This window comes from Pleurocapsa minor HA4230-MV1 (genome assembly GCA_019359095.1).
Classification (GTDB): domain Bacteria; phylum Cyanobacteriota; class Cyanobacteriia; order Cyanobacteriales; family Xenococcaceae; genus Waterburya; species Waterburya minor.
The window spans coordinates 230,685-288,355 of record JAHHHZ010000020.1 but is presented as its reverse complement, the minus strand read 5'-3'; the positions used below and the strand labels follow the sequence as shown (position 1 = coordinate 288,355).

At 41.0% G+C, this 57,671-nt stretch carries 46 protein-coding genes (1 of these 46 only partly in view); 22 read left to right on the top strand and 24 right to left on the bottom strand.

What is annotated here, in order from left to right; translation table 11 throughout:
* From KME09_11910 to lipB, 9 genes are all read right to left on the bottom strand, one after another.
* Positions 1-122: the 5' end (the start) of a bifunctional orotidine-5'-phosphate decarboxylase/orotate phosphoribosyltransferase gene (locus KME09_11910; protein ID MBW4534630.1), read on the bottom strand. It extends 1,318 nt beyond the left edge of the window; only the first 122 of its 1,440 coding nucleotides appear in the window; it begins with the start codon at positions 120-122; the stop codon falls past the left edge of the window.
* Between the two features lie 6 nt (positions 123-128).
* A complete protein-coding gene (locus KME09_11905) occupies positions 129-440 on the bottom strand; it encodes a cupin domain-containing protein (protein ID MBW4534629.1) in 312 nt (103 codons plus the stop codon).
* 65 nt (positions 441-505) lie between these two features.
* Positions 506-1,474, bottom strand: a complete 969-nt coding sequence (locus KME09_11900) for an NAD-dependent epimerase/dehydratase family protein (protein ID MBW4534628.1) — start codon at positions 1,472-1,474, stop codon at positions 506-508.
* A gap of 137 nt (positions 1,475-1,611) precedes the next feature.
* Positions 1,612-3,525: a tRNA uridine-5-carboxymethylaminomethyl(34) synthesis enzyme MnmG gene (mnmG, locus tag KME09_11895; GenBank protein MBW4534627.1), complete on the bottom strand. Its 1,914-nt coding sequence runs from the start codon at positions 3,523-3,525 to the stop codon at positions 1,612-1,614.
* 114 nt (positions 3,526-3,639) lie between these two features.
* Positions 3,640-4,194, bottom strand: coding sequence for a Uma2 family endonuclease (locus KME09_11890; GenBank protein ID MBW4534626.1), 555 nt, complete (start codon positions 4,192-4,194; stop codon positions 3,640-3,642).
* A 7-nt stretch (positions 4,195-4,201) separates the two neighbouring features.
* The gene (locus KME09_11885) at positions 4,202-4,363 is read right to left on the bottom strand and encodes a hypothetical protein (protein MBW4534625.1); all 162 of its coding nucleotides are present in this window, start codon (positions 4,361-4,363) and stop codon (positions 4,202-4,204) included.
* 2 nt (positions 4,364-4,365) lie between these two features.
* A complete protein-coding gene (locus KME09_11880; protein ID MBW4534624.1) occupies positions 4,366-4,641 on the bottom strand; it encodes a hypothetical protein in 276 nt (91 codons plus the stop codon).
* A gap of 146 nt (positions 4,642-4,787) precedes the next feature.
* Complete coding sequence (locus KME09_11875; protein MBW4534623.1) at positions 4,788-5,564, bottom strand: HAD-IIB family hydrolase; 777 nt, start codon at positions 5,562-5,564, stop codon at positions 4,788-4,790.
* Between the two features lie 42 nt (positions 5,565-5,606).
* Positions 5,607-6,281 (bottom strand): lipoyl(octanoyl) transferase LipB, encoded by a 675-nt coding sequence (gene lipB, locus KME09_11870; GenBank protein MBW4534622.1) that lies wholly within the window; start codon positions 6,279-6,281, stop codon positions 5,607-5,609.
* A gap of 520 nt (positions 6,282-6,801) precedes the next feature.
* On the opposite strand from lipB, the gene raiA reads away from it, so the two are divergent.
* Positions 6,802-7,407, top strand: a complete 606-nt coding sequence (gene raiA, locus KME09_11865; GenBank protein ID MBW4534621.1) for a ribosome-associated translation inhibitor RaiA — start codon at positions 6,802-6,804, stop codon at positions 7,405-7,407.
* 79 nt (positions 7,408-7,486) lie between these two features.
* Here the strand turns inward: raiA and KME09_11860 are convergent, their stop codons facing one another.
* The 4 genes from KME09_11860 to KME09_11845 all read right to left on the bottom strand — a co-directional run bounded on the left by KME09_11860 (position 7,487) and on the right by KME09_11845 (position 12,572).
* Complete coding sequence (locus tag KME09_11860; GenBank protein ID MBW4534620.1) at positions 7,487-8,062, bottom strand: hypothetical protein; 576 nt, start codon at positions 8,060-8,062, stop codon at positions 7,487-7,489.
* A gap of 75 nt (positions 8,063-8,137) precedes the next feature.
* Positions 8,138-9,352, bottom strand: coding sequence for a type II secretion system F family protein (locus KME09_11855; GenBank protein ID MBW4534619.1), 1,215 nt, complete (start codon positions 9,350-9,352; stop codon positions 8,138-8,140).
* 55 nt (positions 9,353-9,407) lie between these two features.
* Positions 9,408-10,532: a type IV pilus twitching motility protein PilT gene (locus KME09_11850; GenBank protein ID MBW4534618.1), complete on the bottom strand. Its 1,125-nt coding sequence runs from the start codon at positions 10,530-10,532 to the stop codon at positions 9,408-9,410.
* 39 nt (positions 10,533-10,571) lie between these two features.
* Positions 10,572-12,572 (bottom strand): GspE/PulE family protein, encoded by a 2,001-nt coding sequence (locus KME09_11845; GenBank protein MBW4534617.1) that lies wholly within the window; start codon positions 12,570-12,572, stop codon positions 10,572-10,574.
* Positions 12,573-12,899: 327 nt separating this feature from the next.
* On the opposite strand from KME09_11845, the gene grpE reads away from it, so the two are divergent.
* From grpE to rsgA, 5 genes are all read left to right on the top strand, one after another.
* Complete coding sequence (gene grpE, locus KME09_11840) at positions 12,900-13,610, top strand: nucleotide exchange factor GrpE (protein MBW4534616.1); 711 nt, start codon at positions 12,900-12,902, stop codon at positions 13,608-13,610.
* Positions 13,611-13,760: 150 nt separating this feature from the next.
* Positions 13,761-15,755 carry a molecular chaperone DnaK gene (dnaK, locus tag KME09_11835; GenBank protein MBW4534615.1) on the top strand — a complete coding sequence of 665 codons (1,995 nt, stop codon included), beginning with the start codon at positions 13,761-13,763 and terminating at the stop codon, positions 15,753-15,755.
* A 144-nt stretch (positions 15,756-15,899) separates the two neighbouring features.
* Positions 15,900-17,036 (top strand): molecular chaperone DnaJ, encoded by a 1,137-nt coding sequence (dnaJ, locus tag KME09_11830; protein MBW4534614.1) that lies wholly within the window; start codon positions 15,900-15,902, stop codon positions 17,034-17,036.
* Complete coding sequence (locus KME09_11825) at positions 17,033-17,305, top strand: sulfurtransferase TusA family protein (protein ID MBW4534613.1); 273 nt, start codon at positions 17,033-17,035, stop codon at positions 17,303-17,305. Before dnaJ ends, KME09_11825 begins: the two co-directional genes overlap by 4 nt.
* 23 nt (positions 17,306-17,328) lie before the next feature.
* On the top strand, positions 17,329-18,411 hold the full coding sequence (gene rsgA / locus KME09_11820; protein ID MBW4534612.1) for a small ribosomal subunit biogenesis GTPase RsgA: 1,083 nt from the start codon (positions 17,329-17,331) through the stop codon (positions 18,409-18,411).
* 95 nt (positions 18,412-18,506) lie between these two features.
* On the opposite strand, the gene KME09_11815 is transcribed toward rsgA, so the two are convergent.
* Positions 18,507-19,493 (bottom strand): glutathione S-transferase family protein, encoded by a 987-nt coding sequence (locus KME09_11815; protein MBW4534611.1) that lies wholly within the window; start codon positions 19,491-19,493, stop codon positions 18,507-18,509.
* Between the two features lie 57 nt (positions 19,494-19,550).
* Positions 19,551-20,087: a 16S rRNA (guanine(966)-N(2))-methyltransferase RsmD gene (gene rsmD, locus KME09_11810; GenBank protein ID MBW4534610.1), complete on the bottom strand. Its 537-nt coding sequence runs from the start codon at positions 20,085-20,087 to the stop codon at positions 19,551-19,553.
* 688 nt (positions 20,088-20,775) lie between these two features.
* Between rsmD and KME09_11805 the strand changes: the two genes are divergently transcribed.
* From KME09_11805 to KME09_11780, 6 genes are all read left to right on the top strand, one after another.
* The gene (locus KME09_11805; protein MBW4534609.1) at positions 20,776-23,565 is read left to right on the top strand and encodes a hypothetical protein; all 2,790 of its coding nucleotides are present in this window, start codon (positions 20,776-20,778) and stop codon (positions 23,563-23,565) included.
* Positions 23,566-23,695: 130 nt separating this feature from the next.
* Complete coding sequence (locus KME09_11800; GenBank protein MBW4534608.1) at positions 23,696-24,259, top strand: hypothetical protein; 564 nt, start codon at positions 23,696-23,698, stop codon at positions 24,257-24,259.
* A 430-nt stretch (positions 24,260-24,689) separates the two neighbouring features.
* A complete protein-coding gene (locus tag KME09_11795) occupies positions 24,690-27,284 on the top strand; it encodes a DUF11 domain-containing protein (protein MBW4534607.1) in 2,595 nt (864 codons plus the stop codon).
* 39 nt (positions 27,285-27,323) lie between these two features.
* Positions 27,324-31,916: an Ig-like domain-containing protein gene (locus KME09_11790; protein ID MBW4534606.1), complete on the top strand. Its 4,593-nt coding sequence runs from the start codon at positions 27,324-27,326 to the stop codon at positions 31,914-31,916.
* A gap of 109 nt (positions 31,917-32,025) precedes the next feature.
* Complete coding sequence (locus tag KME09_11785; protein MBW4534605.1) at positions 32,026-34,200, top strand: OmpA family protein; 2,175 nt, start codon at positions 32,026-32,028, stop codon at positions 34,198-34,200.
* A gap of 240 nt (positions 34,201-34,440) precedes the next feature.
* Complete coding sequence (locus KME09_11780; protein ID MBW4534604.1) at positions 34,441-39,987, top strand: VWA domain-containing protein; 5,547 nt, start codon at positions 34,441-34,443, stop codon at positions 39,985-39,987.
* A 288-nt stretch (positions 39,988-40,275) separates the two neighbouring features.
* Here the strand turns inward: KME09_11780 and KME09_11775 are convergent, their stop codons facing one another.
* The 4 genes from KME09_11775 to KME09_11760 form a co-directional block, all read right to left on the bottom strand.
* Positions 40,276-40,878, bottom strand: coding sequence for a hypothetical protein (locus KME09_11775; GenBank protein ID MBW4534603.1), 603 nt, complete (start codon positions 40,876-40,878; stop codon positions 40,276-40,278).
* A 99-nt stretch (positions 40,879-40,977) separates the two neighbouring features.
* On the bottom strand, positions 40,978-41,316 hold the full coding sequence (locus KME09_11770; protein ID MBW4534602.1) for a YbaB/EbfC family nucleoid-associated protein: 339 nt from the start codon (positions 41,314-41,316) through the stop codon (positions 40,978-40,980).
* Positions 41,317-41,402: 86 nt separating this feature from the next.
* Positions 41,403-42,287, bottom strand: coding sequence for a UDP-N-acetylmuramate dehydrogenase (murB, locus tag KME09_11765; protein ID MBW4534601.1), 885 nt, complete (start codon positions 42,285-42,287; stop codon positions 41,403-41,405).
* 64 nt (positions 42,288-42,351) lie between these two features.
* Positions 42,352-43,845 carry a UDP-N-acetylmuramate--L-alanine ligase gene (locus tag KME09_11760; protein MBW4534600.1) on the bottom strand — a complete coding sequence of 498 codons (1,494 nt, stop codon included), beginning with the start codon at positions 43,843-43,845 and terminating at the stop codon, positions 42,352-42,354.
* A 399-nt stretch (positions 43,846-44,244) separates the two neighbouring features.
* Between KME09_11760 and KME09_11755 the strand changes: the two genes are divergently transcribed.
* From KME09_11755 to KME09_11735, 5 genes are all read left to right on the top strand, one after another.
* Positions 44,245-45,261, top strand: coding sequence for a type I glyceraldehyde-3-phosphate dehydrogenase (locus KME09_11755; GenBank protein MBW4534599.1), 1,017 nt, complete (start codon positions 44,245-44,247; stop codon positions 45,259-45,261).
* A 185-nt stretch (positions 45,262-45,446) separates the two neighbouring features.
* Entirely contained in the window at positions 45,447-45,743 is a 297-nt protein-coding gene (locus KME09_11750) for a type II toxin-antitoxin system prevent-host-death family antitoxin (protein MBW4534598.1), read from the top strand.
* Positions 45,733-45,996, top strand: coding sequence for a Txe/YoeB family addiction module toxin (locus KME09_11745; protein MBW4534597.1), 264 nt, complete (start codon positions 45,733-45,735; stop codon positions 45,994-45,996). Before KME09_11750 ends, KME09_11745 begins: the two co-directional genes overlap by 11 nt.
* A gap of 295 nt (positions 45,997-46,291) precedes the next feature.
* Positions 46,292-46,747 (top strand): nuclear transport factor 2 family protein, encoded by a 456-nt coding sequence (locus KME09_11740; protein MBW4534596.1) that lies wholly within the window; start codon positions 46,292-46,294, stop codon positions 46,745-46,747.
* 23 nt (positions 46,748-46,770) lie between these two features.
* Entirely contained in the window at positions 46,771-47,337 is a 567-nt protein-coding gene (locus tag KME09_11735; protein ID MBW4534595.1) for a TetR/AcrR family transcriptional regulator, read from the top strand.
* A gap of 275 nt (positions 47,338-47,612) precedes the next feature.
* On the opposite strand, the gene KME09_11730 is transcribed toward KME09_11735, so the two are convergent.
* Positions 47,613-48,911 carry a cytosine deaminase gene (locus tag KME09_11730; GenBank protein ID MBW4534594.1) on the bottom strand — a complete coding sequence of 433 codons (1,299 nt, stop codon included), beginning with the start codon at positions 48,909-48,911 and terminating at the stop codon, positions 47,613-47,615.
* Between the two features lie 327 nt (positions 48,912-49,238).
* On the opposite strand from KME09_11730, the gene KME09_11725 reads away from it, so the two are divergent.
* Positions 49,239-50,234, top strand: coding sequence for a Gfo/Idh/MocA family oxidoreductase (locus KME09_11725; protein MBW4534593.1), 996 nt, complete (start codon positions 49,239-49,241; stop codon positions 50,232-50,234).
* Positions 50,235-50,363: 129 nt separating this feature from the next.
* Positions 50,364-52,175 (top strand): aspartate kinase, encoded by a 1,812-nt coding sequence (locus KME09_11720; GenBank protein ID MBW4534592.1) that lies wholly within the window; start codon positions 50,364-50,366, stop codon positions 52,173-52,175.
* On the opposite strand, the gene KME09_11715 is transcribed toward KME09_11720, so the two are convergent.
* The 4 genes from KME09_11715 to KME09_11700 form a co-directional block, all read right to left on the bottom strand.
* A complete protein-coding gene (locus KME09_11715) occupies positions 52,176-53,819 on the bottom strand; it encodes a protein kinase (GenBank protein MBW4534591.1) in 1,644 nt (547 codons plus the stop codon).
* Positions 53,820-54,119: 300 nt separating this feature from the next.
* On the bottom strand, positions 54,120-54,416 hold the full coding sequence (locus KME09_11710; protein ID MBW4534590.1) for an antibiotic biosynthesis monooxygenase: 297 nt from the start codon (positions 54,414-54,416) through the stop codon (positions 54,120-54,122).
* 170 nt (positions 54,417-54,586) lie between these two features.
* Positions 54,587-55,621, bottom strand: coding sequence for a right-handed parallel beta-helix repeat-containing protein (locus KME09_11705; GenBank protein ID MBW4534589.1), 1,035 nt, complete (start codon positions 55,619-55,621; stop codon positions 54,587-54,589).
* A 293-nt stretch (positions 55,622-55,914) separates the two neighbouring features.
* Positions 55,915-56,376 carry a J domain-containing protein gene (locus KME09_11700; GenBank protein MBW4534588.1) on the bottom strand — a complete coding sequence of 154 codons (462 nt, stop codon included), beginning with the start codon at positions 56,374-56,376 and terminating at the stop codon, positions 55,915-55,917.
* 248 nt (positions 56,377-56,624) lie between these two features.
* Here KME09_11700 and psaC point away from each other — a divergent pair, with 248 nt between their 5' ends.
* The 3 genes from psaC (at position 56,625) to KME09_11685 (ending at position 57,543) form a co-directional block, all read left to right on the top strand.
* Positions 56,625-56,870, top strand: a complete 246-nt coding sequence (gene psaC, locus KME09_11695) for a photosystem I iron-sulfur center protein PsaC (protein ID MBW4534587.1) — start codon at positions 56,625-56,627, stop codon at positions 56,868-56,870.
* A 285-nt stretch (positions 56,871-57,155) separates the two neighbouring features.
* The gene (locus KME09_11690) at positions 57,156-57,335 is read left to right on the top strand and encodes a type II toxin-antitoxin system HicA family toxin (GenBank protein MBW4534586.1); all 180 of its coding nucleotides are present in this window, start codon (positions 57,156-57,158) and stop codon (positions 57,333-57,335) included.
* Positions 57,325-57,543, top strand: coding sequence for a type II toxin-antitoxin system HicB family antitoxin (locus tag KME09_11685; GenBank protein ID MBW4534585.1), 219 nt, complete (start codon positions 57,325-57,327; stop codon positions 57,541-57,543). The genes KME09_11690 and KME09_11685 overlap by 11 nt, the downstream gene beginning before the upstream one ends.
* The last annotated feature ends 128 nt before the right edge of the window (positions 57,544-57,671 follow it).

Below are 57,671 nucleotides of genomic sequence, written 5' to 3'. Positions count from 1 at the left end.
TTCAGCAGATCCTGACTCTGAAAATACTCTGATGGCATCATTTCAGGATTAGGATCGAGTCCGACGATCAACAGGCTGTTGTTAGTGGCGATCGCCTGATGGAGTTTTGCTGTAAAATTCATAGTGAATTAAAAAAAGACAGTAAGCCAAATACAAGGAGGTTCAGTACTGGTATACTCAACTCGATGTTTTTGGTGAGCAGGTATTAAAAGATAATCCCCTGTCTTCAGGTTAATACGAGAATTATCCTCATAGCTTAACTCTCCTGACCCCTGAAGCACAATTAACCATTCATTTTGCTTTTGATCGTACCATTCCCCTGCTGGTGTTACTTGCCCTGTAGAAATGATCCTTTTGATAGCAATCTGGTCATGATCCAACAGAGTCTCGAACAATTCCTCTGATGGCAGTTGGTTGGGAAACTCAAATATATTTTCGATATTTTCTGGTTTATCTTTCATGATCGCCAAATTTAATGCTTGTCCAACAGCAAAGCGCTGTTGATTTACCGCCGTTGAAACCATTGCACTGCTGCTTCTAATGCTAAATCGATATTGGATTGGGGCAATCCTAATTCGCGAACAGCTTTACTCGGATCGTAAAACATCTTTTGCTGAGACATGCGCACCCCGTCTAAAGCAACTGTGGGCTGTCTACCAAATTTAGCTAGAACATTTTCTTCTAACCAGGCAACGCCATAGGGAAGCCAATAGGGAATAGTATATTTTGGCGCTGGTAAGCCTGTAATTTGCTCTAATTTACCGAGTAATTGTTTAAAAGTAAGATTTTGATTGCCTAAAATATAGCGATCGCCAGTATTGCCCTTTGCTAAGGCTAAAATATGCCCCTGGGCTACATCTTGAACATCAACTAAGTTTAGTCCTGTATCAAGGTAAAAAGGCATCTTACGTTGCAGAAAACGGACAATAATTTCTCCTGTGGGGGTGGGCTTTAAATCAAACGCACCAATGGGAGTGCTGGGATTGACAATCACAATATCTTGTCCTTGCTGTACGGCTTGAACCGCCTCTTGTTCAGCGTAGTATTTAGATTTTTTATAATCTCCTACTAATTTCTCTACAGGGCTTTGATAAGTTTCATCGGCTATACCATCTTGTTTAACACCAATGGCAGCTACGGAACTAGTATAAACAGTGCGTTCAATCCCTGCTTGACGGGCGCATTTTAAGATATTGCGCGTACCTAAAACATTACTGTGGTAGAGTAAATCGCGATCGCTTTGCCAGAGGGAATATTGCGCTGCGACGTGAAACAATACCTGACAGCCAGATATTAGCTGAGATAGATTGCTGCTGTTTAAATCTCCTGTAACAATTTCGAGATCCAAAGACTGGAGATTATCCAGACAACTACCGTTACGAACTAAAGCCCGAACCTCGTATCCCTGTTGCAGTAAAAGCCTAATTAAATTTGCCCCAACAAAACCCGTCCCACCAGTAACAAAAGCTTTCATTGTTAATTAATCATATTTGAGGATAGAAAATTAGGGGCTTGGGGGCTTAGGGGTTTGGGGAATCACTGAGACATTAACTTCATACTACTGATTTTCTATTTCCCTAACTTTCTCCCATCGCAATTAATAACGACTAGCTAGTTCACCCCAGCTTTTTGTTTTTGAGATTTAATTTCCAGATAAACCAACAAGGCATTAACATCCGCAGGGTTAACCCCACCGATACGGCTAGCTTGACCAACAGTTAGAGGTTTAACCTGATTCAGTTTTTCCCTGGCTTCCATGCGCAGAGTTTCCACAGTGAGGTAATCCAAATCTTGAGGTAGTCGAAGCTTAGTATGTTTTGCCATTTGATCGATCTGTAGCTGCTGACGTTTAATATAGCCAGAGTATTTAATATCGATTTCCGCCCCTTCTGTCTCGGCCATATTTAGTTCGGCATTATCCAAACCATATTTTTTCAAATCGGCATAATGAAACTTGGGACGACATAATAATTCTGCCAGGGTAATCGAGCCTTTAATCTTTTGCTGAGTTTTTTGGGCGATCGCCATACCCACCACTTCTTGTTCTTTAATCCGAGTCTCTTGCAGTCTTACTTTTTCAGCAGCAATCTTCTCTTGTTTATCGGTATAAAGCTGCCAGCGGCGATCGTCGATTAGACCGATTTCTCGACCTAAAGGAGTCAAACGGCGATCGGCATTATCTGAACGCAGTATCAGGCGATATTCTGAGCGACTAGTCAACATTCGATAGGGTTCGCGCAAGTCTTTAGTACAAAGATCGTCAATTAATGTCCCCAGGTAACTTTGTTCCCGAGAAAAAATAACTTCAGGTTCCCCTTTCACAAACTTGACCGCATTAATTCCCGCGACCAAACCCTGTCCCGCAGCTTCTTCATAGCCAGTTGTGCCGTTGATTTGTCCCGCACTATATAATCCTTCAACTTTTTTGGTCATCAGGGTTGGATAACATTGAGTTGCTGGGATAAAGTCATATTCCACAGCATAAGCAGGACGTAGCATAACGCATCTTTCTAGTCCAGGCAGCGTTCTCAGCATCGCTAGCTGTAAATTTTCAGGTAATCCTGTCGAAAATCCTTGAATATAAAGCTCAGGTATCTCTCTCCCTTCTGGTTCAATAAAAATCTGGTGACTTTCTTTATCGGCAAAACGGACAATTTTATCTTCAATACTCGGACAGTACCTTGGCCCTTTAGCATCGACCCAACCACCATAGACAGGGGATAGGTGCAGATTATCGCGAATAATCTTATGGGTTTCTGCCGTAGTGCGGGTGAGATAGCAGTTCATTTGCTCTCTTTCTACCCAGGCTGCGGGGTCAAAGCTAAACCAACGCATTTCTTCGTCAGGTGGTTGGGGTGTCATTTTACTGTAGTCTACCGATCGCTTATCCACCCTCGCAGGAGTCCCTGTTTTCAGCCTGCCTGTCTCAAAACCCAGGCGATTAAGAGTTTCCGTCAACCCTGTCACAGCGAATTCTCCTGAACGCCCCGCATCCATCGATTTATTCCCAACCCAAATCTTGCCCCCCAGAAAAGTACCTGTAGTCAAGATCACCGCCTTGGCAGCAAAACAACTGCCAAAATAGGTTTCAATACCCATTACCTCATCGTTTTTACCCAGGATGAGATCGGTGACCATCCCCTCGCGGATACTCAAATTCTCCTGATTTTCCACAATCTGCTTCATCACCGCTGCATATTCCCGCTTATCGGTTTGCGCCCGTAATGCCCACACCGCAGGGCCACGAGAAGCATTTAGCACTCGTTTTTGCAGATAGGTGCGATCGCTTACCTTGCCGATCTCTCCCCCCAAGGCATCAATTTCATGGGTTAATTGGGACTTAGCAGGGCCACCTACCGCAGGGTTACAGGGTTGCCAAGCAATTCGATCCAAGTTGAGGGTCAACATTAAAGTGCGACAGCCTAATCTTGCTGCTGCTAAAGCTGCCTCACAGCCAGAATGTCCACCACCGACCACGATAATATCAAAAGCGTCTTGAAAATCTACAGGATGAGATACGGTCATATTAATTTAACGATGCTAATTCACATCTAGCTTAATAATTGTAACCCATCTGTCAGTCGCAAGTTCCCAAGAGATTTACCCCCTCATGTCACTTGGCGAGATTAAAAATATGAATTAAGCGAAATATTTTTCTACCTCTAAAACACTTTTACCAAAACAACTGTTGACAATCTCTGTAACGCGATCGCTGTTCAAACTAGGCAAAGAATTGCTTGTAATTAATTCTAAATACCCTCCTGGACTATAAACAAAGAATCTAATTCTATTCTGCTCCCACAACCAAACCTCGCCAATGTTTAAATACTGATACTTGGTTAAATCATCAATACTACCCGATGTTAGATTTACTTCTACTGCCAGATCTGGTTTATCTTTATCTGTACCAAAGCAGTAAGCAACGTCTGGTTCTTTGCCCTCCTTACCCTCTTCCTTCAGCGTCGTTGAATTGAAAGAAAACAACGGTATTTTTTGGCTGCGACAGTACGCCAAAATAATCAACCTAATATAATCACCAATCAATTCATGGTTACGCCCTGGGGACACAATAGTAATTACTCCGTTGCGGAATGAGACTCGTTTGCTTGGCAAATCTAAGCTGATATATTCTGACCAAGTGGTATTGGTAATTGTCGTAATGCGATCGCTTTTCTGTGTTCCAATAGTTAACATTTTCGCACTAGGGGATTTTGTCAGTAATTGTGGTTAAGAAATCCATCAATTCTTGAGGATTTTTTTTGTCGTCAAGCTTGCGTGCCATTATTTTGATCCAAGCTTCCATCTCTTCTGGCAACCTAACTATTTTAGTCTTGCCGAGCTTCTTATAGTGCTTACCTGGCATAGCTATCTACTGATTACCGCGCTTACTACAATAGCGATCGCAGCTGTGACCAAAACTCCCAAGCTTACATTTAACTGTTGCTTATTGGCATCTTGATAGGCTTTGATTTCAGCCCTGATTGAATCTTGATAAGCTTTAGTTTCACCTTTAGCTGCATCAAGCTTTTCGTCATTTACTTTTTTATACAGTTCTAATCTTTCGTTAATTAAATCCATTTTGCCACTCAATATTTCAAATTGACCTGACAACTTTTCATAACCTTCGCTTGCTTCACTCATTTAAAGATAGTTACGTACATTATATACATCATCGACTATTTTAGCATAGTAAGTTACTAACAAGTGATCGCGATCGCCCTTCCAAGCTCCTAAATTATCCACAATAGAGCTATAAATCTAAAGAATCACAAGATTCGGCAAAAAAGCTATTCCTCTGGACATATTAGGGTTAATGCTGCTAATTCACAAAATCCTTCGACTTCAGACTTGTTAGTCACATAAGCAGGTAAATACTTAAGGCAATCGCAATATTTAACTACATTAGCCACACCCACCGACAAGGGAAATTTTGCCTGATTAAACATCGATTCGTCATTAGGACTATCACCAATAGTGACGATTTCTGATGGTTTTAAATGGGGAAAGTGTTGGGAGATAATTTTGTTTAAGCCGTAAGCTTTATCCTGGTAAATTGGTTTGATATGACACTGAATCGTGCTGTAGGTAAAACCATAACCTTGGGACTGACATACTAGCTCAATTTGTTCTAGTTCAATTGGACTTAAGTTGGCGACATCAAATGTCCAGTCGGTCATACGGAAGGGATTATCAACGGATTCTCTAATGTGAGGAAATTTGTCTTGGAGTAGCAGAAAGACTTTTTGTAACTCCCGACGATGTTGAATAATATCGATCTCGCCAATCAAGTATGGTTGCGGATCGTGATTCCAGTAAACTAAACCGCCATTTTCAGCGATCGCTCCCACTACAGGCAAATAAGTGGCGATCGCCTGTACCCATCCCGCAGATCTACCAGTGGTAATTAAGACATCAATCCCCGCAACCGATAATTGAGTTAGAACTTGCAGTAATTTAGCATCAAACTTTTCTCCCTGAGTCAGGGTACCATCCATATCTGTAGCGATTAAACGGATGTTCTGCCAATGATAACTACCAATAGATTCAAGGGATTTAAAATTTATCTGATTCATAAGTAAGCAGTTAGCAACATACAACAGTCTTACCTATTTAACTTGATTGAGAACATCTTGCTCAACTAACTCTATTTGAAATACAGCGGCAAAAGCTTGCGCCACATCAATCCGAACTCGATCTACTGTCAGATCGGGAACAAATTCTTGTAAACTACCGACTGGCTTGTCGGCAATCCCACAGGGAACAATTCGTTTAAACCCACTCATGTCAGGACAAACATTAATGGCAAAACCGTGCATGGTAATCCAACGACGCACTTTAATGCCGATCGCAGCGATTTTCTTCCCTTCTAGCCAGACTCCCGTATAGTCTGGAACACGATAGGCAGACAAACCATAATTAGCCACAGTATTAATAATCACCGCTTCTAATTGTCTTAGATACCAATGTAAATCTTGTTGATAATAGCGTAGATTCATAATCGGATAACCTACCAACTGACCAGGACAATGATAGGTTACTTCTCCTCCTCGTTCAATCCGATGAATTTCAAATTGTCCTGCTTGAGGATCGAAGTTGAGAAAGTCTAAACTCGAACCTGTTCCCAAAGTATAAACAGGAGGATGTTCTAACAAAATCAAAACATCATTTAAACTAGCGTCATTAACTCTTTCTTCTACTAGCGATCGCTGATAGTCCCAAGCTTGGCTGTAATTAACTATTGCTTGATTATCTAACACACAATATCGATTATTTTGTGACATGAATACAGTCTGCTTAAAAAAATGTCAACCAATGTAACGTAACATGAAAAAAATGAATAGTTTGCTGTTTTTTTAGAGCTAAAGTGTTAATGTTGTAGCTATAAAGCTAGAGAAAGATACAATTGCTTAAGAAAATTGCCAAGATAAACTAAAACTGCAAACTATCTTAAAGTGGAAATCAAAGTGTAGCAGTTTTTTGATTTAAACAAACTGAATCCCTATAGATAAATTAGATTGATAGCTCACTCTGTAGTAAATAGGAGTATCATGATAAAACTTTTAAACACTACTAATCAAAAAATAACGCATCAAAAACCTGTAGTTAAGGTGTGTTGTAATTTTGGGTAATGCTATTAGTCGAATAATTTATTTAGAACTTAGAAATCTAGGTTGACTATTTACAACTAATCAGTAAAAGTCGAATTTTAGCTTTAAGAGATTCGTATATCTAATTACAATTTTCTAGCCAGGTTGCATTTTACTATATAGCTTTCAAACTGTAGATTATGGAGTAACGAGTATGAAACTTTTGATCCAAGGAAATAACATTGCAGTCACAGAATCAATTCATGATTACGTCGAACAGAAGTTAGAAAAGGCAGTTAAACATTTTCAGAATATAACTAGCAAAGTGGATGTCCATTTATCTGTGGCGCGCAATTCGCGGATCGAAAGAAAACATAAGGCGGAAGTAACCGTATTTGCCAATGGAACAGTGATTCGCGCTCAGGAGGGTAGCGAAAGTCTTTATGCAAGTATCGACATGGTAGCAGATAAAATTGCTCGTCAGTTACGCAAATATAAAGAGAAACATCTAGCCAAAAATGCTCATATACGACCAGAAGAACTAGTTGAGAGTGAAGAGCTAGTAGAAGTTAATGAGTTAAATAGCGATCGCCTGCCTGAATTACCCGCCACAGTCGTCAGAAGTAAATATTTTGCTATGCCTCCCATGACCACGGAAGAAGCATTGGCGCAACTTCAGCTGATAGATCATGACTTTTATATGTTTCACAATAGCGAATCAAATGAAATCAACGTCATCTATAGTCGCAATCATGGAGGTTATGGAGTAATTCAACCCCGTTCAGATAGTAATGCTCGCCAAGGTGATTATTCTCATTAAGCATCGTTAGGGCGAATAGAAAATGAGGCGAGGAGATTAGTAATGAATTTCTCTTGCCTCATTTTTTTTGGTTCAGTTTTTAATCGGGGGTTGAAAATACTTCTGTCTCTGGCTCGATTGAAAAATCTAAAGCCTGAACAATATAGGGAAAACCAGCACCAGCCAAACCTTGCTTAATGCGATCGCTTGTCCCTGCAAAAACTACAAACAGAGGATTAATTGCCTCGGCTGCTTCACTAATCATATGTTGCTCGGTAGGGGGCATCAACCATTCATAATCTCGATCGAGATAAACCTGAGTTTTTCGCCAGCGAGCGATCAGATCGGAAAAATCTTCTTCAGGACGATGAATAAAAACAATGATCTCTGCACCCATCTTAATCTTCCATTCTGGGTCACACATCAAAATGCCTAAATCACAAGGAAGAGAGGTGGCAACACGAGGAGTTTTAGCCTGCAAGGGATCATTTGTAGCTAGTTCTGGTCGGCGGATGCGAACTACAGGTAGGGGAATTGTAATTAAACTTTGTTCTGGACGACGAATACTGGGTAGTGTTTCGAGGTAAGGGCGATATTGCTTCAGTAAAGCGATCGCCCCGCTACGAGTACTGTACTCTGCCAGCAATGTCTCATAATCAGCTTTTTTGACGGATATCATGGGATTTTCAATTTAGGCAGAATACTGGTTACTAAAATAGTTGCGAAAGTAGCGATCGTGGTCTTTTAAAAATTAACCCAACTGATCGAAGATCGAGAACATCGGTAGATACATCGACAACAAAATCGTACCGACCATTACAGCGATACCAACCATCATAATTGGCTCAATCATACTAGTAAGGGCTTTAACGGACTGTTCTACTTCGTCTTCGTAGAAATCAGCTACTTTCTCCATCATGCCGTCTAGTTCTCCCGTTTCTTCCCCAATACTAATCATTTGAATTGCTAGGGGAGGAAAAACATTTTCTTTTTGAATTGCTAAGGAAATCATACCCCCCTGTTGAATATCGTTTTTTGCAGCCTGTACGGCATTGACTAGTACTTGGTTACCAATCGTGTCGCAGACGATATCAAAACATTGCAAGACGGGAACACCAGAACGAGTTAAAGTACCGAAAATTCGGCAAAAGCGAGCTACGGCAATTTTTTCGTTTAAGTCACCAAACAAGGGCATCTTAAGCATAAAGCCATCAATTTGTAGACGACCAGGAGGAGTTTTGTAGTAGGTACGAACTAAGAAGCTAATTCCCACAAATGCCACAATCGGAATTAGAACTTTCCAACTACGAAGGATATCACTAATACCCAGCATGACGCGCGTTAATAAAGGTAATTCGGCGCCCAGACCCTCAAAAATTCCGCCGAATACAGGAATTAAAAAAATTGTCATTCCTAAAAAGGCAATTACGGCAAAAATCCCTACTGTTACGGGATAAGCCATGGCTGATTTGATTTGGTTTTGTAACTTTGCCATGTCTTCCAACAGTTTAGACAGTCGCATCAATACTTCATCTAGCACACCACCAGCTTCCCCAGCTTCAACCATCGAAACATAGAGGTTATTAAAACATTCTGGGTAGTCTTTCATTGATTCCGACAAACTAGTACCCTGCTGTACTTCGGCACTAATACCTAATAATGCTCTTTTGAGTTTAGGATTAGGTGCTTGATCGGCTAAAATACCCAACGCCCGAATGATTGCCACTCCTGCATTGACCATTACGGAAAACTGACGGGAAAATACTGCCTTATCTTTGACCGTTACTTTAGCTAAGGCTAACTGTAATGGCTCTAGATTAATTTCTAAACCAGCTTTATTGATTTTACCGACTGCCACATATCTATTTTTGAGTACTAAACGAGCTTGTTCGACAGAAGCAGCGTCAATTTTTTGATTAAAGACTTTTCCTGAATGGTCTTTGACTTTTGCTATATAGGTAGACATAAATAAATTAAATAGTTGAAGTTAGTGATTGCAAAATAGTTAGTTTAAATATCAATTAACTGCGTTTAGCGCCTGGTTTGGCATTGGCCATCATCCCCATATCCCCCACAGCACTACCCGCCAAGCGCTGTAATTCATCTGGTCGAGAACTTTTAGCTAATCCTTCTTCCATGCTGACAATGCCTTTTTTGATTAAATCTGCCAAAGCCTGTTCCATCGTCTGCATCTCCATTTTTGCTCCAGTTTGGATGGCGGAGTATACTTGAGCAGCTTTACCCTCACGAATCAAATTAGAAATTGCTGGTGTAACAATCATGATTTCTTGCGCCATGACTCGACCAAATTCTCCTGGTTTGGGACTTTTCTTTTTGACCAAGGTTTGACTAAAAACAGCAATTAAAGAGTTAGACAGCATGGCTCTAATTTGCGCCTGTTGAGCAGCAGGAAAAACGTCAATTATCCGATCCACTGTTCCCGAAGCAGAGTTGGTGTGTAGAGTACCAAATACTAGGTGTCCTGTCTCGGCAGCGGAGATTGCCAAGGAAATTGTTTCCAAATCTCGCATCTCTCCCACCAGAATAATATCTGGATCTTCCCTTAGTGCAGCTTTTAGGGCATTACCAAAGCTTTTGGTATCTTCTCCTTTTTGGCGCTGGTGAAACAGACTTTTATGATTCTCAAACACATATTCAATCGGGTCTTCTACAGTTAAAATGTGTTCTCCCCGACTGCGGTTAATTAAGTCCAGCATCGCTGCTAAAGTCGTAGTTTTACCCGAACCTGTTGGGCCTGTTACTAAAACTAGTCCCCGTGGTCTTTCAGTGGTTCTTCTAATTACGTCGGGTAGACCCAACTGATCGAAATTGGGAATTTTGGAAGATAATGCTCGCAAACAAGCAGCAAAACAACCACGCTCTTTATAGACGTTAACCCGAAACCGAGCTAGTCCTTTCACCCCATAAGAACAATCGAGTTCCCAATGCTGTTCTAGCTCCTTTCTTTGAGTGTTGTTGAGCATACTAAAGATCAAACGTTGGCACTCTTGGGGACTCAGATCCTCGCCAATAGGGGTTAATTTACCGCTAATGCGGAAGTAAATTGGCGCGCCAGCTTGGATGTGCATATCAGAGCCACCCATTTCCACTAGCTGTTCCATCATGTCTTCAATCATTAAATCCATAATCTGTTCCTAAGCTAAATTGTTAAACTATTGGTTGATTTAAAAGCGAGGGGTCATACAGTAAGGACAATCTAGCCACTCAGGTAGTAATTCTGCCCGACAAGTACGACAGGTTAAGCCACTCTTGCGTTTGGCTTTTAATTCTGCTTCTAAACCTGAGTCGGTAAATGTTACCCGCTCTACTTCTTCTAAAGTAGTTTGACCTTCTCTAACCAGATTGAGGCTATATGCCAAAATCGTAATCATCCCTTCTTCCACCGCCACTTCTTTAATGCGATCGGTATTTGCCCCTTCATTAATCAAAGTCTGTATTCTTTCTGAATTACGCATTACTTCGTAAACCCCGACTCGTCCCTTGTAACCTCCTCCTTGACACTTAGCACATAGTGTTCCGTTGGCTTTTGCCTGGGAAAGCTGTTCTGGCTCTAACTTATTGGCCTTATAAAAAATGACTTCTTCCCCTGCCGCAGCGGACAAACCAAATCTGGATAGCTCTTCGTGAGTGGGATTATAAGCGATACGACATTCACTACAAACTTTGCGCATTAACCTTTGAGCCAAAACTCCCACTAATGCTCCCGAGATCATGAACGGTTCCACGCCCATTTCATCTAAACGAGAGATCGCTCCAGCCGCATCATTGGTGTGTAGAGTTGTTAATACTAAGTGGCCTGTTAAAGCTGCTTCAATCGACGTTTTGGCTGTCTCAGAGTCTCTAGTCTCACCTACCAGAATTACGTCAGGATCTTGTCTTAAGAAAGCTCGCAAAATTGAGGAGAAGTCCATACCCTTTTCACGAATTACCTGTACCTGAGTAATACCGTCTAGAGAATATTCAATCGGGTCTTCCGCCGTACAAATGTTGATGTCAGGACTATTTCTTTCAGCTAACACAGAATAGAGACTAGTGGATTTACCAGAACCCGTAGGCCCCGTAACTAAGATCATCCCAAACGGTCGTCTTGCCATATCTCGGACTATTTCTAGCGTCTCCTCGTGGGAAATAAGCTTATCTAGACCTAGTTGAGTTGCTGAATTATCGAGAATCCGCAGGACGACCTTTTCTCCGTAGCGGCTAGGTAGAGTATTGACCCGAAAATCGACTTTTCTCCCCTGAAACATTCGACGGATTTTGCCATCCTGGGGTAACCGCTTTTCGGCGATATCTAGCTCTGCCATAATCTTAAACCGAGCAATTACGGCTGGAATAATCTTTTTTGGCATCCGATCGAAAGGCTGCTGCAACACACTATCCTTGCGATAACGTATTTTTAAGCCTTCTTCCTGGGGTTCGACGTGAATGTCAGAAACACCATCCTGTAAAGCTTTAGCCAGAATTTTATTCACTAAAGTGATGATCGGTGCTGCTTGAGCTTCGTTGGCTGCACCTAAATCATCGGCAAGCTCATCCTCACCTTCTTCTAGATTAAAATCAAAGTTATCTAACTCCAGAGAAACATCGACATTAACCTCTTTTTTCTTCGCGGTTTCTTGTTTGACCTGCTCATCTAAAAATCGATCGATTAGCTGTTGAAAATCGCTTTGAGTAATAACCTGTCGTTCAATCCCAATTCCTTTAGGTCTAAGAATCCGATTAAGATCGTCTTGAGCCTCCAGGTTCTCTGGATCGACCATCGCCACGACCAAAATAGGATTCTCCCCCTCTTTCTGGTAGAGGGGAATTAGACGATAGCGACGACAAATATCAAGAGGAATTAGAGAATTAATCAATTCCCCCATCTGATTGTTACTAAATTTTTCGGTTTCAATTTCAGGATCGGCCGATTCCACTCCAAAAACAACTTTTAGCTCAAATAAATGATGCTTTTTATACTGACGCAGTAAATCTGGCGGTAGCTGTTTACCCGTCGCTGATTCCAAGATGTCGATCAGCGAATTACCCGTTTTGCGACTCTCTGCTAGAGCCTTCTGCATTTTCTCGCCATCAATAAAACCTTTTTGAACCAATTGATTACCAAAAGGTGACAAATTATTACGTACAGCGATCGCCCGATTTTTTTTAGAGGAAGAGTAAGCCATAAAATAGAAAAAATATCTCCTGACGATAGCTAGTGTTCCCTAAACTTGAAAGAAAATTCTTACTGTCTAAAACTAACTATTCAAATTACTGCTAAATGGTTTAATTCTTTTCGACTAGAGCAGAGTTTCGCTAAATCTGCTGATGACAAGGCAAGGAACTAATAATCGAGCAAAAAATATCTTATGATGACTGTACCATTAGGTTTATGAGGCGATCGCTGATTCATTAACCAAATAGTTTTAATCAGCTAGGAAAAAATTTAAACTGTTAATTCCTTAGCCGAATGCAATATCCTATATCTTGTAAGTAGAGAGACAAACATTCCTATGACTGAAGAGCAAAAACAACCTGAAAATCCGGCCGAAAATCCTGAAGTTGCGGTTGACATTTCCTTAGAAGACCATGATTCTGCATCGGAGTCTGCTGAAGAGCTAGATCGAGCTACGGAAGTAAGCGAAGATGATCGTCAAACTGCCGAAAATGAAGAGATTTTTGCCGCCTTCCAGCAAGAAAACGCTAATCTTAAGCAACTTTTAGACGAAAAAAGCCAACAGGCAGATCTAGCCAAAGCACAGTATGCTCGCTTGGCAGCAGATTTTGAGAATTTTCGCCGCCGAACTATTAAAGAGAAAGAAAATCTGGAAGTGCAGGCTAAGAAAAATGTCATCACCGAATTACTACCTGTAATCGATAACTTTGAGCGTGCTAGAACTCAGTTGAAACCAGACAGCGAGGGCGAAAAAGCAATTCATTCAAGCTATCAGGGAGTATACAAAACTTTGGTAGAGTGCCTCAAAAAAATGGGTGTTTCAGCCATGCGACCTGAAGGACAAGAATTCGATCCCAATTATCACGAAGCTATGTTGCGTGAACCCACCAACGAATATCCTGAAGGAACTGTAATTGAGCAACTAATGCGTGGCTATACAATTGGCGATACAATTTTGCGTCATGCCATGGTTAAAGTTGCTGTTCCTCAAGAACCTGTGATAACTTCGGAACAGAAAACGACAGAAAACGAAGAAAATGATCATTAAGTCAATACTTAGTTTCAAATGACTATTAAGTTTGAAACTCTATTAGGGATTTATTAACTCGGCATTGCAGTATGCCGATGAATACCATAAGCTTCTCTGTCGAAATCTTTGTAATTTATATACACAAATGAAAGTTACTGCCTAAGCACTATGGCAAAAGTTATCGGTATTGATCTGGGAACTACCAACAGTTGCGTTGCTGTACTGGAAGGGGGCAAACCCATAATTATTGCTAATTCCGAGGGAGCCAGAACAACTCCTAGTATGGTAGCGTTCGCCAAGGGAGATACTCGTTTAGTAGGTCAGTTGGCAAAAAGACAATCAGTCACCAACGCTCAAAATACAATTCATAGTATTAAACGCTTTATTGGTCGTCGTTGGGAAGATACAGAAGAAGAGCGATCGCGCACGCCCTACAAGTGTATTCCAGGTCGAGATGATACTGTCGATGTTCAGATCAAAAATAGGAATTATACTCCCCAGGAGATTTCTGCCATGATTTTACAAAAGTTAAAGGCAGATGCCGAAAGCTTTTTGGGAGAACCTGTTAAAGAAGTCGTAATTACTGTACCTGCCTATTTTACTGATGCCCAGAGACAGGCGACTAAAGATGCAGGTACGATTGCGGGACTTGAGGTATTGCGTATTGTCAATGAACCTACTGCTGCTGCCTTAGCCTATGGCTTGGACAAACAAAACCGCGAAGAACACATTCTCGTGTTTGACTTGGGTGGCGGAACTTTTGATGTTTCAATCTTGCAACTGGGCAATGGCGTATTTGAAGTCAAGTCTACAGCAGGCAACAATCATCTTGGTGGCGATGATTTTGATAACGTTATCGTCCGCTGGATGATCAAGACTTTTTACGCTCAAGAAGAAATCGATCTCAGAACCGATAAAATGGCGTTGCAAAGGATGAGAGAAGCTGCGGAAAAAGCCAAAATTGAGCTTTCGGCTACTCCGACCACATCGATTAACCTGCCTTTTATTACTGCCGATGAAACAGGGCCTAAACATATCGAATTGGAACTAAGCCGAGCTAAATTTGAAGAACTAGCCAAGGATTTAATCCAAAAAACTTTAGAACCTGTTAAGTTAGCTTTAAAAGATTCTGATTTAGAGCCTAATGAAATCGATCGCATCATTTTAGTTGGCGGTTCTACCCGTATTCCCGCAGTTCACGCAGCGATTAAAACGATCTTTGATGGGATGCAAATAGATCGCTCAGTTAATCCAGATGAAGCAGTGGCAGCAGGAGCAGCAATTCAGGCAGGAGTTTTGGACGGAGAAGTTAAAGATGTTTTGCTACTTGATATTACCCCTTTATCACTGGGGATCGAAACTTTGGGCGAGGTTTTTACGAAGATAATCGAAAAGAATACTACCGTTCCCACTAGCAAATCGCAGATTTTCTCCACCGCTGCTGATGGTCAAACCAGCGTGGAAATTCATGCTCTGCAAGGGGAGAGAGCCATGGCGAAAGACAATAAAAGCCTGGGTAAATTTCTCCTAACAGGAATTCCTGTTGCTCCTAGAGGAATGCCACAGATTGAAGTTGCCTTTGAAATTGACGTGAATGGTATTTTACAGGTTTCGGCTCAAGATAAAGGTACTGGGAAACAGCAAGGCATCACTATTAGTAATACTGGAGGACTAAGCTCTAGCGAAGTTGAGCGAATGCGTCAAGAGGCTGACAGTTTTGCCGACCAAGATCGGCGTAATGTTGAATTAGTCAAGTTAAAAAACCAAGCCGAGAATTTAATTTACAATTACGATTCAACTGTTAGTGAACAAGGAGACTTGATTCGCGATGAGTATAAAGCAAAAATTGCTCGAATTAAAGAAGAGTTTAATATAGCTTGTAATAACCCTCATACGAGCATCAAAGATATTAGTGATATTTTAGACAGCCTGCGTCAAACTCTCCTGGAAATTGGTACGGATGTTTATCAACAAAAGAATTCTAATTCTAATGATGCTTTCGTCTTTGATGACTTTGAGGATGACGAGTTGGCTAGAGCTAAAACTGAGGTTGATTTAGCTGGCGACAACAGTGTCAAAGCAGTTGTAAGTATATCTAACAATGTTAAGGTTGAAGGAGGTGCTGATTTTGGTTTAGACGATGATTATGAATCAGTTGATTAAGTGAATCTAAACTTTAGTTTATGTGGTTGACTATAAGTAAGGCAAATTTAAAATAATTAGTTCTTAGTAGTAACCGTACTATATTTACAGGTTCTGATTTTGTTACAGTACAATCTATAAACCATAGGAAAAAATTAAGATTTTATGGCAGAGGACTACTATCAAATCCTGGGCGTATCCCGCGATGTAGATAAAGATGAACTAAAGCGCGCTTATCGTCGACTAGCACGCCAATATCATCCCGATGTCAACAAAGAACCAGGAGCAGAAGAAAAGTTCAAAGAGATCAGTCGTGCTTACGAAGTTCTTTCTGAACCAGAAACTCGCAGTAGATACGATCGCTTTGGCGAAGCTGGAGTAGGTGGGGCTGCTGGTGCGTCGGGATTTGACTACAATGATATGGGTGGTTTTGCCGATATCTTTGAAACTATTTTTAGCGGTTTTGGTGGTGGTGCTAGTACTAGCCAAAGTCAGTCTCGCCGTCGTAATGGGCCTGTAAGGGGAGACGATCTGCGCTTAGATCTAAAACTGGACTTTAGAGAAGCTGTTTTTGGTGGCGAAAAGCAAATTAAAATTCCCCACCTAGAATCTTGTCAAACCTGTAATGGTACTGGAGCCAAACCAGGTACAGGAGTCAAAACCTGTAGTGTCTGTAGTGGTAGTGGTCAAGTGCGTCGTGCTACTCGAACTCCTTTTGGTAGTTTTGCTCAGGTTTCAGCTTGTACCAACTGTAACGGCACAGGACAGGTAATTGAGGAGAAATGTGGCACTTGTCATGGTGCGGGTCGTCAACAAGAAACTAAGAATCTTAAAATTACTATTCCTCCAGGTGTTGATAATGGTACTCGTCTAAGAGTTTCTGGAGAGGGTGATGCTGGTGTTCGCAACGGTACACCAGGGGATCTATACGTTTATCTATTTGTGGAATCTGACAAAGAATTCACGCGCGAAGGTATTAACGTTAGATCGGAAATTTCTATTAGCTATCTACAGGCTATTTTAGGCTGCAACTTAGAAGTTAATACAGTTGATGGTAAGGAAGGATTGACTATTCCTTCAGGAACTCAACCAAACACGGTGCTGACTTTAGAAAATAAAGGTGTGCCTAAACTTGGTAATCCTGTGAGTCGGGGAAACCATCTAATTACCGTTAAGATCAATATTCCGACTAAGGTTAATTCTGAAGAGAGAGAACTTTTAGAAAAACTGGCAGGCGTTAGAGGTGAAACTGTAGGCAAAGCTACCAAAGAAGGCTTTTTGGGAGGTCTATTCCAAAAATGATCGATCCTCAAAGCACGGATAACACTATCCCAGACCACGCAGATGTTCATTTAGATTTGCGGGGTACTCCTTGTCCAATTAATTTTGTCAGAACCAAATTACGTTTGGAGCAAATGCCACCAGGTTCACTGTTAGAAGTTTGGCTCGATCCTGGTGAGCCGATTGAACAAGTGCCTGATAGTCTTAAAATGGAAGGTTATCAGGTTGAGGCGTTGGCCCAACAGCAAGATTTCTTTTCTTTGTTAGTTCGTCGTCCTGCAACTTCGTGAGTGAAGAAGATCGTGTGGATAAATTGCTGAATCCTGCGACTCGAAACTTAAATGAGTTGTGGGGAACAGTGGTGGCAGTTCAAGCTAATTTTTATCAGGTAAAGTTAGCCAATAATCCAGTAGCTAAGTCTTTACTTTGTACTAGACGTACTCGCCTAAAAAAAATTGGGCAGAGTGTCATGGTCGGCGATCGCGTTTTAATTGAAGAACCTGATTGGCAAGATGCTAGAGGGGCTATCGGTAGAGTTGAGCCTCGTTCTACAGAGCTACAGCGCCCTCCTGTGGCTAATGCGGAGCTGATTTTACTGGTGTTTGCTGTGGCAGAACCAACCCTCGATCCTTGGCAGCTTAGTCGCTTTTTAGTTAAGGCTGAGTCAACGTCTTTGAAGCTTTGTTTGTGTTTCAATAAGTGTGATTTGATTACCCCAGAACAGCAGCAACAGTGGCAACAGCGTTTGTCACAATGGGGCTATGATGCTAGCTATATTAGCGTGGTGCAAGGAATTGGCATCGATCAATTGTTATCGCGTCTTGAAGGTAAAATTACCGTGGTGGCAGGACCTAGCGGTGTGGGCAAATCTAGCTTGATTGATACTTTGATTCCCTCGATTAATTTAAGAGTGGGCGAAGTTTCAGGTAAACTACAGCGAGGTCGCCATACGACCCGTCATGTAGAGTTATTTGAGCTTCCTGGGGGTGGTTTACTAGCTGATAGTCCAGGGTTTAATCAACCTGAGATGGACTGTATCCCCAGTAATTTAGCACAGTATTTTCCTGAAGCTAGAGCTAGATTACAACAGGCAAACTGTCAGTTTAGTAACTGTCTTCATCGTGATGAGCCAAATTGCGTTGTGCGCGGAGACTGGGAGAGATACGAGTATTATCTAGATTTTTTAGATAAAGCGATCGCTCGTCAAACAGCATTACAACAACAGCCTGACGAAGAATCCAAGCTTAAATTAAAAGTAAAGCGATCGGGAAAAAGCGAATACGAACCCAAGCTGCAAACTAAAAAGTATCGTCGCACTTCCCGCAATGTTAAACATCAGAACCTGCAAGATATCTACACCAGGCAACTAGAAGAAGAAATTGAAGATCAACTGTAATATTAAGGGACTTGGGAACTTGGGGACTTGGGGCAATAATCAGAATTACCTCCCTACTTCCTATTTCCTATTTCCTATTTCTTACTTCCTATTTCCTACTCCCGCTGATGTGGCTGCAATAAATTGCCAATATCTGGCCCCAGTGGAATAATCCCCCCTGGGTTTAAGGGAAATAAATTACCGTAGTAGTCTCGTTTAATGCTTTTGAGATCGCAAGTTGCTGCTACTCCTGGTAACTGGTATAAATCTCGTAGATATCCGCTCAGATTATGATAATCAGCTATACGGCGTAAGTTGCATTTGAATAGTCCGTAGTAAACGATATCAAAACGGAACAGGGTTGTAAATAATCTAATATCGGCTAAAGTAGGGCGATCGCCACAAAGATAGCGTGTTTTTTCTAAGGCTTGCTCTATTTCGTCTAAAGTAGCAAATAATTCCTGACTGGCAAGATCGTAAGCTGCTTGAGATTGAGCAAAACCACAGCGATAAACACCGTTATTAACTGCATGGTAGATTTTCTCGTTCCAGGAGTCGATCGCCTCTTTTTGTTCTGCTGGATAGAGATCGAAGTCAGGGTGTTGGGCAAATTGATTAAACTCAGAATTGAGGATTTCAATAATCTCCGCACTTTCGTTATTCACAATCGTTTTTGTCTCGTCATCCCATAAAATTGGCACTGTAGAGCGTCCTTTATAGCCAGGACAGGCAAGCTGATATAGTTCGGGGACAGTATGGCAATTTAATTCAGGCTGGTCTAAAACCCAGATTCCCGCATCGGGGGAAGGATAAACTATCGAAACAGCGATCGCACTTTCTAACCCTTTTAAAGCTCTAGTAACCACAGTACGATGCGCCCAAGGACAACCCATGCCGACATATAAGCGGTAGCGATTAGCAACAGGTTGATAAGGATTCTCTGGCTGGGTACTGAGATAATTTCTAAACTGGCTTTGGGGACGCACATACTCCCCTGTCTGATTGCGCGGTGCTAGCTGGGACATCATCACCTGCCACATGGTTGTCCAGACAAACTTGCCCGTTTTAACAATTAACTTACCTGGAAGAGACTTATTTGCCATCAGCTTTTATTTAACTCTTTAACTGTTCCCTTTTACCTTTTACCCTTTCCCTTTTACCTACTTAACTGCATAGAAACTAAGGGTGGTATTACCGTAAGATTTAGTGCGATAAATTTCTAATCCTGGTATTTCTTTGGCTTGCCATAGCTTAGGATTGTGTTCCACAGCGATCGCTCCTTCAGGTTTAACTAATTCTAATAAGGCGATCGCTTTTAAAACAGGTAAGTATAAATAACTATCATAGGGCGGATCGAAATAAATCCAGTCGAATTGCTGTCCAGTTAACTTTTTAATTTTAAGTAAAACATCTCCCTGAATCAGCTCATAGGATTGTCCAGGCTGGATTACTTGCTGCCAGTTAGATTCAATCACTTTACAGGCTTTGCCATACTGCTCAATCCCGACTACTCTACTTGCTCCGCGACAAATCGCCTCTGCGCCCATTGAGCCATTTCCTGCACATAAATCGAGCCAACTAGATCCTTCCAAGCGATCGCGCCAAATATTAAACACGGCTTCTCTCACCCTGGCAGCAGTGGGACGAGTTCTTTGTCCTGGGACAGTTTTAAGCTGCCTATTTCCATAAATCCTCATAATTCTAATTTTAATCAAAAATCTGTAAGAAAAAGTAGTCTGAAATCATAATTTTTATGAACAGAGTCGCTGATTTATCATCCAGAAGTTGCGATTAAGGAGAAGCGCAGCCAATCGCGCTTTTAACAGAAATTAGCCTCAAAATGTCTTAAAAGCTAACAGCTAATAGTTAATAACTAACAGCTAATTGATAAATAATGTAGCCCTTAACTTGCTACCAATAAATAAATAGTTCAAATTAAAATAATTGAACTATAAATTAAATGTTTAATACCACAATATCTTGCTAATTGGCTAATTAAATCGATCAAATAAACAACCAAGTTTTTCTATCAGTAATGTTGCTGATTTTAGATATAACCTTCATTTTTTTAGTCTAATGATTCCGTAAATATACAAATGACATTATTGATTATTTAAGAGTTTAATTTGCATATGTTCAGTATAAACAATTTCTATGTCTTAGAAAAAATACACAAAAATTACTATCGATACTTTCCCCTTATTGCCATTGAAACTATTAGAAGACACTTGCTAATTATGTGAAATAAAGACTAGTTATTGTAGTTTTTGAATTATACAACCTCAAATATCTCTGTATAACTGGTTTTTAAATTCTTATTTTATATGAATACTCTTCTTTTCGAGATCGGTATTACAGTCCAGTAATTTTAGTTAAATAATTCGTATGAATCAGCATAGCTTAACCAGAAAGAAATACTATTTACCATTGATTGGTACAGCCTTAGCTGTTGCCAGTCTATTTCAATTTTCTCTACCTGTATTTGCAGCAGGAACTAAAGCAGGTCAAGTTTTACGTAACACCGCTACAGGTACTTACGAAGATGACGCAGGCAATCCATATACTATTGAATCCAATCCTGTAGAAGTAACTGTTGCGAAAGTAGCTGGTATCACTAACCTACCTACAGGCTTTGATGACCTACCCAGTAGCCCACCTAATACCACGGTTTTACCTGGTGACAGAGTTGCCTTTGAATTTACCATCTCCAACGTTGGTAACGACATAAGTAATATCTTTATTCCTGATTTAGCCAATATCTCTACTAAAGGTTTAATTAGAACAACGACCAATACTAATGACTCCAGCAACTTTGTCATTCAGGTTTCTCCAGCCTTAACTGCTAATGGTACTCATACCTTTGCTGCAATTCCCGCAACTGGTGCAGCAACAGAAACTAGACCAACTACTGGTATTGTTGAAAATGTGCCGATTAACGGCAAGGTAATCGTTAGAGTAACTAGTACAGTTTCAGCCACTGCTGCTGGTGCGCCTATTGAAGTCAGATTAGGTGATACGCCTCCTAACACCGATCCTAATGTTCCTGTGGCAGCGACTCAAAACCAACCTGATGCTCCTGGTTCTGCTGATACTACTGATACACAAACTCGAGATGTTCGTACTGAAAACGCAACTACTCCTGGTTCTTCCGTACCTTTAGTAGGCGGACAAAAAGAAGCCAGTGCGGTTAACCAAGTATTCCTGGGAGCTAATCCTTTAGCGATGACTCGGATTGAGAAAACCAGAGGTACAGTCCAACCTGGAGCTACTGCTGCTCTCAATGACAATATTATCCCATATAGCTTAGATCTCGAAGTTCTAAACACTACGCCCAACTCTCTCTATACTCCAGGAGATCTTGAAGGTCGTGATTTTGCCAGTCGAATTACTGGTATTGTTCCTGCCGACGCTAGCAACTTAATCTTAATTTCTGATGCCATTCCAACTGGTACTAAGTTAAATGCTGCTTTAACCCCAGTAGGTAATTGGACACCTGTTTATAGTACTGCTACAACTGGTACGCCATTCACAATGCAGTGGACTACAACTGCCCCAACTCTAACATCTGTAACTCGTGTAGGTTGGGTTTATGATGCTAGACCTACTCCTACTGGAGACGGCCCAATTGCTTCAGGCACGACTATCACTGCTGCTCAGGGTGGTTTTACCTTTAATGTCATTACTTCTGACTTAAATGCTAGTACTGGCGGTACAGTTGCTAACATCGCTCAAGTCTTTGGTGGTACGGTTAACGGTTTAGATATCTTTGATGAATCTGGTGACCAAGATCCTAGTAACTTTAATGGTACTAATCCAGGGCCTAATGAAACTGATACTACTCTTTCTACTGGTATTGCCAATCCTGCAACTCATGGAGTTGATCGTAACAACGACAACAATACTGCTGGGGCCGATCCTGCATCCCCTGGTGGTGAAGACAACGTTCTTACCATTGGTGCGCCAGGAGATTTACTTAACGGCCCAGATGGACAACCCACAGCAACTGGTGATGTCTTTGGTGTTGGGCCAGATAATGACCACGACTTCCAGAATTTGGGTGTAAAGAATTTCACAACTCTTGCTCCAAATGCTCAACACAATGCTACAGTTCCAACTACCTTGAATCCTGGTATAGTAACCTTCAATAATACTCTTAGTAACCCTGGTGGTTCAGATTTATCTAATGTATTGCTCCAGCCGATTAATCCAGAATTTGATCCTGACTTCGACGGTAGCGCTAAGGATACAGATTTACCACTGGGAACTACTGTGACGATTAAATTAGGCACAGAAACTGCGACCTATACTTATCAAGATAATGCTGCTACTCCTAGTACTACAGATCGTATATTTGTTTTGACTAGTGATACGCCAATTGAAATTCCTACTTTAGCTGCTGGTGTTCCTTTAGATTATCAGGTTGAAGTAGACCTACCAGCTGGTACTGGACTATCTACCGATGATGCGATCAATGGTGGATTCCCTGTGGCAATGATTGCTTTCGTTGACGGTGATAGCGATGGTACTCCTGATGTTATAGAAAATCGTAACATAACTGTAAACCAAGTTTATACAGGTCACATCAAAGTAAGTAAGCAAGTACGGGTTGTAAATACAACAGTAACACCTAATGTTGTCAGGTCTGGCATGAACTTTGACGATCCTAACAGTGCCAAACAACCTTTACCAGGAGATATCTTGGAATATCGCGTAATTTATCGTAATATTTCTGAACCTCAAACTGGTAATGGTACTAACGTTGTCCTTAATGGTGTCGATGTGATAATTGATGAGGACGGTACACTTGATTATGGTGATGACGCAACTCTCAATAACAGTGATAACAACTGGGGTCTAGATAATAATGCCGATGGAGATCTAGACACTGTTAATGTTCAAAATAGTGCAGCAGATACTAATAACGGTACAATCACCTTCCACACTGGTAGGTCAACTTCTCCTACTCCCATCAACAGTTTAACCTCCGCAGGTACAACTGATCCTGGTGATACAGTTACAGGTTATCGCAGTACTGTTCCTCTCCTTGCTCCTGCTGGTGCTGAGTCTGTTACCTCTGAACTCACAGAATATAATGCTCCTGGTGATTCTGCCTTCACTTTCAAACGTACAGTTGATAAGTTTGATGGTTTAGGAGCAGAAGGTCTAAATCCATAGGGTCTAATTTGAATGCAGCTATCGCATAGATGCATTCTTAGCAACTAGTAAAAAACGGAGCAATAGACTGGTGTTAGCTGGTCTATTGCCCCTAGCGAATTCTTCAGTAGACATCTTAGCTTATACAAATATGAAACTTCTACATAAGTTACTGAGCATTGGTACTTTAGGATTGATCGTTACTCTGCCTTTAATTAACCAAACTCCCGTCTTGGCAGGTTTTCCACCAGTAACGGAAATTATTGCTCAAGCAGCTCAAAACCCGACAGTTAAGTTAAATTTGATTGCCGAGAAAAAGTCGATTGTCGTCACAACTGGCGGTAAAGAACAGGTGGAGTGGTCTAATTTAGCAGATGATGCAATAGTTAATCCTGGAGATATTTTACGCTACAGCGTTAGTAGTGCGAATACCAGTACAAATATTCCTAAAAATCTCATTATTACTCAGCCGATTCCCCAGCAAATGATCTACCAGCTAGACACAGCTAAGAGTCAGAATCAAGCTGAGGTTACTTATAGCACCGACAATGGTAAAACTTTTGTGGCGAAACCAGTCATTAAAGTTAAAACAGAAAACGGTAAAACTATTGAAAAACCTGCTCCCGCAGAAACATATACTCATATTCGCTGGAAATTTGGTTCTCTGCCATCAACAGCAGGAATCACGGCTATGTATCAGGTACAAGTTCAGTAAGCCTTAATTAGCTTTTAGCTTTTTAGATAAGTAGCTAGTAGGTTGGGTTGAAGAATGAAACCCAACATTTATGAGCAATAGATGGGTTGGAATTAGTTTTTTAAACTAACTGGTGGGCAAAAGTATTCTCCAGATTTGTGATCGAGTTAAACTCCTTGCCCACCCTACTATTTTCTTTGTCGATTAATTAATGATGGGGGAGAAGCTGGAAGTAGTGAGTAATAAGTTTTTGACCTACTACTTACTACCTACTACCTATTTGCCCTAAAGGATTCCCTACGGTCACGAAGCTTATCCTTTATGACTACTTACTACCTAGTCCTATCAATTAATACTTGAATGACCATTAATAGCGCCAACAGGTTTTAATTTTTATTTTGACATTTATATCGTCTTGCTCATAGTTTTGCTGATTTTATTAGTAATTATTATGGCAGAGAAATTTTTTGTGAATAAATCTCTATCTCATTCAAAAACTAAACTACATAAAGTATTTTCGACTTTGTGTGGGCAAAAAAGTCTAGCTATTTTAACCAATATTATTGTTTGCTGTGGATTAATTCCTCATAGTATTAAAGCTGCTTCTGCTCAAACTGTTTTAAGCTGTGATGCAGTAGCACCAAATTTACTTGATATTTCTAATAATGCTGTTACTAGTTATACAGATCGAGCTAAGGGCAAAATAAATCGACTTATTTCTAATACCAATAATATATCCGCCAATATTAATAGTGAAACAGAGCAACCTTTAAGATTAGTAAATCAAGGAATTGAAGATTTAAAGGGTAATTCTGTAGTTGGTTTGGGCGCGATCGCTTTTAGTTTAGTTGAACAGTTTAAAAACCAAGGATTAAACGAAAAAGACGCTAATCTTGCCAGTCTTACAGCTATATCTGCCTGGGCTACTTTAGATGCCAAAACTTCCTCGCAGGAAACTGTAGCAGCAATTAAACAAATTCTCAACGATAAAATAAAGGCTGCAAAAACTCAGAAATTAATTGCACAGATACCTGATTCTGATTTATTAACTGCTTTGTCTGGATTACAAGCATCTAATTTAAAAAATTTAGGTTTAACTAATTCAGAGATAGAAATTGCTAGTAAGTCAAAAATATTACCACAAAATGATTTTAGTTTTAGCGAACAAATACGCTCTGCTACAAAATTAATTGCCCAAGAAATTAGCCAGCCAGAAGTTAAAGAACAACTAATTAATGCTCAGAAACAAGCTGAACAAGATCTAACTAATCTCCGTCAAGGCAAGCAGACTTTTATTACTTCAGATAGCACAATACGGTTTAAATTTCGGTTGGATAACCAAAGTAAGCAAGTTACCAAAGTTGTCTTACCAAATGCCCAAGCAATTACCGCCAAAGGTTTAACTGGCTCTGGTAAAGTCACAGGGGTAGTTTATCGTCTAGCTAGTAGTGATGCTCAGGTACAAAGCAAAGATATTACCAAAACAGCCGAAACAGTATCTATTCCAGCGGGTAAGTCTATCGAGTTAGATATTACCGTCAAAGTAGGAAAGGTAGACAAAAAACTAGAGGCGATTACCCTCAATCTTCAGCCTAGTTGTGGCAATTCAACTTCCCAGTCTTTGAATATTTTGCCACCTTTAACGATTAATCCTAACTTAATCGATCCTTTAGGCAAAATTACTGGCTGTGCTGGTCAAATACTACCAGAATATCTCGGTTTTTCTGTAGCTTTGTATGAACCGAATTCTAACGATCCTACTGGTAGCAGTATTAATAACATCACGCCTTTAACTGCCACAGAATTACCAGATGACCCGAATAACAATATACCTAAAGGTATTAAACCTAACACTGAAAACAGCAATCCCTTTTTCTTAGCTAATAGCGATCAAGGTCGATATAGCTTTTTACTGGATGAAGAACGCCAGCAATTAGATTTGGGCGCAACTTATATTTTGGTGGTTAAGCCTCCTGAAAACTCGATTTACGATGAGCGTCGAGTCAAACTAGTAATTGGCGATCGCCAGGGAAATGTTGTTAAATATACAGCCACTTCTCTAGATGGTAAGCCAATTCGGGCTTCGGATGGACTAACGACGATTACAGGAGAAATTATCTTAGTTGAAGATGCGGAACGAGTCGGCCTAGATTTAGCAGTTTTAGACCTAGGAACCAGTGTCTGTGATGCTCAAGAAATCCAGATTACCAAAACAGGCGATCGCGCTTCTGCTCAACCAGGAGATATTGTTCTCTATCGTTTAGCGATTCGTAATCTTGCTTCTGCACCCATTGATAACCTGCAAATTACCGATACTTTACCTGAAGGTTTTCAGTTACAAACAGACAGCATTAAAGCGGAAGTCAAAGAAAAACTGATTCCCGTTACTGCTACTCAAAGCGATTACCCTTCGGGTAGGCTTCGCAATCGCACGGTTAATTTTACTGCTGATATCACTTTAAATACTGAGGAGGTAATTAATCTAGTTTATGCTGCCCAGTTAACCCCCAATGCTTTAAGAGGTTCGGGACAAAATTCAGCCATTGTTAATGCTCAAAGAACCGATAACGATAATCCTGTTCAAGATGGGCCAGCGATTCATAACCTCAGAATTGAACCAGGAATTCTGGAAAATACGGGCATTTTAATTGGTCGAGTATTTGTCGATAAAAACTTTGATGGCGAACAGCAACCAGGAGAGCCTGGGATTCCTGAAGCAGTTATTTTCCTCGAAGATGGCAACCGCGTCATTACTGATGCTGAAGGTCTATTTTCCGTTGCCAATGTCTTGCCTGGCATTCATACAGGAATCCTCGATCTAACTAGTATTCCCGAATATCGCCTTGCTCCTAACCTACGTTTTAGCGAGGGCAATAGCAAATCTCGGCTAGTCAAGTTAGAGCCTGGGGGCATGGTGCGCATGAACTTTGGGGTAACTCCCACTGCTGCGGGTAAAAAAGCTAATTCACGACGAGAAATTACTCCCCAACCAGGGCAAGCAGAGCAAAAGTCAATTAAGTCAACTAGACCCAACTCTGATTCTTAAACAATTTTGCGTTCAAAATGCCGTTAATTATCTTGACCCATGAAGCCAAAAACTAGTTACCCAAAAAAACTATCTCTACCTCTAATCACCTTCATGGCGACGGTTTGTAGTACCATTTTTTATACAGCTTTTACGACCCCAATTGCGATCGCTCAAGTAGGGGCAGTTCGCGAACTGCCCCTACCCCGACAGCGACAGTTAATCGCTCAAGCTTGGTCAGATATTGCTACCGAACAATTGAGCCTGGCAACTCCTACCGTTACTAATAGCCAAGAATCTGCCTCGGATGAATTACTCATTACGCAGTTACTACCCGAAGAGCGACAGTTAATTGCTCAAGTTTGGTCAGATATTGCTACCGAACAATTGAGCTTGGCAACTCCTACCGTTACTAATAGCCAAGAATCTGTCTCGGATGAATTACTGATTACGCAGCTTCTACCTCAAGAGCAACAGTTAATCGCTCAAGTTTGGTCAGATATTGCCACCGAACAATTAAGCTTGGCAACTCCTACCGTTACTAATAGCCAAGAATCTGCCTCAGATGAATTACTGATTACACAGTTACTACCCGAAGAACAACAGTTAATCGCCCAAGTTTGGTCAGATATTGCTACCGAACAATTAAGCCTAGCGACAGGTAATAGCGATCGAGATTTTACAGTTCAACCTGAAGAGCAGCTATTGATTAGTCAACTTGATTTACAACAGCAAAAACTAATTGCTCAAACTTGGTCAAATGTTGAAATTAAGGAGCTTAGTTTAGCATCTCCTGTCGATAAATTTGAGCAGATACCTGCCACAACCAATCCCAATCCGCCTCAGCAAGAAACACCAGTAATTAATCCTCGTAGTCGAGAAGAAATTGCTGCTCGCATTATTTTAAGCAAGGTTCAAATAATCACCCCTGCACCTGGAGTAATTATTAACGGTGAAGCTGATAGTAGTGTAACTATCCAATATCCTGCTAGTACTACTGTCAAACTTGAGGTTAACGGCAAAGAAGTTGCTCATAACCTGATCGCCAATGAACAGCTAGACTTTAAAACTAATTTAATTACTAAAACTTGGTCAGGTACAAAGCTAACAGAGGGCAAAAATCAAGTTAGTGTAATTGCCAGCAAGAGTGGTTTTACTTCTGAGACTAGCCGTGAAGTAATTGTCAAAAAAGACACAGACAATGTACCAAGTGAACCCAGTCAAACCCCAGCAGTTGAATCATCCACCCCAAAGACTAATACTCCCCAGTCAGAGACAGAATCTGAACAAAAACAACCCAACACAGAGCCAAAAACACCAGCAGCAGAAGCTAAACCTCAATCGAGTATATCTGATAAGTTTTCGGGGAATTTAGTCAAAATTTTGACTCCCAAAGCTGATGAAGTGATCGCTAATGTTTCTAGCACGGTTATTATTCAATATCCTGAAGAAGCTTCGGTAATTTTGCAAGTCAACGGACAATCAGTTAATGCTTCTCAAGTAGGACGCACTGAAGTTAGTCCCGTCACAAAATTAGTCACTCAAACCTGGTATGGGGTGGTTTTTAATACAGGATTGAATAATCTTAGTGTTTTAGCTACTACTGATGGCACTAACTATTCAGAAACTGCGATTAAAGTTCATGTTCCTGGTAAACCGAAAAGCCTCAAGGTCAAGACTGTTGAATCTCATATACCAGCCGACGGCAAAAGTATTGCCACAGTTAAAGGACAGTTTCTTGATGAGCAGGGAAAAGTTTCTGTTTGGAATGAGACTGTAACCCTCAACAGCAGTGAGGGAAAATTTGTCGGTGCAGATCTCAACCCAGATCGACCAGGATTCCAGGTAAAATCCCAAAAAGGAGAATTTACGGCTTCTTTGCAGGCTGGTTATGATGCCGAAACTGTTACTGTTCAAGCACAGTCTTCACATTTAGAAGCTTATACGCAAATACAATTTAAAAATACTCTACGAGAACAGCCACTTCTAACAGGATTTGCCAATCTGCGGATTGGTGCTAGAGGCACTGACTATTATGATAATTATCGCGATTTTTTACCTCTAGACGAAGACAATGGTGCCGAGGTTGACTTTAATTCAGCAGCTTTTATTACAGGCAGTTTTGGTAAATGGAGTTATACAGGAGCATTTAATAGCGATCGCCCTTTGAATGAAGATAACAACGGGGAAACTCGCATTTTTCGGACTTACAGTGATTCTGAGTCTGGCTATCCTGTCTACGGTGATAGCTCCACTACGGAAGTAACTACCCCTTCTACTGATAGTGTATATCTGCGTTTGGAAAAAAATTCAGCCATAGAATTTGCCGAACCTGATTACTTTATGTGGGGTGATTATAATACCGAAGAGTTTGCCACTGAATCTCAAGAATTTAGCGCGATTAGTCGTCAGCTACACGGTTTTAAATCTAACTACAATCTCGGTAATTTCCAGCTTAATGCTTTTTATGCCAACAACGCCGAAGGTTTCCAAAGAGATGGAATTGCTCCCGATGGCACATCAGGTTTTTACTTCCTCTCGCGTCGATTACTGATTCCAGGTTCAGAAGATGTCTATCTTGAACTTACTCCCCTCAACGATCCTGGCAATGTGGTTAATCGCGAACGTTTAACTCTGGGGTTAGATTACGAAATTGATTATGACCGAGGTACATTGCTGTTTAAAGATCCTGTTCTACGTACTGCGATCGACGATCGAGGAAATGTTCTGGTTCGCAGAATTATCACTACTTATCAGTTTGAGAGCGAGACAAGAGATTCAACTTTAATCGGAGGTAGAGCGCGGTACCATTTTGACCGCGATTTCGATCGTCCCACCTGGTTGGGAATGAGTTATCTCAATGAAGATCGTGGGGATCTGGATTTTAAACTTTTAGGTTTTGATGCTTATGTTTCCCTGGGTAATTGGGGTAAGATCATCGCCGAATATGCTAATTCTGAGAACCAGACTATCTTTGCTGATGCTAATGGTTCGGCATATCGCTTAGAAGGGGAAGTAAAATTTACCAACAATATTCTAGGACGAGCCTATTACCGTGAGGCAGACGAAGGTTTTGCTAATAATGCTACCCTCAGTTTTGTTCCTGGACAAAAACGCTATGGTGGCGAACTAACGGCGAAAGTCGCTGAGACAACTAATCTACGGTTTTTATATGAACGTCAAGAAAATAACGGTGTTGCTCCCCGTCCTTTAGACGAGTTAGAAGATTTTCTCAATCCTGGGTTCGATCCTGTTCCTGGTAGTCGAGTAGATAACTCAGTTTCCACTATCACCGCAGGGGTTGAACAAAAAATTGGCAAGGCTGATTTAGGCTTAGACTTAACCTGGCGCGATCGCCAAGATAACACGGTTTCGGGTAATTTAAACAGTACCTCTACTCAATTGCGATCGCATTTTTCGATTCCCATCGTTGATAAGCTCAATTTTCATGCTCTAAATGATTTGACTCTTTCTAATAGCACTGATGCACTTTACTCGGATCGCTTTGGTTTGGGTTTGGATTGGGAATTCTATGAAGGTTTAAGTCTGGTCTTTAATCATCAATGGTTCACCAGAGGGGACTTAGCAGGGGAATCACTAACTACTTTCGGGCTTCAGGGAGAATATAATCCTTGGGCAAATGCTACCCTCACTGGCAGATATAACATCACTAACGGTATTGACGGCATTAATAATGTTGGTTCAATTGGCTTACAGCAAAAGTTATCCCTTGCGCCTGGTTTAAATATCGATTTTGACTACGAACATACTTTTGATAGTTCTACTCAAAATAGTGATACTGGAACTCAATTTGCGCAACCCTTTTCTGTCGGTCAGAGTGCTTATTCTCTCAGCTTTGGTTCTGGCTCTACCTACGGAATTGGGATTGAATATACTGACGATCCTGATTTTACTGCGAGTGCTAAATGGCAATATAGCGATGGTTCGGGAGGTAGTAATACAGTTCTTTCCGCTGGAGTCACAGGAAAAGTCTCTGACGCTCTAACTACTCTGTTTGACTACAACCAAGCCAGTTCTGCTAACCAGAAATTTGACATTGGTACTACCAGGCAATTACGTCTTGGTTTAGCTTATCGCGACCCCAAACAAGACAAATTTAACGCTTTATTGCGTTATGAATACGAAGAAAATGGCGGAACTTTACCTGAAACAATTCTCTTGGGCAATGGTACGGGTTCTCAAGAACACCTATTTGCGCTGGAGGGTATTTACGCTCCCAATTGGCGCTGGGAATTCTACGGTAAATATGCCTTTCGTAACAGCAAAACTTTCCTCGCCGATGATTTTGTCGGTAGCAGCAATATCTCTCTAGGACAAATACGCGCCACCTATCGCCTGAATTACCACATCGATTTAGCAGCGGAAGCCCGCATGATTTGGCAACCCTCCGCAGGCTATACCGAATCAGGATTTCTTCTAGAAGCTGGTTATTATCTCACCCCCGAAGTGCGCATATCTGGAGGCTATGTCTTTGGTCGTGCTGACGATGAAGACTTCACTGGTACTCGCTCGGCTGGAGGCCCTTATGTAGGCTTGACGGTTAAGTTAAATAGCCTACTAGATGGCTTTGGGCAACATCAAGCACCCTCTCCTCCAGAGGTTGTCTCTAAGAAGAAGGAGAAGGAGAAATAGGAAATAGGAAATAGGAAGTAACGAGTAACGAGTAAAAAAACAAAGACTAAAACTAATAACTAAAAACTAAAGCCTAGCTATCAGTAATCAGTAATCAGTAATTAATAAAATGAACATTAACAGAGACAAACACAATTTAATACCTAAAGTCCTGTTAACGGTTTTGACTGTTAGTGGTGTAGCAATCTTTTCAGGACAAACTGTTACAGCACAAGCTAACTTCAAATCCTATCGAGTTTTGGTAAATAGCGATCGCGATACTATCAATCCCGATCGACAACTCACCCTTAGAGAGGCTATTAGTTTAGTAAATAATACTTTATCCTTGTCAGAATTAAGCCCTGCTGAACAAAAGCAAGTTACTGTTATTCAAGAATCGAATGCTTCTCGGATTGAATTTGATTTACCTGCACCGATCAAAATTGAGTTACAGAAGCCTCTGCCACCTTTATTAAATTCTGGTTTAGTTATTGACGGTACGACTCATCCTGATTATGACCCTAAGAAGATTGCTACAGTTGAACTTCCGATACCTATTCCTGTAGTTAGTCTGACAGTCGCCGAGGGCAAAAATGTGTTTCGGGGTTTAACTATTTCAGGCGATCGCATTACGGTCAAAGGTTTAAGTATCTACGGTTTCAGCCAACCTAATCAGCCTACGGATACTACCCCAGGTGGAGATATTGTCATTGGTTCTCGTTTACCTGTGAGCGAAGATTTAGCTGCTTTTATCCCCAAAAGTAGTCCTCAAGCTGTGGAAATTGTGGATAACTGGCTGGGTTTACCTCCCGATGAATCTATAACTGAAGTTCCTTCTAGTTTTGGTGTCTGGCTTTTTGATGGAGTCAATACCAAAATTGAACACAACCGTATTGAATATCATGATGGTAGCGCTATTCTCACTTCCGTTGAGGCTCAAAAAACTCAAATTAAAGAAAATATTATTGTTGGGAATGGCTTAGCGGGAATGCCCCACGCTATTTATTTAGAGGGATTAATCGATGATAGTCAAATTAGCGATAATCTGATTTGTGGTAATGACGGTAGTGGTGTGTATCTCTTTAAACCCGAAGGCAATCTAACTATTAACCAAAATACAATCAAATTCAATGGTCGCCGAGTTCCTAGCGCTGCCGTATATCTCATCGGTAACGATCACCAGGTTACTAATAATCAAATAAGTTGGCAGACAGGTACAGGGGTAACAATTACTGCTTATCCCCAAAGCGATCGCAATTTAATTACTAATAATACTTTTAACGATCTAGAAGGTTTAAGTATTGACCTCAACACCAGAGATCGCGAAGGCAGAACTTTCTATCAATTAGGTGATGGCGTTAACCCAGTCCGTAATTCTCGTAACCGCAAACGCGACACTGCTAATAAATCGATTAACGCGCCTCAATTTCTCAGTGAAGACTTTTATCTGATCGACGGCAAAGCCAATATTGATGGAGTCGCCGATCCTGGATCGACAGTAACTTTATATCAGGTGAAGCTAGGTATTCCCAGAGATGTTAAACAACAAAGTCCTCTAGCCAGTCAAAGTCATAATTATGGCCCGTTAAGCGAACCTTTAGCCGAAATAGTTGCGGATCAAGATGGCAAATTTGGTTTTACTTTAGCTAACCCTACACCAGGAACGATCGTAAGTGCGATCGCCACTAAATCAGATTACGGCACCTCAGAACCAGCTTTTAATGCAACCATCCGTGCTTTAGATCGAGCCAAATCGACTATTGAACGAGAGGGTCGGCGGGGTTTCCCCGCCTTGACCAATCGAGTTGTTGAACGTTCTCTAACTCTACCCAACTGCACAACTAAACCTATTGCGGAAGTACTCAACCCCCCTACTCAACCTGAAATCCAGCCAACACCAGAGCCGATCAAATTAAATGTCCCGCGCAATATCCACTTTGCCCTCGATCGAGCGAATATTTCCCTGACTAGCGCCAAAGTCTTAAACCAAATAGCGACTGTCTTAAAACTATATCCCTACATGATGATTGAATTACAAGGACATACCGACTTCCGTGCGAGCGATCGATACAACCTGGATTTAAGTCGTCGTCGTGCTGATGCTACTCGCAACTATCTCTTACAGCAGGGAGTAGATCCTGCCAGAATGTCGATTTTGCCTCTAGGTGAATCTGAGTTAGAAAAACCTGGGAATTCTACGGTAGATCACGCCTATAACCGCAGAGTAGAAGTAATTTTCCGCGATCTTAGGGGTGTAGACATCATTTTTGAGGATCAGGATGCTGATTTGCAACTAGAACGATAACTTACCGTTTGCTCTTATTTCTTCCTTTTAAAAACTTGACAGCTTATTAAATTACTAAACCGTTATGAATTTTTTACAAACACCCCGAAAACTTTATAAGAAATGCAAGTTAAACAAGAGTTTACAAGATATTTTTTTTTGAGTGCGATCGCAGCTCATCTTAATCAAATCACTCTGCTTTAGTTTTCCCTGCCTAAAATCTATCCTCATTTCCCTAGTACAGATCAGTTGAAATAGACCATGAACAATCAGCTAAGTATTCAGAGAAAAGCGTCCTTTCATTTTGGTTTAGTTTTATTCGCATCACTGGGCTTTGCCCTACCCGCGTTAAGCGAAGGATCTCAACAACTCGGTAACGGCACTCAAGGACTTAACGTTTACTTATTTGAGTACAATGCTACAAACGGCTTTGTGCAGGCAAATCAAGGGCCAAGACCCATTAAGGTCAATGTTGAGAACGCCAATCAGGTCATTAATATCTCACTTTGTGGGTGGAGTACCACAGATTTACTCTCAGTTGAGGTTTTCCGCCCATCAGGAACTGAAATTAATTATACAACTCAAGTAGCGGCTGGTTCTCCTGGTGCATTTAATGCTGCTGCTGCTGATGGAGCAGGAGCGTGGCGCGTAGGTACTGGAAATGCCAGAACCACTACTCAAACAACGCTTTGTACTAATCAAAATAAGCCAAGTCAGCCCACTGGTACGCTTTCTAATTCAGTTCGCTTTATTGCACCCGAAGCTGGCACCTATGAAATTCGTCTGTACAATGACACCCTAGCAGCTGGTGATACCAATAATGTTTTCACCTATTTTGATGTTACCGTTACGCCCAATGCCTTGACTAATCCTGACCCAAGAGCAAATAACGGTCAAGTGTGGGCTACCAGTTGGGCATTTAATGCAGGCAATGCCTTTACAACAGCGGGAGCATATGATGCAGACCTTTACATCAGAACACCAGGAGGGCGGACAAATACTGAATTTATTTGGCAACTGGACTTAAATAGATTTGCGCCCCAGAGGCATGAAATTATTGCCAATGGAATTGGTCTTAATGCTCCCAATTCACGAGGAAGTGTTCCAGGTACTACCTCTGGGGCTGCCTATACTAAAAGCTATCCTATTTACCTGTCTCCACCCAATTCATCTTCTTTCATTGCTCCAATCCTTCCAGAGCCTGCACCTGCTTCAGTCTCGAATATAAGTTTTATTGATAATGCAGGACAAGACAATACCATTTCTCCTACAACAACTAGTAGCGTTCAAGATTCAGGGTTTTTTAGATTTAATTCAGATGTAGCTGGTACTTACAAAATTGTCATTGATACCAACCAAAATGGAGTGTTTGGGGCGGGCGATCGCATTTTGTTTGGTTCTACAACTTCAGGTGTAAACGCTGTTGCCTGGGATGGTAGGGGAGATAACAATACAGCGTTAACTCCTGGTTCTTATCCCGCCCAGATTTCTGTCGTGCTGGGTGAATATCACTTTGTCACCTTTGATGCTGAAACAAGTGGTGGCGGTACAAATGACGGGCTGTCTATCTGGAAATGGAATGGTAGTTCGAGGTCGGCTGTCTCAAATTTCTGGGATGATACCAAGATTACCACTCCAGCTGGTGCAACTAAAAACCTAGTGGGTGGTCTTTCTGGAACTGCGGCTGGAACTCATACCTGGGGAAACTTTAACGCAGGCAGTATTGGCGACGGTAATTACCTTGATACCTGGGTTTTCGATACTTCGCAGCCCCAAACAACCAAAGCAATTATTGCCACCTCTGACGCAAACGATTTTGCCGATGCTCCTGATACCTACGGCACAAACAAGGATATTACGGTGGGAGGAATCCCTGCCAGCCACTTGGTTAATTCTAATCTACACTTAGGCGTGAATGCTCCTGACTCTGACTCTGACGGTCAGCCTTCTGTTAATGCAGATGGCGATGACATCAACGGTACAACCCCTGATGATGAAGATGGCGTAATCAGCTTCAGCCCTTTAATCGAGAATGCAACAACTTATTCCGTCACCGTTAAAGTCAAAAATACAACAGGTGCAGCAACTTCTTTAGGGGGCTGGATTGATTTTAATAAGGATGGACAGTTCCAGCCCAGTGAAGGAGTTGTGCAGTCTGTCCCAAATAATACCAACAGCGATGTTACGCTAACTTGGAGTGGATTAAGCGGTTTAACTGCTGGTGATATGTATGCTCGATTCCGTTTAAATAGCGATCCGCTCACAACCAGCGACTTTAATGGAGGAGGGAGAGACGGAGAAGTTGAAGATTATAAGTTAGCGATCCAAGGAGTTGACTATGGTGACGCGCCTAGCTCTTTTGGTAATGCTGGTCATGTTATTCCTACTACGCCTACCTTATATCTAGGTAGTGTTAAACCTGATAAAGAATTAGGAACTCAATTAGGGGCGGATGCGGGGGCAACAGCAGCAGGGGATGACGGTAATGGGACTCCTGATGATGAGGATGCTTTTACAACTTTAGCCAATGTCTCCACTGTCGGCAATTATAATCTTACTGTTCCTGTAACCAATACTAGTGGCGGTGCTGCTACTTTACACGCCTGGGTTGACTTTAATAAGAACGGTAAATTTGAATTAGGAGAGTATAAAAATGCTGCGGTTGCTAATAATAGTACCAATGCGAGCCTAAACTGGGCTATTCCCATTGGAACTCTTCCAGGTAATACTCATGTACGCTTCCGTCTAACTACCGATAACACATTAACAGATAATCCTCTAACTGCCACTATTGATGAGCGTTCTATCGGTAATGCCACAAATGGGGAGGTGGAAGATTATCCAGTATCTATATCTGCATCAGTTTATGATTATGGTGATGCTCCCGATGCGGCTGTTGGTACAGGGACAGGAAATTATCAAACTACCGCCTTGGATGGTGGTGCAGCCCAAGTTAAAATCAATATTGCTGGTCAGGTTTTAAGTTTAGGTAGCAATATTGATACTGACGATGGTAGTTTACAAAATGCTACTGCTCTGGCAGATGATACTAGTGGTACAACTGATGATGAAGATGGAGTAAGCAGTTTTCCCACTTTAACTACTACAGCCAATCAAACCTATACTGTACCCGTCAGTGTACAAAACAATGTTCCCTTGCTGAATGCTCATTTAGTTGGCTATATTGACTTCAACAAAGATGGTGATTTCAACGACACTGGAGAGAAATCAGCGACTGTTACAGTTCCTACTAATAGTACTAACCCCCGAAGTTTTAACGTTACGTTTACGACTCCTGCTGGCATGACTACTGGTAATACCTATGCTCGTTTTCGCTTAGGTAGTGTCCAAGCAACTGCCGAATCAGCTACAGGGGCTTCTCTTAGCACCGATTATGGTGAAATTGAAGATTATCAAATTGCGATCGCTCAAGCACGCGACTATGGGGATGCCCCCGACTCTTATGGTACAAACTCCACCAATAATAGTGGTGAGGGCATAGGTGCCAATCACATTATTACTAACACCATAAAATTGGGTAGTAACCCACCTGATTCGGAAACTGATGCTCAAGCTCCTTTTGATGGCACTGGGGATGGTACAGATGAAGATGCGTTTACTACCTTAGCCAACACCCCTACTATCGGCAATTATGAACTGACTGTGCCTGTTACCAATACTAGTGGTGATAACGTTACTTTACACGGCTGGATTGACTTCGATCAAGACGGTAAATTTGAATCAGGAGAACATAACAGTGTTTCGGTTATTGACGGTGCTACAAGTGCTAACTTGATTTGGGCTGTACCGAGTGGAACTACTCCTGGTAACACCTATGTCCGTTTCCGTCTAACTAGTAGTACTTTAACGGATAACGGGACGACAACTCAAGATGAGCGTTCTATTGGTAATGCTAATGATGGAGAAGTCGAAGATTACAAAATTGCGATCGCAGCTAACGGCAATCCAGACCTCCCCCCAGATTTTTGTCAGACTCCTTCGAGAAATCTACTATTTATTCTGGATGACTCTGGCTCTGTCGCTGACCCTCTTGAAGTTCAACAGCAGCGAGATGCAGTTATGGCAACTCTTAATAGCTTTGTGGCGAAAAACCTGACTGGACAAGCTGCCATAGTGGGGTTTGATGGTGTTGGTAGAACGGTCATTAACTATACCAATATTACCGCTGCTAATCTAGCCACTTTTCAAACTGCTTTAAATACTAATTATGGTGTTCCTGGTGGTGGTACAAACTGGGAAGCAGGTTTTCAAGCAGGTACCGCACTAGGAGTCAACCAGCCAGATGTCGTGTTTTTCTTTACCGATGGAGCGCAAACCAGCGGAGGAAGTCCCACAGACGAAGCCACACAGTTTAAAAATGCTGGCGCACATATCTACGGGATAGGCGTAGATGGATTAACTATAGACAGTGGCTTTAAGCCAATTACAGACGGAGATAATACTGCGGCTTACAACGGGTCAAACGTACTGGAAGCTGACTTTCTTCCCATTACTGATTACAGCACCCTGCAAAATCAGTTTACAAATGCTTTTCTAGCAAACTTATGTCCTGCTGACTTCGGTGATGCTCCCGATACTTACGGTACAGATAATATTGTTGATAACAACAGTAGCACCAATCCTCTAGGGGCAAATCACGCGATCGTTTCTGGATTATTTTTAGGCACAACAGCTCCCGATGCTGATGCCAATGGTTTTGTTGATGGTATTGAGGATAATAGCAATGCTACCGATGATGATGCTCTTACGGGGACAGGGACAGGTAATGGCGATGATGAAAACAACTTTACTCTACCTACCCTAACCGCAGGGGATACCAGCTACACCATTCCTGCCAACAATATTACTGCTACTAACACCACAACACAATCTGCTACCCTTCACGCTTGGATTGATTTTAATAAAGACGGTAAGTTTGAACTAATAGAATATGCTAGTGCAACAGTTAATCAAGGTACTACTGGTGGCAACCCCGCAGCTAATTTAACCTGGAGTGGGATTAGTGTGGGAACAGTAGGTAACACTTACGTTCGTTTGCGTTTAACCAGCGATAATTCGATTAATAATACTACCCCTGGAAATGCTGCCAGTAACGGTGAAGTTGAAGATTATCAAATTGCGATCGCTCAACCCGTAGCATCTAACCCCAAATTACTCCTGGTCAAGCGGATTACAGCTATTAACCCTGGTCAGCCAGACGACGAAATTCAATTCGATAATACTTTTGTTGATGACGCTACTTTAAATGATAACAATTCTAATTGGCCCGATTCTAATAGCGACCCTAGTATCAACAAATATCTACGTGGAGCAATTAATGTTCCTGATGTTAAACCAGGAGATGAAGTAGAATACACTATTTATTTTCTCTCTAATGGTGATGCGGATGCTAAAAATGTCAACATTTGCGATGTTGTGCCAGATAATATGACTTTTAATAAAAACAGTTATGGCACGGAAGTTGGTATTGGTTTGGGATTGAATACAACGAATCCAGCTGACTCTATCAATATATATTTATCGAATTTTATTAAAAATCCCATTAATAATCACCAAGGAAATTTTTATCCCCCAGGTACTAATCCTCCTCTTAACCTGTGTAAAAAACACGATCCTAATGATACCGATAATTTAATTCCTCATACTTTAATTCCTGTTAATGACAGTAGCAATAATCTTTCAGGAGTAGTGTTAATTAAACTAAATACTCCTCTCCCTCCAGCTACAGCTCCAGGAACACCTGCTAATTCTTATGGCTTTATTCGCTTCCGCGCCAAGGTTAAATAGCTCGATAAGCAGCTCACAGAAAACTTTCTAACCACTAACTGCATTTACTGTTAAAAATAATTCTTCGATTAACTTATTGACTGTAATATAGTCATACGTAAAAACGTTATAGCATTTCTCAAATAAGTGAGATACATTAGTTGAAATTCGGAAAGCAAATCTTAAATGAAAGCGTATTCACTCAATTTCAGACAAAAAATTATCGATGTTTATAACAAATATGTTAGTTTTTAGCCGATCATTTATTCATTGTGCAACGCCAATAAAAATTAATAGGTTTTGCGCTCGCTAATAGGAAACATTAATCAATTCTAGACATTTTTTGGCAAGCTCATCTCTCATTGACAGAGTTTCTACATCAATACAGATAAATCCACGACGTTCAACTTCATCTCTCATACATCGATCGTAGAGTAGAGTACGAGCTAAAAACTTTTCAATCAGGTACTGCCGATTTTTGCTTACATTATCAAAATTACTTTCAGCCAAGATTCGACTTCGGAATAATTCCTCACTAGCTGTAAGCCAAATTGCTTTGACAGTATTTTTGTCAACTAAATTCGCTACAAATTTTGGCCATAATGCAGATCCTTCAAGTACAAGGCACTCTCTTGCTAAATCACAGGTATGAGCATGAACTATCGCCTCGATTTGCGGTAAAACATTATTTTGATAGTGGTCTAATACATCTACAAAAAGAGCCTCAACCGATAAAGTTTGATAATGTTGTACTACATGTTCTGGGATAGACTTGACTTTTGTACTCACCCAAGGACGACCAGGATGTCGCGCTAAAGTGTCTGTCGAAAGATAATTCCAACTTAGTTTGGCTGCTAGAGATCGACCAAGAGTCGATTTTCCTACATGGGAAGAGCCACTAATTAAAATCACTCTTGTTTGATTAATTAATTTAGTCACTCAAAAAAATAGGGGCAATAAAAACCCCTACTAAATATTTATTTATTATTCATTGTTCATTGCTCATTGAATTTACATTCCAGGTAAATTCAAACCACTGGTAAGTTCTTCCATGCGCCCACGCATTAAATCTGTAGACTGTTCATAAGCAGACTTCATGGCTACGGAAACAGATGCGGAGAGAGCTTCTGCACCAGCGTTCATAGCTTCGGGGGAAATCTCGACACGACGGGGTTCTTGGTTCCCACTCATGACGACTTTAACTAGTCCATCCTCACTAGTTCCTTCAATTTCCATCTGCTCTAATTCATTTTGGAGTTGTTGCGCTCCTGCCTGTACCTCCTGAGCTTTTTTAAAAGCGTCAGCAAGTTCTTTCATTTTGCCTAGTGGCCCAAATCCTCTTCCTGCCATATCTATTTTGTGTATTTTGTGTATTAGTGACTGCGAAATTAATTAGAAAGATTTAGCATAACTCAAAGATCGCTTAATTCGGTTAATTAGAACTCTCCGAGTAGCTTAACTTCTGGCTCTAAAGATACTGACCAATGATATTCTACTTTTTCTTGAGCATAGCGAATTAACTCAAAGATATCTTTAGCAGTAGCTGCACCACAGTTGAGAATAAAGTTAGCATGACGATGAGCTATTTGCGCATCACCAATTTTGTATCCTTTTAATCCTAGCTGCTCGATCAGATTAGCTGCTGGTTGAGGTTGAGGATTACGGAAAACGCTACCGCAACTGGGAAGGTGATAAGGTTGAGTCGTTTTGCGCTGCGTCCAATTTTGGTTAGACATTTCCATAATTTCAGCCTTGCTATAGCCAGGTTCAAGCTGCATTGTCGCTCTGACTACCAGGCGATCGCCTCTTTGTAAATTAGAGGTACGATAGCTATAAGCTAAATCTTCAGGTTTTAATTCCGCAATTGTGCCATCGGGAGACAAGACAGTCGCGCTGACTAAAATATCCGCCAAACAAGAAGTGTGCGCACCAGCGTTCATTACCACACCTCCCCCCACCGTGCCAGGAATACCCACCGCCCATTCCAGCCCTTTAAGGCCACGTTTAGCAGCTTTCCAAGCTAGTTTAGCGATCGCCTCCCCCGCATCCGCAACCAAAATTCCTGTCTCTGGATTGAACTCATAGCCACGAAAATGTCGAGTTGAAAGGACAAATCCTGGTAAACCGCGATCGCTAATTAGTAAATTTGAACCAGCGCCTAACAAAGTCAAAGGCATATCCTGAGATTGATACCATTCAAAACTTGCTGCCAACTCATCCCAGTTTCTCGGTGCAGCATACCATTGAGCATCACCACCTACTTTATAGGAGGTTTGACCAGCTAGAGATACGCACTTCTGGATTAAATTATCTTTGTTCATTAAGGTGGTTAGTGATTACTAATTACTGATTACTGATTACTGATTGGTGATTACTGATAAATGATTACTGAAACATATGAATAGTTTTGGGAATCGATTGATTAAGATTACCCGCTCCTAAGAATATTGCCAAGTCTCCAGGCGCTAATATTTCTGAACAGAGGAAATTTTCAATCGACTCAACCTCTGGATGATAGTGAACGTCGGGATGGTAAGTGGCGATCGCCTTAACTAAATCTGAGCCACTGATACCGAAGGTGTTGTTTTCTCCCGCACTATAGATATCCGTAATTATCACTACATCAGCATCTTTAAAAGCTAAGGCAAATTCTTCTAAGAAGGTTTTAGTACGGCTATAGCGATGGGGTTGAAAAATTGCCACTACTCGCTGGAGAGAATTGTTACCAGATACTCTTTGTTTAGCAGCGGTTAAGGTAACCTTGATTTCGCTGGGATGATGGGCATAGTCATCAATAAAAGTGATGTCGTTGACTTCTCCTCGATGCTCAAACCGTCTTTTCGTGCCACCAAAAGTAGCGATCGCTTCAGCAATGGTGCTAAATTCCAAACCGACTTGTCTACCTACGGCGATCGCAGCTAGAGCATTGTTGAGGTTATGTTCTCCTAGGAGTGGTAGCTGTAACTCTCCTAAACAAACTCCCCTTTCCCAGATCTGCGACTTGCTTCCTTGAGCGTGATAGGTAATATTTTTCGCAGTGTAGTCAGCACCCCAATCTGGATTTAAACCATAGCTAATAGTTAAAGCTAATTCGTCACGAATAATCGGATCGTCAATGCAGCCAATTAATGTTTTACACTGTCCAGCAAAAGTTTGAAAAATACTGACTACTTCTTGAATATCTTGATAGCGATCGGGATGATCTAACTCAATATTGGTAATAATACCAATACTAGGATGATGCTTAACTAAAGAACCATCTGATTCATCTGCTTCCGCGACTAAATATTCTCCTTGCCCACTTCTAGCATTACCATCCCAAGTATCTACCTCTCCACCGACAATAATTGTGGGGTCAAGTTGACATTTGAAGAGCATATAGCCAATTAAGCTACTGGTGGTGGTTTTACCGTGAGTCCCTGAAACTGCAATACTTTCGTATTCATCAATCAAAGCTGCTAAAAGATCGGAACGATGAAAAATTGGACAGCCGAGTTTGACTGCTGCTTGATATTCAGGATTAGTTAGGGCGATCGCCGTAGAACAAATAACCTGTGGTAACAAGGTATGAGAATAACTATTTAAAACCTCAATTTCTGGCAGAGCTTCAGACGCTCCTGCTGATACTGGCTGGCGTTTGATCCCTGGAGTTGGCACAAAAAAATCGAGATTTCTGGCTTCATGACCATAAAAAATCTTTGCACCCAAGGCTTCTAATCTATCGGTAATGTGGCTAGAACGCAGATCAGAACCTGATACTGGCAGTTGTCGTTGAGCAACAATCTGGGCTAAAGCCGACATCCCAATTCCGCCAATACCAATAAAGTGAAATGGTTTTCCTTTCAAATCTACTTTTGCCACTTCTTTGACTCCTGCCATAGCACGTATATCTTGGTTGAGGGTTACAGAATACTACTAACTTGTTTTGAAGTGAAGCACTCTGTATCTTCTCATTGCCGTAAACAATACGGGCTATGATAGCAAGAATTTTTGAGACTTAGGGATAAACAAGCAGTAGAAGTAGCAGAAAATTGGTAAATTTGAGCGCAAAAGTTACATTCTCCAGGAAATTAAGGTCAAAATTTGTGATTTAATTACTCTTGAGACATCACCGCCCTAATTTCCAGTCCGAGGCAATTATTAGCTTCAGATATGAGGCCAATATAAGGTTGAAATTGATTCTGAGTCAGGTCTTGAAATGTGCTGACTTTACGATATGATGAGTCTTATTAAGAATGTTTTAATGTATTAACCTAATAAAATTTAGAGGGCAAGAGTATTGTGGTTAGAGTAGCAATTAACGGTTTTGGGCGTATCGGGCGTAACTTTGTCAGATGTCTGCTAACTAGAGGAAATGATACAAATTTAGAATTGGTCGGTCTTAACGATACTTCTGATCCTAAAACCAACTCTCACTTGTTAAAGTATGACACTATGTTGGGTGTTTTGGACGCAGACATTGGTTATGACGCTAACTCTTTGATCGTCAATGGCAAAACAATTAAATGTGTCTCCGATCGCAACCCACTAAACTTGCCCTGGAAAGAGTGGGATGTTGATATCATTATTGAAGCTACTGGTGTTTTTCGTGATGCCGAAGGTGCAGGAAAGCATCTTCAAGCTGGGGCTAAAAAAGTAGTCATTACTGCTCCTGGAAGTGGCCCTAACATCGGTACTTACGTTATGGGAGTAAACGACGAAAAATATACTCCTGGTGAATTTGATATTGTCAGTAATGCTAGTTGTACTACTAACTGTCTAGCTCCTATTGTCAAGGTTATTAACGAAAACTTTGGCATCATTAAAGGTGCTATGACTACTACTCATAGTTATACTGGCGACCAACGTATTTTGGATGCTAGCCACCGTGATTTAAGACGAGCTAGAGCAGCAGCAGAGAACATTGTCCCGACTTCTACTGGTGCGGCCCAAGCAGTAGCCCTAGTTTATCCTGAAGTAAAAGGTAAGTTAAACGGTATCGCTCTACGAGTGCCAACTCCTAACGTTTCGGTAGTTGATTTGGTGGCTCAGGTGGAGAAGAAAACCATTGCTGAGGAAGTTAACGAAGTACTTAAAAAGGCTGCTGAAGGTTCTCTCAAAGGCATTTTGGGTTACACTGACTTACCTCTAGTTTCTTCGGACTTCAAAGGTACAGATGTGTCCTCTACCGTTGATGGACTATTAACTCTAGTGCTAGATGGCGACATGGTTAAAATCATTGCTTGGTATGACAATGAGTGGGGTTATTCTCAGCGCGTTGTTGATTTGGCTGAATTGGTAGCTAAAGGAATGTAAGTCACAAAGCTCTAACAAATTATATTTTTCGGCAGACACCTCCCTATGCAAAGTTAGGCGGGGTGTTTTTTGATCGAAGGCTCTAGGCTATAAGCTGTAAGCTCTAAGCCTTTTAATTGGCTATCACTAGCTCCATAGTGGTTTTAAAATTGCTACTATAAGTACATATATCTGTACTTTTTGAGATGTTAGCCAAGCAAACCAACTATACTAATCTGCGTCAAAATTTAGCCTCAATACTTGATGAATCGATCGCCGATCGCAGTGTCATTATTGTAACTCGTCAGGGAAAAGAAGATGTGGCAATTCTCGCTGCTGATGAACTATCGAACCTACTAGAAACATTGCATCTATTTAGATCTCCTGAGAATGCTCAAAAGTTACTGGCAGCTATGGCTAGAGCCGATGCGATCGCCGATCAACCAGATCTAAAATCGGAAAACCTGGCAGAACTCTGTCAGGAGTTAGACATTGAGCGGTAGCATAGTGATTTTTGACCAACAATTTCGCGAAGATCTACGTTGGTGGGCAAAAAAAGACCGCAAGATACTCAATCGAATCTTAGATCTAGTAGAAGCAATAGTCACTAATCCTACAACGGGAATTGGCAAGCCAGAAAAACTCAAATATTTACCTGGATCTCGTTGGTCGAGAAGAATCACTCAAGAACACAGGCTCGTATATCAAATAGATGGTAAGAAGCTAATATTTTTGCAATGTCGTTATCACTATTAAACTTTGGCTAAATTTTGGCTCATCATTTGAATATAACTCTTGCATGAATAGCAGACTAATCTATTTTCCTTTCTTACGAAGTTTGCTCAACGGGGGGAACCCCCGCAACGCAACTTCGCGCTTTTCCACCAAACTATGCGGTGCGACACGAAGTTAGTACCACAAGGGTATAACATCCTTTAGGGCAAGCCTTTACCCTTTTCCCTCATAATAAGCTAGTAATTACATTTTACTAATTGGTACAATAAATTATTATAGTATTGTACTAATCGGTTTAATAGTTTAAATGGAAACAATAGAACAACGCTTGCCACTTCCTCCTTTTGATCGAGAAACTGCGGTTCAAAAAGTGCGGATGGCTGAAAATGCTTGGAATACCCGCGATCCTGAAAAAGTGGCTTTAGCATATACAGAGGATAGTATCTGGCGCAACCGTACCGAATTTTTTCAAGGTCGGGTCAAAATTACAGAATTCTTAACTCGCAAGTGGTTGAAAGAACTGGATTACAGACTTATCAAAGAGTTGTGGGCGTTTGATGATCATAAAATAGCAGTGCGCTTTCAATATGAGTGGCATGATGATTTACAGCAATGGTATCGCGCTCATGGAAATGAATTATGGGAGTTTGCTCAAAATGGCTTAATGTCTCGTAGAGAAGCGAGTATCAATGACGTTAAAATTAAGCTTGAGGAACGCAAGTTCTTTTGGTCGGGCAATATAAGACCAGAAAATCATCCAGGTTTAACTTAAAATTAGGTTTTAAATTTAAATTTATGCCTGCACCTAAGATTGACAAAGCACAAGCTATTGCAGCTATAGCTGAGTTGTTTAGGGAACATGGTTATCATGGAACATCCTACGCTCAAATTATCAAGGCTTCGGGTTTAGGAAAAGGAAGTCTTTATAATTATTTTCCTGGTGGGAAAGAAGATATTGCTAAAGCTATTTTAAGACAAATTGACTGTTGGTTTGAAGAGAATATATTTGCGCCTTTAAATACAAATAATGACCCAGAAATAGTTTTAGGGAAGATGTTTAACACAGTGGATACCTACTTTGCTAGTGGACAAAGAATCTGTTTGCTGGGTTCTTTTGCTCTTTGTGATGCTAAAGAACAGTTTTCATCTGAGATCAAAAGCTACTTTCAACGATGGATTAAAGCTTTAAGTACCTATTTACAAAAACAAGGATTGTCAGAAACAGAAAGTCAGAACTTAGCATATGGTGTCATGGTAGCAATTCAAGGTGGACTGGTAATGGCGCAAGCTACGGATAATACAGATGTTTTTGTCCAGGCAATCTCTGAAGCTAAAAATATATTGCTCAAAGCGTTGAAGTAAATAACCTGAGTTCGGGTGAAGAAGATTGAGGTAAAAGCTAATCAAGACGAAGACTGGGTTTCTTAGGTTGATGGCAATAGGCGATCGCTTTGTAATCAATTTAGCTTGAAGTTTTGCACATTATTGATATTAATTGAGATTAGCGATCGCTCTGATTACCCATAAGTATTACTAAAATAATACTATTAGATCCTGGTTTAAACAAAGTTTTGAAGTAGCGATCGCCTAAATCATCACATTAAATATACAATTGGGCGATGCCAGTAATATTGGTTTTATTTACTAATGATCAAATCATCTAGTTCACGATAATCAGGTAAATCTGACTTAATTTGTTTACCTCGGCGGATAACAATCCGATTGTGTTGCGATCGCGCTAATAATTCACTAAAGTAACGAGCAGGAAAGATAATTAAATCGGCTACATTACCTGGGGTTATTTTCCCTAGAGTTAAATTCATGATCTGGGCGGGAGTTGTGGTGACACTGGTAATCCAATTGGCATAAGGCGCATCTAAATGAGCAATTTTTACTGCTTGCTCAAACACTTCCAAGACATCATGATCGCCAAAACCAAAAAAAGGATCGCGACAGTTATCACTAGCAAAAGCTACAGGTACACCCTGCTGCTTTAGTTCATGCACTCTAGTTACACCACGCCAATGGGGAGTTTTCCCTAGCTGACGATCTTGTAGATAAAGATTGCACATCGGTAAACTAACCACGGCAATTTTAGCTTGTTTAACTAGCTCAATAGTTTTATTAACTACATCAGCAGACTGCACCGCTAGACTACAGCAGTGTCCACAGGTAATTTGATTGCTAAAGTCATGCCTAATTGCAGCTTGAGCTACTTTCTGAAGGCAAATAGAGTCAGGATCGCCATTCTCATCCACATGGAAATCTAAATCCAAGTTTCTTTCTTGAGCTAGAGTAAATACCCTGTCTAACTGAGTTTCTAGATCGGGATTTTGCCAACCCACACCGCCTAAAATACCGCCAATCTCAGCAATTTTATCCGCTAAGGCTACTCCTGCTGGAGTTTGGTAATAATCTAAGCTCACTAAACTAACCGCCTGGAGAGTGATTTTATCTTGCCAAGCTGACTGCAAACAAGCAAACACCTCTAAACTGATGTCCGCTTGTTTGCCAGAGGAATCAATATGGGTGCGAATTGCTTGCGTACCATGAGCATAGCTGCACTTAAGCCCAAACTCCATGCGACGATAAACATCTTCTGGTTGCCAATACTTTTCTCGGTCGATATTCCCTTGACTCAAAGCCATGTCAAACGTACTATTTACGTTAGGCGATCGCTCCCAAATATGTCCTTTATCTAAATGAGTGTGGACATCTATTAAGCAAGGAAGCAGGATCTGCTGTTGTAAATCTAGATAAGGAAGATCTGCTTCGATAGAGTTGGTAGCAGTAACTTGTTCGATGTTTCCCTGACTAATTTTCAGATTAACTAAACATAAACCTTCTCTTGTCGGCTGGGGAAGATGAGCTAAATTGAGCAAACAACTGGGAACATGAGCATTAGTTAACCAATACGATTCAGCCTCAAAAATCATTTTTCTATATTGTGTCTAAATTAGCTGTAGTGAAACGCCAAAGCAGGGGATAAATGCCTTAAATCACGAGAATTATTATTAATTAATTACAGCAATTTTTTCGCTAATTAGCCCACCTTAATCTAGTTAAATACTAGGCACACTTTCTGATCTGTCTTAACTAACATTTACATTGATGATCTCTATGATAGTATCTGGATCATTCCAGGAACGAAAAAATATCGGTTATACTTATCGACTTATTGGTGTAGGAGTTTATTTATTAAAGTGTATAGTAATCTTGATCGGCAGCTAAACAATGCTAGAAATCAGGCGCGCCCACTGAGGATGGGTGTTATTGGGGTGGGTAATATGGGACGACACCACGTCCGTATTTTGAGCTTACTCAAAGAAATTGAATTAATTGGTGTATCTGATATTGATTTAGCTAAAGGCATCGAGATCGCTAGCCAATATCAAACTCACTTTTATGAAAATTATGAGGATATGTTACCTGCGGTGGATGCGGTGTGTATTGCTGTGCCGACAAAACTCCATCATGAAGTAGGAGAGCGTTGTCTGAAAGCAGGGGTACATATCCTGATTGAAAAGCCGATTGCAGCCGATCTGGTTGAAGCTGAATCCTTGGTTAATCTGGCAGCGGAAACAGGATGTATTTTGCAAGTAGGTCATATTGAAAGATTTAATCCTGCTTTTAGGGAACTAAGTAAAGTCATTCAAACAGAAAGCATTCTGGCTCTAGAAGCACGTCGTTTAAGTCCCTATAGCGATCGCGCTAACGATGTTTCCGTAGTTTTGGACTTAATGATCCATGATATCGATCTGCTGTTAGAATTATCCGCTGCACCAGTAGTTAGACTAACCGCTAGTGGTAGCACTTCTAGTAATTCGGGCAACTTAGATTATGTTACCGCTAACCTGGGGTTTGCCAATGGTGTGGTAGCAACTCTCATTGCCTCCAAAGTTACTCACCGTAAGATTCGCTGTTTGTCCGCCCACTGTAAAAATTCCCTGATTGAGACTAATTTTCTCACCAACGAAATTTTGATCCATCGTCATCAGTCCAATAGTTTGACTATCGAGCCACTTTCTTACCAACGAGACGGAATTACGGAAAAAGTATACACCAGTAATGTAGAGCCAATTTATGCGGAAATAGAACATTTTGTTAACTGTATTCGTGGTGGTGAGCGTCCCTCTGTCGGCGGAGAACAAGCGCTTAAGGCTCTACGTTTAGCAAGTCTAATTGAGCAAATGGCTCTTGATGGTCAGATTTGGCATGGCGGACAAGAAATTATTTCGCCAACTATGTCGATTATTTAGGCTAAATTACAGTAAGCACATCAATTAGATTCTATCTCTTCAAGATACAAGCTTTAACAAATCACTGGCAACTTGTAGTTAATAACTGGTAATATAAGCGATGCTTCTGGTGGGACTGAAATAAAGATTATGGCTTTAGTTGTACAAAAATATGGCGGGACATCTGTTGGTTCAGTAGAACGAATTCAAGCGGTGGCGAAGAGAATCAGTCGAGCTGTACAGCAAGGAGATAGTTTGGTTGTCGTTGTCTCGGCAATGGGCAAAACTACCGACAGTTTAGTGAAACTAGCTAACGAGATCTCCAATAACCCTAGTAGCCGCGAGATGGATATGCTGCTATCTACAGGAGAACAGGTGACGATCGCCCTTCTCAGCATGGCGTTACAGGCAATCGGAAGACCCGCAATTTCCCTCACAGGAGCGCAGGTGGGAATTGTCACGGAAGCCGAACATAGTCGCGCCAGAATACTCCAAGTATGTACCGATCGCATTGAAAGACACCTCAATAAAGGTGAGGTAGTGGTAGTAGCTGGTTTTCAGGGAGTTAGCGACAGCGAAGATCTCGAAATTACCACTCTGGGTCGCGGAGGCTCAGATACTTCTGCAGTGGCGCTTGCAGCCTCTCTCAAAGCAGACCGCTGCGAAATTTATACTGATGTTCCTGGGATTCTCACCACCGATCCTCGTCTTGTCCCCACCGCTCAGTTAATGTCTGAGATTACGGCAGATGAGATGTTAGAGTTAGCCAGTTTGGGCGCAAAAGTCCTGCATCCCCGTGCAGTAGAAATTGCTCGTAATTATGGGATGCCGTTAGTAGTGCTATCTAGCTGGAGCGATCGCCCTGGCACCAGAGTGGTTTCTCGTTTACCCCAACCCCGCTCGTTACAAGGAATGGAGATTGCTAAAGCGGTAGATGGTGTGGAGATCGACCGCGACCAAGCAAAAATTGCCCTCTTACGAGTACCAGATTGTCCTGGGGTAGCAGCTAGCTTGTTTGGCGAAATATCAACTCAAAATATTGATGTAGATTTGATTATTCAGTCGATTCACGAAGGAAATACGAATGATATTGCCTTTACGGTGGTTAATCGCGTTCTTAAAGCAGCTTCGGCTGTGGCAGAAGCGATCGCCCCTTCTTTACGTACCCACCCCAGTCTTACCGAACAAGCCGAAGTAATTATCGATCGGCAAATTGCGAAGGTGGCTATTTCTGGTGCTGGCATGATTGGTCGTCCTGGTATTGCTGCCAAGATGTTTAAAACCCTCGCCGATGCCCGCATTAACATTCAAATGATTTCTACTTCAGAAGTTAAAGTAAGCTGCGTAATTGACGAATCAGAATGCGATCGCGCCCTACATCTTTTGTCCTTAGCCTTTGATGTCGATCTGGATTCGCAAAAAGAAATTACCACTCGTCAAGAGCCAAAAAACCATCCCCCCGTTAGAGGTGTCGCTCTTGATACTAATCAAGCTCGGATTGCCATTCGTCATGTTCCCGATACCCCAGGGATGGCTGCACGAATTTTCACTTTGTTAGCACAAAAAAATATTAGCGTCGATGCGATTATTCAGTCCCAACGCTGCCACATTATCAACGGTCAACCCACCCGTGATATTGCCTTTACCGTCGCTCAAGCCGATGCGGAGTTGGTCTGTGAGGTGATTGCTGAACTAGATCGCCAGATTAACTGTGGTCAGGTGTCAGGAGATAAAGCGATCGCCAAATTGAGTGTCGTCGGTGCAGGTATGATTGGACATCCTGGAGTGGCTGCTAAGTTTTTTGCTTCTCTAGCTAAGGAGAACATTAATATTCAAATGATTACTACCTCGGAAATCAAAATTAGCTGTGTCATCGACGAGACAGATGGCATCAAAGCACTCCAGGCAGTTCATGAAGCTTTTGGTTTAGGAGGCTCCGAACAGATCATTATTCCTGCTTAATTATTCAGTAGTTTCAAAAGATTGAATCATTTTTTCTACTGTAGGCAAATAATCATCAAAGCTTTCTGGTAAAGCAGTATAGGTAATTAAGTAGGCTCGATTGCCATTAACTGACCAGGTTTGCATTCTTTTTACAGGACTACCATTCTCTTCTCCTTGGTAAATGATTTGTCGCCCTTCGTTAGCGCCCATAGCAACTACTTGAGCTTCGCCGATATTCGGGTCGGAAAGCTGCTTAATTTCCGAGAGGGATAATTCTGTGTACTTAGATAAGGGTAGATCTGTGGATAGATTTTCGACTAAGACACTAACCTGCTCTTTAAACTGATCTGCATCATTTTCTAAAGGGGAAAAAAATACTACCCCTGTCGCTAAAAAGTCATCTCGATTTTGCTTTGACCAGTTTTGAGGATAATCGACACGAAAACCCAGGCTGTAATTTTCATACAGCGAAAACGCCAGTTGTGGACTCTTAATCTGCTTGACGATCATCCATCCTACTAGAGCAGCTAGTAGTGCAAGCAAGCCTAGCACCAGAGGTAATTTAGACTTAGATTTAGACTTAGACTTCGATTTAGAGGATTTAATAACTGGCGATCTGGAATTTGGTTGCCAATATCTAGCAGGATTAGTGATTACTGTAGTTTGATTAATAGCTTGGTTATGGACTGGCTGGTTAATTGGTGTAGGTTGACTATTAACAACGGTAGTTGTTCGATTTATATTGTCTACAGGCTTGGGTTGCTGAGGTTTTGGAGTAGCGCTCTTGGAGATAATCAGCGTTTCCCTATTGTTATTTTGTGCAGCATCTAATTGCTTCAAGTCTGACAAGACGACTCCTGCCGAACTGTATCTATCTTGATGACGATAGCGCACCATCCGATCTAGCAGATCGAGAAACCGAGGTTGATAGTGAACTTGACGATTGAGTTTATTACGCCAAATTATTTCACCATCATCATCAATGGTAAATTCGCGAGGATGGATTCCTGTCAAGGCTTGGATAGCGATGACACCCAAAGCGTAAATATCGCTATAAAAACCAGGACGACCCATCATCTGCTCCATCGGCATATAAGATTTAGTTCCTACTGCCACGGTCTGTTTTACCTGTCCCGCAGCATCAACAATTTGTGTGGTTACCTGCTTGACAGAGCCAAAATCAATCAAGATAATTTTGTTATCTTGACTACGGCGCATTAAGTTAGAAGGCTTAAGGTCACGATGAATGACGTTATGCTGCTGGACAATTAGTAGTACTTCGAGAATATCCTGTAGTAGAGCCAAGGTTTTGGCTTCTGACCAAGGTTGACCAGGCAAAATTTCTTGGCTTAGATCATGTCCCTCAATCAATTCTTGAACTAAGAAAAACTCGTGATTCTGTTCAAAATAAGCCAATAATCGGGGAATGCGATCGCAATGACCCAAACTATTCATGATTTCAGCTTCCCGATTAAATAATCTTCGGGCTATGGCTATGGTTTGAGGATTGCTAGTTTTAGGCTGAAGCTGTTTAACGACACACGGGCTATCAAAACACTGCTGATCCTTAGCTAAAAAAGTGACTCCTACGCCACCTCTTCCCAGTTGCCTAACGACGTAATAACGTCCCTGAATAGTCTGTCCTACAAGATTGTTATCCATCGACACAATTGTCTAAAAGAGGTTTCACGAAGACTTCCTAATTTTAATACTTAACTTCACTCTTACGGGAGATTAGATTGAAACCTTAGATCTTGATTCAGGATGCTCTAACGGGGTGACAACTAGATTAAAAATAAGACAGGGATTGGCTATTTGGAGTGGTGGAGTGGTGGAGTTATTGGAGTATTACCCCTCTACCTCACTACTCCTCTATCAGTAAAGCTTTGAATTTGCTTGTCACCCCGTGAGTAGGATGCTAAAAAGCGATTAGGCTCCGCCTACCCTTCGGGATCGCCATTTTCAGCTTTTAATTACAGTTTGGTAATGTTCTACTGTGGGAAAAGGAGTGTAAAAATGATGCAGTAGTTTTTTCCAAGTTTGATATTCAGCAGACTGTCTGAAACCAACGGTATGATCCTCAATAGTTTGCCAGTTAACTAATAATAAATACTGATTTTCGCTTTCTAAACACTTTTGTAGATCGTGAGAGATATATCCATTCATTGAGGCAATAATCTGGGAAGCTTCCACAAAAGCAGTCTCAAATTGCTGATTCATACCTGGCTTAATGTTTAAGACTGCAACTTCTAGGATCATGAATTGGAGTAATAGGTAATGGGTAATGGGTAATAGGTTCTATCTAACTGAAATTCGCTGTAATATACAAAATACGCTTCTAGAAAATTTAAAAAGCGCGTGAAAAATGCGCAGGTTGCCCGCGCATATCCAACCACGTAATAAGCTTATAGCTTACAGCTTTTGTCAAACTAGACACCACCAGTAGTATCACCACCAAAAGTACCACCTGAGTAAAAGTCATCCTCAAAGAGGGCAAAGTTGGCTGCATCAGGATCTTCAGTTATGGCAACCTGTGTTTCTAATTTCTCATTTGCCCAATAGTCGGTTGTATCTATTCGCATACTAGAAAACTCATTATTATCACCTAGTTTCATAGTTTTAGTCGTAAATTCTGTAGAGTCAAATGCTAAGAAATCTTTGGTTGAAGTAACGATGTTGTTGTCAACAATTGACTTATAGCTTTTCTCATTATAAATACCTGCTAAGCCAACATATTTATTATAGTCGGGGGCTAAAAAGTCTTCTCCTACCCCTCTAATCTCATTCCCATCGATGGTGGTGTTGCTACTAAGATCATTCCAAATATTAAAAGCATTAATCCCAGACAATTTATTATCACTAATAGTGACATCGTTAGTATTAAATAGTTTTATTCCACCAGCATCATAACTTTGAGAGTGTTCTGCATCCAGATTGATATCTTCTAAAGTAATACCACTAATTATTCCACCATCAGTATCATTAACGCCAATTCCTTTACGACCAATATCAGATATTTTTGAATCAAGTATTTTAAATCCGTCAGCTCCAGTTAAGCTAATAGCAATGTTATTTTGACCATCCCTCATTGGTTTATCGATCCCAATATCATGAAGGTCGAGATTTTGCAAAGTGACATTAGTTGCCTCCTTAACCTTGATACCATTGTTCCCATTAGTTATGACAACATCTTGAATAGTTGTACCGCTTGCATCTGAATTTACAGTAATGATCGAATCGGTGACACCTTTTCCCTTGATGATTGTTTTGCCTCGATAGCCATCGATTGTAATATCTTTATGAATATTAATTCCCGAAGTAGTATAAGTACTTTTCCCCAAGGAAACAGTATCGCCATCATTAGCAGCAGCGATCGCTTTATCCAAATTACCAGCAAAATCTTGGTCTACATTAAGAACTTTATTAGTTTTTTTTCCAGCAGAAGTATTATTTGAGTTAGCCATACAAACTTTATCTATAGTTTTTTATAGTTTTTATATGTGTTTATATACACGAGGTTAAAACAGCAAGAATTAATCTAACGTTTGGGATAAACAGTTAATTCAATCGCAAAAAAAGTTACGATTATTTAAACTATATCTATTTATTTATATTTATAGCTCCTGCCCCACTTAGGCAGCTACATAACCTACTAATAGCGGAGTAATTTATGACTATAAAACAACTCAAACTCTTCTTTTATGAAGATTAGGTATTTTATCTGTTTTATATGTGTCTTAACTGTAAAGTAAACCAATTATCCCCGTAGATAAGCGACGATCGCCACAAGTAATAAACAGCCGATAAAGGTTAACCCTAGCAATACCAAAACGAATATTTCTCCTGAAGACAGAGGGCGATCGGTAGGGTCTAAATATGCCGTCCGAGAATAGTTGTGGGATTCGGGTTGTGACCAGCTTGGTGCTTGAATGACATTCAGACGAGAATAGCCAATCTGTAAATCGTAGAGCGATCGCTTTTCAGGACTACTCAATACAGCGTAAGCTTCATTAAGCTGTTGAAATTTAGCCGTAGCGACATTAGCTGGTAATTGGGTGGTGTCGGGATGATATTTTTTGCTCAGTTGACGATAGCTACGCCGAATGACAATACTTGAGGCTGAAGGATGTAACCCCATTAAACTATAGTAACTATTGATTAACTTTACCTGGGGTGGTAAGGTTACCGATTTTTGCCGATCAGAATTACTGTTAACCATGCTTGGTGATGATGGAAGCTTTCTTCATTATGTAGCGAACTTTGAGCTTCAAATCAAGCTAGCGATCGCATTTACCTTAAGAAATATTAAACAGAATCAACAAATCGGTCTATATTTCCTGGTGCTTGTAACAGAATTTAAAGTTATCTCGTCTTTCGTCGGGTGACAATAGGGGCATGGGGTAAACTAGCCCTTGATTATATTTAGAATACGATCACAGAACATTCGCAGTTGGAGCTATATATACAATGTCCCATAGCGTCAAAATTTATGATACTTGCATTGGGTGTACCCAATGTGTACGGGCTTGTCCTACTGACGTTTTGGAGATGGTACCTTGGGATGGCTGTAAAGCTGGTCAAATTGCCTCTTCTCCTCGTACTGAAGATTGTGTCGGTTGCAAACGTTGTGAAACGGCTTGCCCTACAGATTTCTTGAGTATCCGCGTCTATTTGGGTGCAGAAACCACCCGCAGTATGGGTCTTGCTTATTAAGACAAAATCTAATTGTAAATTGCGGTTTTAACCAAAATTTATTTAATGAAATACCTTTTATGTCGTTTGACTTTGATAATTGCGTTGTTAAGCATCGTGATTTGCCAAGTTGGACGGCATTTTCTCTGAGTGCGATTCAAGCGCATTAACCTTAAACTTACACAAATGCGCTCGATCTACTCTCCAATTTATAAAAACAGAATCTGTATAATATATTTGAGATATTTGAGTTTAAAAAATTAAAGAGCAAGCAATTTACCAAAGAAAATACGCGAATTAAAAGCCATGTTAAAACAAGCAGGTTTTGAGTTGCTTCCAAAACGAGGTAAGGGAAGTCATGCCATATATCAATATCCAGGGACTACAATAAGGGTAAACTTGCCAGGGAAAGATGGATCGGATGCTAAAGCATATTCGGAAAAGCAAGTAAAACAAACTATTGAAAGAGCCAAAAATGAATCATAAATATCAAATTATGATCGCCTGGAGTCAAGAAGATGAATGTTATTTAGCTTATCTTCCCGACTTTGCTAATGAGATTATGCAGCCTGTTACTCATGGAGATACTTATCAATCAGCTTTGCAGAATGGTTTGGATGTAATGGAAGAATTGATTTTATGGTTTCAGGCAGAAGGTAAATCATTACCAGTCCCTAAATTAGTTTCTGCTTGATTTAATTAGCTTGCGATCGCCTTAACCTTCAACTTTTATAGACGCGATCGCTAGACACCTCAATTTATACAGGTGCGATCGCAGTAATTATTTCGCTTAATCTAAATCTAGCTTATGAAATTTGCGAT

Excerpts from the sequence above, each read along its gene's own strand:
- KME09_11900 (MBW4534628.1), bottom strand. The coding sequence starts at position 1,474 with ATGAAAGCTTTTGTTACTGGTGGGACGGGTTTTGTTGGGGCAAATTTA.
- mnmG (MBW4534627.1), bottom strand. The coding sequence starts at position 3,525 with ATGACCGTATCTCATCCTGTAGATTTTCAAGACGCTTTTGATATTATC.
- KME09_11890 (MBW4534626.1), bottom strand. The coding sequence starts at position 4,194 with ATGTTAACTATTGGAACACAGAAAAGCGATCGCATTACGACAATTACC.
- KME09_11885 (MBW4534625.1), bottom strand. The coding sequence starts at position 4,363 with ATGCCAGGTAAGCACTATAAGAAGCTCGGCAAGACTAAAATAGTTAGG.
- KME09_11880 (MBW4534624.1), bottom strand. The coding sequence starts at position 4,641 with ATGAGTGAAGCAAGCGAAGGTTATGAAAAGTTGTCAGGTCAATTTGAA.
- lipB (MBW4534622.1), bottom strand. The coding sequence starts at position 6,281 with ATGTCACAAAATAATCGATATTGTGTGTTAGATAATCAAGCAATAGTT.
- raiA (MBW4534621.1), top strand. The coding sequence starts at position 6,802 with ATGAAACTTTTGATCCAAGGAAATAACATTGCAGTCACAGAATCAATT.
- KME09_11855 (MBW4534619.1), bottom strand. The coding sequence starts at position 9,352 with ATGTCTACCTATATAGCAAAAGTCAAAGACCATTCAGGAAAAGTCTTT.
- KME09_11850 (MBW4534618.1), bottom strand. The coding sequence starts at position 10,532 with ATGGATTTAATGATTGAAGACATGATGGAACAGCTAGTGGAAATGGGT.
- KME09_11845 (MBW4534617.1), bottom strand. The coding sequence starts at position 12,572 with ATGGCTTACTCTTCCTCTAAAAAAAATCGGGCGATCGCTGTACGTAAT.
- grpE (MBW4534616.1), top strand. The coding sequence starts at position 12,900 with ATGACTGAAGAGCAAAAACAACCTGAAAATCCGGCCGAAAATCCTGAA.
- dnaK (MBW4534615.1), top strand. The coding sequence starts at position 13,761 with ATGGCAAAAGTTATCGGTATTGATCTGGGAACTACCAACAGTTGCGTT.
- dnaJ (MBW4534614.1), top strand. The coding sequence starts at position 15,900 with ATGGCAGAGGACTACTATCAAATCCTGGGCGTATCCCGCGATGTAGAT.
- KME09_11825 (MBW4534613.1), top strand. The coding sequence starts at position 17,033 with ATGATCGATCCTCAAAGCACGGATAACACTATCCCAGACCACGCAGAT.
- KME09_11815 (MBW4534611.1), bottom strand. The coding sequence starts at position 19,493 with ATGGCAAATAAGTCTCTTCCAGGTAAGTTAATTGTTAAAACGGGCAAG.
- rsmD (MBW4534610.1), bottom strand. The coding sequence starts at position 20,087 with ATGAGGATTTATGGAAATAGGCAGCTTAAAACTGTCCCAGGACAAAGA.
- KME09_11805 (MBW4534609.1), top strand. The coding sequence starts at position 20,776 with ATGAATCAGCATAGCTTAACCAGAAAGAAATACTATTTACCATTGATT.
- KME09_11800 (MBW4534608.1), top strand. The coding sequence starts at position 23,696 with ATGAAACTTCTACATAAGTTACTGAGCATTGGTACTTTAGGATTGATC.
- KME09_11795 (MBW4534607.1), top strand. The coding sequence starts at position 24,690 with ATGGCAGAGAAATTTTTTGTGAATAAATCTCTATCTCATTCAAAAACT.
- KME09_11790 (MBW4534606.1), top strand. The coding sequence starts at position 27,324 with ATGAAGCCAAAAACTAGTTACCCAAAAAAACTATCTCTACCTCTAATC.
- KME09_11785 (MBW4534605.1), top strand. The coding sequence starts at position 32,026 with ATGAACATTAACAGAGACAAACACAATTTAATACCTAAAGTCCTGTTA.
- KME09_11780 (MBW4534604.1), top strand. The coding sequence starts at position 34,441 with ATGAACAATCAGCTAAGTATTCAGAGAAAAGCGTCCTTTCATTTTGGT.
- KME09_11770 (MBW4534602.1), bottom strand. The coding sequence starts at position 41,316 with ATGGCAGGAAGAGGATTTGGGCCACTAGGCAAAATGAAAGAACTTGCT.
- murB (MBW4534601.1), bottom strand. The coding sequence starts at position 42,287 with ATGAACAAAGATAATTTAATCCAGAAGTGCGTATCTCTAGCTGGTCAA.
- KME09_11760 (MBW4534600.1), bottom strand. The coding sequence starts at position 43,845 with ATGGCAGGAGTCAAAGAAGTGGCAAAAGTAGATTTGAAAGGAAAACCA.
- KME09_11750 (MBW4534598.1), top strand. The coding sequence starts at position 45,447 with ATGTTAGCCAAGCAAACCAACTATACTAATCTGCGTCAAAATTTAGCC.
- KME09_11735 (MBW4534595.1), top strand. The coding sequence starts at position 46,771 with ATGCCTGCACCTAAGATTGACAAAGCACAAGCTATTGCAGCTATAGCT.
- KME09_11730 (MBW4534594.1), bottom strand. The coding sequence starts at position 48,911 with ATGATTTTTGAGGCTGAATCGTATTGGTTAACTAATGCTCATGTTCCC.
- KME09_11725 (MBW4534593.1), top strand. The coding sequence starts at position 49,239 with ATGGGTGTTATTGGGGTGGGTAATATGGGACGACACCACGTCCGTATT.
- KME09_11720 (MBW4534592.1), top strand. The coding sequence starts at position 50,364 with ATGGCTTTAGTTGTACAAAAATATGGCGGGACATCTGTTGGTTCAGTA.
- KME09_11715 (MBW4534591.1), bottom strand. The coding sequence starts at position 53,819 with ATGGATAACAATCTTGTAGGACAGACTATTCAGGGACGTTATTACGTC.
- KME09_11710 (MBW4534590.1), bottom strand. The coding sequence starts at position 54,416 with ATGATCCTAGAAGTTGCAGTCTTAAACATTAAGCCAGGTATGAATCAG.
- KME09_11705 (MBW4534589.1), bottom strand. The coding sequence starts at position 55,621 with ATGGCTAACTCAAATAATACTTCTGCTGGAAAAAAAACTAATAAAGTT.
- KME09_11700 (MBW4534588.1), bottom strand. The coding sequence starts at position 56,376 with ATGGTTAACAGTAATTCTGATCGGCAAAAATCGGTAACCTTACCACCC.
- psaC (MBW4534587.1), top strand. The coding sequence starts at position 56,625 with ATGTCCCATAGCGTCAAAATTTATGATACTTGCATTGGGTGTACCCAA.
- KME09_11690 (MBW4534586.1), top strand. The coding sequence starts at position 57,156 with ATGTTAAAACAAGCAGGTTTTGAGTTGCTTCCAAAACGAGGTAAGGGA.
- KME09_11685 (MBW4534585.1), top strand. The coding sequence starts at position 57,325 with ATGAATCATAAATATCAAATTATGATCGCCTGGAGTCAAGAAGATGAA.